The 57,671-nt window shown below is 64.3% G+C and carries 49 protein-coding genes (2 of these 49 running past the window's edge); 34 read left to right on the forward strand and 15 right to left on the reverse strand.

Annotated features, from left to right (window positions below):
* Together OVA12_RS22930 and rocF are read right to left on the reverse strand one after the other, a co-directional pair.
* Nucleotides 1-1,010, reverse strand: partial view of an ornithine cyclodeaminase gene (locus OVA12_RS22930; RefSeq protein ID WP_268141119.1) — the 5' portion only. The gene continues 61 nt to the left of window position 1, outside the view; only the first 1,010 of its 1,071 coding nucleotides appear in the window; it begins with the start codon at nucleotides 1,008-1,010; its stop codon lies beyond the left edge, outside the window.
* Between the two features lie 2 nt (nucleotides 1,011-1,012).
* Nucleotides 1,013-1,954 carry an arginase gene (gene rocF / locus OVA12_RS22935; protein WP_442793931.1) on the reverse strand — a complete coding sequence of 314 codons (942 nt, stop codon included), beginning with the start codon at nucleotides 1,952-1,954 and terminating at the stop codon, nucleotides 1,013-1,015.
* Nucleotides 1,955-2,079: 125 nt separating this feature from the next.
* Here rocF and OVA12_RS22940 point away from each other — a divergent pair, with 125 nt between their 5' ends.
* Nucleotides 2,080-2,514 (forward strand): Lrp/AsnC family transcriptional regulator, encoded by a 435-nt coding sequence (locus OVA12_RS22940; RefSeq protein WP_106752192.1) that lies wholly within the window; start codon nucleotides 2,080-2,082, stop codon nucleotides 2,512-2,514.
* 14 nt (nucleotides 2,515-2,528) lie between these two features.
* On the opposite strand, the gene OVA12_RS22945 is transcribed toward OVA12_RS22940, so the two are convergent.
* Nucleotides 2,529-3,590, reverse strand: a complete 1,062-nt coding sequence (locus OVA12_RS22945; RefSeq protein ID WP_268141123.1) for a trypsin-like serine peptidase — start codon at nucleotides 3,588-3,590, stop codon at nucleotides 2,529-2,531.
* 167 nt (nucleotides 3,591-3,757) lie between these two features.
* Between OVA12_RS22945 and OVA12_RS22950 the strand changes: the two genes are divergently transcribed.
* Both OVA12_RS22950 and OVA12_RS22955 read left to right on the forward strand, forming a co-directional pair.
* Nucleotides 3,758-4,789 (forward strand): hypothetical protein, encoded by a 1,032-nt coding sequence (locus OVA12_RS22950; RefSeq protein WP_268141125.1) that lies wholly within the window; start codon nucleotides 3,758-3,760, stop codon nucleotides 4,787-4,789.
* Between the two features lie 139 nt (nucleotides 4,790-4,928).
* Complete coding sequence (locus OVA12_RS22955) at nucleotides 4,929-6,023, forward strand: metal-dependent hydrolase (RefSeq protein ID WP_268141126.1); 1,095 nt, start codon at nucleotides 4,929-4,931, stop codon at nucleotides 6,021-6,023.
* A gap of 51 nt (nucleotides 6,024-6,074) precedes the next feature.
* On the opposite strand, the gene OVA12_RS22960 is transcribed toward OVA12_RS22955, so the two are convergent.
* Entirely contained in the window at nucleotides 6,075-8,243 is a 2,169-nt protein-coding gene (locus OVA12_RS22960; RefSeq protein WP_268141128.1) for an anthranilate synthase component I, read from the reverse strand.
* Nucleotides 8,244-8,818: 575 nt separating this feature from the next.
* Here OVA12_RS22960 and OVA12_RS22965 point away from each other — a divergent pair.
* The 8 genes from OVA12_RS22965 (at nucleotide 8,819) to OVA12_RS23000 (ending at nucleotide 16,920) form a co-directional block, all read left to right on the forward strand.
* Nucleotides 8,819-11,104, forward strand: coding sequence for a bifunctional salicylyl-CoA 5-hydroxylase/oxidoreductase (locus OVA12_RS22965; protein WP_268141130.1), 2,286 nt, complete (start codon nucleotides 8,819-8,821; stop codon nucleotides 11,102-11,104).
* Entirely contained in the window at nucleotides 11,101-11,853 is a 753-nt protein-coding gene (locus tag OVA12_RS22970) for an SDR family NAD(P)-dependent oxidoreductase (RefSeq protein ID WP_268141132.1), read from the forward strand. The genes OVA12_RS22965 and OVA12_RS22970 overlap by 4 nt, the downstream gene beginning before the upstream one ends.
* Nucleotides 11,850-12,323, forward strand: a complete 474-nt coding sequence (locus tag OVA12_RS22975; protein ID WP_268141134.1) for a MarR family winged helix-turn-helix transcriptional regulator — start codon at nucleotides 11,850-11,852, stop codon at nucleotides 12,321-12,323. Before OVA12_RS22970 ends, OVA12_RS22975 begins: the two co-directional genes overlap by 4 nt.
* A complete protein-coding gene (locus OVA12_RS22980; protein ID WP_268141136.1) occupies nucleotides 12,320-13,132 on the forward strand; it encodes an enoyl-CoA hydratase family protein in 813 nt (270 codons plus the stop codon). Before OVA12_RS22975 ends, OVA12_RS22980 begins: the two co-directional genes overlap by 4 nt.
* Before the next feature lies 1 nt (nucleotide 13,133).
* Nucleotides 13,134-14,282, forward strand: coding sequence for an acyl-CoA dehydrogenase family protein (locus tag OVA12_RS22985; protein WP_268141138.1), 1,149 nt, complete (start codon nucleotides 13,134-13,136; stop codon nucleotides 14,280-14,282).
* Complete coding sequence (locus OVA12_RS22990; protein ID WP_268141140.1) at nucleotides 14,279-14,698, forward strand: acyl-CoA thioesterase; 420 nt, start codon at nucleotides 14,279-14,281, stop codon at nucleotides 14,696-14,698. The genes OVA12_RS22985 and OVA12_RS22990 overlap by 4 nt, the downstream gene beginning before the upstream one ends.
* A 14-nt stretch (nucleotides 14,699-14,712) precedes the next feature.
* On the forward strand, nucleotides 14,713-15,159 hold the full coding sequence (locus OVA12_RS22995) for a RidA family protein (RefSeq protein ID WP_442793932.1): 447 nt from the start codon (nucleotides 14,713-14,715) through the stop codon (nucleotides 15,157-15,159).
* A gap of 126 nt (nucleotides 15,160-15,285) precedes the next feature.
* Nucleotides 15,286-16,920: an AMP-binding protein gene (locus OVA12_RS23000; protein WP_268141143.1), complete on the forward strand. Its 1,635-nt coding sequence runs from the start codon at nucleotides 15,286-15,288 to the stop codon at nucleotides 16,918-16,920.
* Between the two features lie 44 nt (nucleotides 16,921-16,964).
* On the opposite strand, the gene OVA12_RS23005 is transcribed toward OVA12_RS23000, so the two are convergent.
* A complete protein-coding gene (locus OVA12_RS23005) occupies nucleotides 16,965-17,867 on the reverse strand; it encodes a LysR family transcriptional regulator (protein WP_268141145.1) in 903 nt (300 codons plus the stop codon).
* Between the two features lie 168 nt (nucleotides 17,868-18,035).
* Here OVA12_RS23005 and OVA12_RS23010 point away from each other — a divergent pair, with 168 nt between their 5' ends.
* The 21 genes from OVA12_RS23010 to OVA12_RS23110 all read left to right on the forward strand — a co-directional run bounded on the left by OVA12_RS23010 (nucleotide 18,036) and on the right by OVA12_RS23110 (nucleotide 45,940).
* Nucleotides 18,036-19,469, forward strand: a complete 1,434-nt coding sequence (locus OVA12_RS23010) for an NAD-dependent succinate-semialdehyde dehydrogenase (protein ID WP_268141146.1) — start codon at nucleotides 18,036-18,038, stop codon at nucleotides 19,467-19,469.
* Nucleotides 19,470-19,531: 62 nt separating this feature from the next.
* Nucleotides 19,532-20,488, forward strand: a complete 957-nt coding sequence (locus OVA12_RS23015) for a dihydrodipicolinate synthase family protein (RefSeq protein WP_268141148.1) — start codon at nucleotides 19,532-19,534, stop codon at nucleotides 20,486-20,488.
* A 25-nt stretch (nucleotides 20,489-20,513) separates the two neighbouring features.
* The gene (locus tag OVA12_RS23020) at nucleotides 20,514-21,056 is read left to right on the forward strand and encodes a 3-hydroxyanthranilate 3,4-dioxygenase (protein WP_106752205.1); all 543 of its coding nucleotides are present in this window, start codon (nucleotides 20,514-20,516) and stop codon (nucleotides 21,054-21,056) included.
* A 129-nt stretch (nucleotides 21,057-21,185) separates the two neighbouring features.
* Nucleotides 21,186-22,352, forward strand: coding sequence for an ABC transporter substrate-binding protein (locus tag OVA12_RS23025; RefSeq protein WP_268141150.1), 1,167 nt, complete (start codon nucleotides 21,186-21,188; stop codon nucleotides 22,350-22,352).
* A gap of 202 nt (nucleotides 22,353-22,554) precedes the next feature.
* Nucleotides 22,555-23,469, forward strand: coding sequence for a branched-chain amino acid ABC transporter permease (locus tag OVA12_RS23030; protein ID WP_268141152.1), 915 nt, complete (start codon nucleotides 22,555-22,557; stop codon nucleotides 23,467-23,469).
* Nucleotides 23,469-24,452: a branched-chain amino acid ABC transporter permease gene (locus tag OVA12_RS23035; RefSeq protein ID WP_268141154.1), complete on the forward strand. Its 984-nt coding sequence runs from the start codon at nucleotides 23,469-23,471 to the stop codon at nucleotides 24,450-24,452. The genes OVA12_RS23030 and OVA12_RS23035 overlap by 1 nt, the downstream gene beginning before the upstream one ends.
* The gene (locus OVA12_RS23040; RefSeq protein ID WP_268141155.1) at nucleotides 24,449-25,204 is read left to right on the forward strand and encodes an ABC transporter ATP-binding protein; all 756 of its coding nucleotides are present in this window, start codon (nucleotides 24,449-24,451) and stop codon (nucleotides 25,202-25,204) included. Before OVA12_RS23035 ends, OVA12_RS23040 begins: the two co-directional genes overlap by 4 nt.
* On the forward strand, nucleotides 25,198-25,899 hold the full coding sequence (locus OVA12_RS23045; protein ID WP_268141157.1) for an ABC transporter ATP-binding protein: 702 nt from the start codon (nucleotides 25,198-25,200) through the stop codon (nucleotides 25,897-25,899). Before OVA12_RS23040 ends, OVA12_RS23045 begins: the two co-directional genes overlap by 7 nt.
* On the forward strand, nucleotides 25,886-26,704 hold the full coding sequence (locus OVA12_RS23050) for an aspartate dehydrogenase (protein ID WP_268141158.1): 819 nt from the start codon (nucleotides 25,886-25,888) through the stop codon (nucleotides 26,702-26,704). The genes OVA12_RS23045 and OVA12_RS23050 overlap by 14 nt, the downstream gene beginning before the upstream one ends.
* A gap of 52 nt (nucleotides 26,705-26,756) precedes the next feature.
* Nucleotides 26,757-27,635, forward strand: a complete 879-nt coding sequence (locus tag OVA12_RS23055; RefSeq protein ID WP_268141160.1) for an alpha/beta hydrolase — start codon at nucleotides 26,757-26,759, stop codon at nucleotides 27,633-27,635.
* A 529-nt stretch (nucleotides 27,636-28,164) separates the two neighbouring features.
* Nucleotides 28,165-29,010 (forward strand): phosphonate ABC transporter ATP-binding protein, encoded by an 846-nt coding sequence (gene phnC / locus OVA12_RS23060; RefSeq protein WP_268141162.1) that lies wholly within the window; start codon nucleotides 28,165-28,167, stop codon nucleotides 29,008-29,010.
* Nucleotides 29,011-29,062: 52 nt separating this feature from the next.
* Nucleotides 29,063-29,977 carry a phosphonate ABC transporter substrate-binding protein gene (gene phnD, locus OVA12_RS23065; protein ID WP_268141164.1) on the forward strand — a complete coding sequence of 305 codons (915 nt, stop codon included), beginning with the start codon at nucleotides 29,063-29,065 and terminating at the stop codon, nucleotides 29,975-29,977.
* Nucleotides 29,978-30,100: 123 nt separating this feature from the next.
* A complete protein-coding gene (phnE, locus tag OVA12_RS23070; RefSeq protein ID WP_268141166.1) occupies nucleotides 30,101-30,973 on the forward strand; it encodes a phosphonate ABC transporter, permease protein PhnE in 873 nt (290 codons plus the stop codon).
* Nucleotides 30,974-30,983: 10 nt separating this feature from the next.
* The gene (phnE, locus tag OVA12_RS23075) at nucleotides 30,984-32,327 is read left to right on the forward strand and encodes a phosphonate ABC transporter, permease protein PhnE (protein ID WP_268141168.1); all 1,344 of its coding nucleotides are present in this window, start codon (nucleotides 30,984-30,986) and stop codon (nucleotides 32,325-32,327) included.
* 142 nt (nucleotides 32,328-32,469) lie between these two features.
* Nucleotides 32,470-33,678, forward strand: coding sequence for a lytic murein transglycosylase (locus OVA12_RS23080; RefSeq protein WP_442793915.1), 1,209 nt, complete (start codon nucleotides 32,470-32,472; stop codon nucleotides 33,676-33,678).
* A 72-nt stretch (nucleotides 33,679-33,750) separates the two neighbouring features.
* Entirely contained in the window at nucleotides 33,751-34,404 is a 654-nt protein-coding gene (gene parA / locus OVA12_RS23085) for a ParA family partition ATPase (RefSeq protein WP_268141170.1), read from the forward strand.
* A gap of 177 nt (nucleotides 34,405-34,581) precedes the next feature.
* The gene (locus OVA12_RS23090; RefSeq protein WP_268141171.1) at nucleotides 34,582-40,059 is read left to right on the forward strand and encodes an MG2 domain-containing protein; all 5,478 of its coding nucleotides are present in this window, start codon (nucleotides 34,582-34,584) and stop codon (nucleotides 40,057-40,059) included.
* A 264-nt stretch (nucleotides 40,060-40,323) separates the two neighbouring features.
* Nucleotides 40,324-40,911, forward strand: a complete 588-nt coding sequence (locus tag OVA12_RS23095) for a transglycosylase domain-containing protein (protein WP_268141173.1) — start codon at nucleotides 40,324-40,326, stop codon at nucleotides 40,909-40,911.
* Nucleotides 40,871-42,421 (forward strand): penicillin-binding transpeptidase domain-containing protein, encoded by a 1,551-nt coding sequence (locus OVA12_RS23100; RefSeq protein ID WP_268141174.1) that lies wholly within the window; start codon nucleotides 40,871-40,873, stop codon nucleotides 42,419-42,421. The genes OVA12_RS23095 and OVA12_RS23100 overlap by 41 nt, the downstream gene beginning before the upstream one ends.
* Nucleotides 42,422-42,873: 452 nt before the next feature.
* Nucleotides 42,874-44,019, forward strand: a complete 1,146-nt coding sequence (locus OVA12_RS23105) for a porin (RefSeq protein ID WP_268141176.1) — start codon at nucleotides 42,874-42,876, stop codon at nucleotides 44,017-44,019.
* Nucleotides 44,020-44,797: 778 nt separating this feature from the next.
* Nucleotides 44,798-45,940, forward strand: a complete 1,143-nt coding sequence (locus OVA12_RS23110; protein ID WP_268141177.1) for a porin — start codon at nucleotides 44,798-44,800, stop codon at nucleotides 45,938-45,940.
* 157 nt (nucleotides 45,941-46,097) lie between these two features.
* Here the strand turns inward: OVA12_RS23110 and OVA12_RS23115 are convergent, their stop codons facing one another.
* The gene (locus tag OVA12_RS23115; protein ID WP_268141179.1) at nucleotides 46,098-47,015 is read right to left on the reverse strand and encodes an alpha/beta fold hydrolase; all 918 of its coding nucleotides are present in this window, start codon (nucleotides 47,013-47,015) and stop codon (nucleotides 46,098-46,100) included.
* A 246-nt stretch (nucleotides 47,016-47,261) separates the two neighbouring features.
* On the opposite strand from OVA12_RS23115, the gene dapA reads away from it, so the two are divergent.
* On the forward strand, nucleotides 47,262-48,140 hold the full coding sequence (gene dapA, locus OVA12_RS23120) for a 4-hydroxy-tetrahydrodipicolinate synthase (protein WP_268141181.1): 879 nt from the start codon (nucleotides 47,262-47,264) through the stop codon (nucleotides 48,138-48,140).
* Nucleotides 48,141-48,197: 57 nt separating this feature from the next.
* Entirely contained in the window at nucleotides 48,198-48,671 is a 474-nt protein-coding gene (gene smpB, locus OVA12_RS23125; protein WP_268141183.1) for an SsrA-binding protein SmpB, read from the forward strand.
* Nucleotides 48,672-48,993: 322 nt separating this feature from the next.
* Here smpB and parC read toward each other — a convergent pair whose 3' ends face one another.
* From parC to OVA12_RS23170, 9 genes are all read right to left on the reverse strand, one after another.
* A complete protein-coding gene (parC, locus tag OVA12_RS23130) occupies nucleotides 48,994-51,243 on the reverse strand; it encodes a DNA topoisomerase IV subunit A (protein WP_268141184.1) in 2,250 nt (749 codons plus the stop codon).
* A 90-nt stretch (nucleotides 51,244-51,333) separates the two neighbouring features.
* Nucleotides 51,334-52,107 (reverse strand): DNA repair protein RecO, encoded by a 774-nt coding sequence (recO, locus tag OVA12_RS23135; protein ID WP_268141500.1) that lies wholly within the window; start codon nucleotides 52,105-52,107, stop codon nucleotides 51,334-51,336.
* 39 nt (nucleotides 52,108-52,146) lie between these two features.
* Nucleotides 52,147-53,088, reverse strand: a complete 942-nt coding sequence (era, locus tag OVA12_RS23140; protein ID WP_268141501.1) for a GTPase Era — start codon at nucleotides 53,086-53,088, stop codon at nucleotides 52,147-52,149.
* A 118-nt stretch (nucleotides 53,089-53,206) separates the two neighbouring features.
* Nucleotides 53,207-53,914: a ribonuclease III gene (gene rnc, locus OVA12_RS23145; RefSeq protein WP_268141186.1), complete on the reverse strand. Its 708-nt coding sequence runs from the start codon at nucleotides 53,912-53,914 to the stop codon at nucleotides 53,207-53,209.
* Nucleotides 53,915-53,926: 12 nt separating this feature from the next.
* A complete protein-coding gene (gene lepB, locus OVA12_RS23150; RefSeq protein ID WP_268141188.1) occupies nucleotides 53,927-54,679 on the reverse strand; it encodes a signal peptidase I in 753 nt (250 codons plus the stop codon).
* A 315-nt stretch (nucleotides 54,680-54,994) separates the two neighbouring features.
* The gene (gene acpS, locus OVA12_RS23155) at nucleotides 54,995-55,444 is read right to left on the reverse strand and encodes a holo-ACP synthase (protein WP_268141190.1); all 450 of its coding nucleotides are present in this window, start codon (nucleotides 55,442-55,444) and stop codon (nucleotides 54,995-54,997) included.
* 22 nt (nucleotides 55,445-55,466) lie between these two features.
* The gene (locus tag OVA12_RS23160; protein ID WP_268141192.1) at nucleotides 55,467-56,051 is read right to left on the reverse strand and encodes a DUF2062 domain-containing protein; all 585 of its coding nucleotides are present in this window, start codon (nucleotides 56,049-56,051) and stop codon (nucleotides 55,467-55,469) included.
* 48 nt (nucleotides 56,052-56,099) lie between these two features.
* Nucleotides 56,100-56,681: an orotate phosphoribosyltransferase gene (gene pyrE, locus OVA12_RS23165; RefSeq protein ID WP_268141194.1), complete on the reverse strand. Its 582-nt coding sequence runs from the start codon at nucleotides 56,679-56,681 to the stop codon at nucleotides 56,100-56,102.
* A 27-nt stretch (nucleotides 56,682-56,708) separates the two neighbouring features.
* Nucleotides 56,709-57,671 carry the end of a RelA/SpoT family protein gene (locus OVA12_RS23170; RefSeq protein WP_268141196.1) on the reverse strand. Its footprint extends 1,245 nt past the window's final position, so 963 of the gene's 2,208 nt are visible here — the last part of the coding sequence; its start codon lies beyond the right edge, outside the window; the stop codon is at nucleotides 56,709-56,711.

A 57,671-nucleotide genomic window follows, 5' to 3' on the forward strand; every position in this document is an offset into this window, starting at 1 on the left:
GGATCATCCGGATCGGCCAGAAGATCAAGCATCTCGTAGGCTGCTACACGGCCGATCAGCGACTTGACGTAGCGCAGGGCAGAGAAGTCCTCCACCGCGAAACCAACGGAATCGAACAGCGTGATCTGCCGGTCCGAGGTCCGGCCCTCTGCCGCGCCGGTCATCACCTGCCACAGTTCGGTGACGGGATGGGTCGGGCGCAGCTGCTGGATCTCGCCCTCGATGCGGGTCTGTGGTGTGTACTCGACGAAGATGTCCGACCGCAGCAGGATATCCCGGTGCAGCTCGGTCTTGCCGGGGCAATCACCGCCGATGGCGTTGATGTGCTGTCCTGCCGCAACCATGTTGTCCGTGAGGATCGTGGCGAACTGCTTGTCGGCCGTCGCCGTGGTGATGATGTCGACCCCCTCGACAGCGGCTTCCGGCGTGGTGCAGACCGTCACGTCCAGACCGAAGCCAGACAGGTTGCGGGCACAGCGCAGGCTTGCGGCCCGGTCGATGTCATAGAGGCGCAGCCGGTCGACGCCGAGCAGGGTCTTGAAGGCGAGCGCCTGAAACTCCGACTGGGCGCCATTGCCGATCAGGGCCATGGAGCGGGCGGTCTTCGGCGCCAGATGCCGGGCAGCGACAGCAGACATGGCAGCGGTGCGCAATGCCGTCAGCAGGGTCATCTCGGTGATCAGCACAGGATAGCCGGTATCGACAGCTGCCATCACGCCAAAGGCAGTGACAGTCTGGCGACCAGTCTGCGTGTTCTTCGGATGGCCGTTCACGTACTTGAAGCCGTAGGAGACGTCATCCGATGTCGGCATCAGTTCGATGACGCCTTCGCGCGAGTGGGACGCGACACGCGGCGTCTTGTCGAACAGCGGCCAGCGGCGGAAGTCTTCCTCGATGATGCCGGCGAGCTCGGTCAGGAAGGTTTCAATGCCGATGGTGTTGACCAGACGCAGCATGTTTTCAACGCTGACGAAGGGCACCAGGGCGAGGGACGAGGGGGCATAGGCCATGATCAGAAACTCCGGGTCGGACGGTCCATGATGCGCCGGCCGAACAGGCTGGCGGTCAGGTCGACCATCAGCCGCGCAGTGCGGCCCCGGTCGTCCAGGAAGGGATTGAGTTCAACGAGATCGAGCGAGGTGACGAGGCCGCTGTCATGCAGCATCTCCATCACCAGATGCGCCTCGCGGAAGGTGACGCCGCCGGGCACTGTCGTCCCCACGGCCGGCGCGATATCCGGGTCGATGAAATCGACGTCGAGGCTGACATGCAGCAAGCCGTTTGCAGCAGCGCAACGCTCCAGGAACGGCCCGAGCAGCCGGGCGATGCCGGTCTCGTCGATGGCCCGCATGTCATGCGCCGTCACGCCGAGTTCCTTGATCATGCGCCGTTCCGGCGGATCGACCGACCTGAGGCCGAGAAGGCAAAGGTTGGCCGGATCCAGCGTGTGCTTCAGCGGCCCGCCCATCAGGACGTCGAAGCCCGGCAACCCGCAGGCAAAGGCGAGCGGGGTGCCATGCAGATTGCCGCTGACGGTGCTTTCGAAGGTGTTGAAGTCCGAGTGCGCATCGAGCCACAGCACGAACAGCGGGCGCCCGAGTCTCGCGGCTGCGGCAGCGTGGCCAGCGAGCGTGCCGAGCGCAAGCGCATGATCGCCGCCCATGTAGATCGGCAGCTGCGGACCCATGGCCAGCTCTTCTGCCTGGCGGGCAAGGCTGCGCGTCCAGCCGGCCACCTTGCGCAGATGCTTCAGCTTTGGATCGTCATCGGGAACATCGAGCGCTGCATCCGGTGCGGCATCGCCAAGATCGGTGACCATGAGGCCAAGCGCCTCCAGCTCGTCAACGAGACCCGCCGTGCGATAGGCGGCGGGGCCCATCACGCAGCCCCGTCGTCCGGTGCCTTCCTCGATCGGTGCACCCAGCAGGGCGATTGAATGCAAGGGATCCTCCATCCGCAGCAACTGACATTTCCAACCAGCATGGCTGACGGAAGCGGCGGAAAGAACTTGGAGAAGCGCCCAAAATGCGCGTATCTTTGCGCAGATTGAAAAGTACCTTCGAGCAAAATGGACAAGTCATGCTGGATGAGACAGACCGGGCACTGATCGCGGCCCTGCGCCAGGATGGCCGCCGGTCGATTTCCGATCTGGCGCTGGATCTGGACCTGTCCCGCGCCACCATTCGCAGCCGGCTGGACCGGTTGATTGCCAGTGGAGAGATCCAGGGCTTCACGGCCGTCCTGCGCAACGAGGCGCAGGACCTGCCGATCCGCGCGGTCATGCTGCTCGCTATCGAGGGAAAACGCACGGACAGCGTCATTCGCCGCATCACGGGCATGCCCGAGGCGCGCACGATCCATTCGACCAACGGGCGATGGGATCTGGTGATCGAACTGGCGACCGGTGATCTTGCGAGCTTTGATGCCGCGCTCAACCGCATCCGCATGATCGAGGGCGTCGCGGCGACGGAAACCAGCCTGATGCTGGCGACGCTTAAGGCGCGGCCACGTTGATCACGGGGAGCTTTTCACGGGGCTGGGAAACGCGCGCGCAGGGAACGGCCCTTGGGGCTGTCCCACAAGGCGATGAGACCATCGCGCAGCGCGGCCTGAGCCGGGTCGGTCAAGGCCGCGGACACAATGGAGCGCCTGAGCCTTGAGGCGCGCACGCCTTCGTTGGCGACATAGTCGACCATATCCGGATTGGCCTTGTAACGTGCCTCGCTCATGGTCTTGCCGAACTTGTCGAGGATTTCGTTGCGCGCATTGGTGCGCGGAACTGCCTTGTGATGCAGGGCCACCACCTGCCAGTCGCGATTGAACACAGGCGAGCCGGAGCTGCCACGCTCCGTGTCACCCGAGTACCAGCAGAACCTGTCCTCCAGCGAGGCGTTGTCGACGATGAGAAAGTAGCTGTTGTGGAGGGCAATCGTCTTCGGCCGGCCTTGCGGGTGCTGCACGATGGCAACCGGGTGGCCTTCAAGGATCTTGCCTTCCTCGTGCAGCGGGTGCCAGCCGAAGCTGTCGAGGGAAACGCCCAGATCGCTTTGCGCCGACAGGGCGACCAGGGTGAAGTCATGCTCGGAATCCGTCAGCCAGAAGCGCGGCGGGTCGAGGGTAAAGTCGGCAGGGACGCTCGGGGCGCCGAATTTCTGCTCCTCATGGCCAAAGGTGACCACGGTCGCGCCGGCCAGCGTCGGGGCTGGCAGGACATGGTGGTTGGTCAGGAGCAGGCCATTGCCGACCAGAAACCCGGTGCCGAACAGGCCGGTGCCCTGGATCTCGATCCTTGCCACCGAGCGGGCCGCCAGCAGACCGGCCTCGAGAAACTCGATGGACAACAGGTCACTGGTCCCGATCAGCGCCTCCTGTCCCGTCGTGAGGTCAGCCCTGGCGGATGCGCGTTCCGGCAGGATGGCACGGCTGGTTGCCTCGACATAGCGGCTGATCCGCTCAAAGGTCTCCGTCGGCGGAATGAGACCGCGCCTGGCAAAGGTCTTTGACTTCTTCAGATCCGGCAACCGTTCGCGCACCCGGCGCGCCGCAGCAGCCATGAGGTCATCGCCCAGCTGTTCCAGCGAAATACCCATGATTCCTCCCGCAAACCCCTGTCGATGCATGTTGCGCATCCTGCAATTCAGAGTTTAGGATGTTCCCTTGCGGCAGGCCAGAGCCTGAAGAGACTGCGATCGTCATTTTTGGGAGGGGCCGGGGCCGCTGCCGGCAGGTGCAGGCATCGGTTTCGGGGAGGAAACGCATGGCAAAGAAGATCAGCTATCCGGACTATCTGGCCCTCTTGAGCGACCCGGCCACCACCGACGAGCAGATCCTCGCCGTATCAGTGGTGCGCAAGGGACGCAGCGGGTTCGACTTCGAGTTGCGGCCCGACCCGAAGAAGGTCGCCATGACGCCGGATCTCGAGGAACTCGAGAACGCGCTCCAGATCGGCAACAACGTCTCGCGCTGGCGCCGTCAGGTCACCTTCCGCAACCGCCTTAACTCTGGCGAGAAGCTGCCCGTGCTGGTGGAGGAGGGCGACAGCTGGCACCAGTTCCCGCTGTTGATCAAGGATGTCATCGACCAGCTCGGAAAGGACTACCTGATCTACTCTGTCGGTGCCGCCGGAGACACGGCACAGAACATGGTCTATGGCCCGACCGGTGACTATGGCAACGAGTATCTCGCCGCGCTCTGGGCGCAGCGAAAGCACGCCAAGGGCTTCCTGTTTTCCGCTGCCGGCAACGACATCATCGGCGAAGACCCGGAGACCGGTGTGGCCGTCCTGCATGACATGCTGAAGAACTTCAACGGCAATGTTTCGGACGTCGCTGGTCACATCAACATGTCCGTACTGGCCCAGAAGATCGCCTATCTCGACGAGGCCTACCGGCATGTCATCGGCAACATCCGGCAGTACAAGGAGTTCGCCAAGCTGCCGATCTTCATTCACGGCTATGACTATGCCTTTCCCTATCCGGATGGCCCGGATGATCCGCGCAAGCCCAAGCACGCCAAGAAGAACGAATGGCTTGGCGAACCGCTGGACGCACGCAAGATCAAGGATCGCGACCTGCGCCGGAACATCATCAAGTTCCTGGTCGATGCGCTCTACGACATGCTCGGCGATATCGCTGGTGATTCGAAGCAGACCAACATCTGGCTGGTCGACTGCCGCGGTGCCATGCCGGACGTCTCCGACTGGATCGACGAGATCCACGGCACCAACGACGGCTTCGCCAAGGTGACCGCCCGCTTCCGCAAGGTGCTGAAGAAGGCCGGTGTCAGCTGATTTGATGTCTCCGGGTTCGTGGGCTGAGGAGAGAAATCCGGATCCGCAGTGATCCCAAGGGGTTGCAAGGCCGTAAGTCAAATGCCAGATCAAATGGCGTTTCTTACTCAGCCCGCTCACGGGCCAAAGTGGCTGGTTTATGGACTCCCTCTCGCAGTTTGTTCTCGGCGCCGCCGTTTCCGGCCTCGTCATTGGTCCGAAGGTTGGTGCGCGCAAGGCGGCGTTGATTGGCGGTGTGCTCGGTACGTTGCCGGATCTCGACGTCCTCATCCCCTTTGCCGATCCGGTGGACAGTTTCGTCTATCACCGCGGCTGGACCCATTCGCTGTTTGTCCATGCGCTGGCCGCTCCGTTGCTGGGCGAAGGGCTGGTGCGGCTGTTCAAGGGGCTGCGCGAGGCACGGCTCCTGGCCATGCTGACAGTGTTCCTGTGCCTGTCGACACATGCCTTGCTGGACGCCATGACGATCTACGGCACGCGTCTGTTCTGGCCGCTCTTCCCCGATCCGGTCGGCGTCGGCTCGGTGTTCATCGCCGATCCGCTCTACACGCTGCCGCTTCTGGCCGTCACCGTGTGGGCACTCGTCCGCTCCGGCTGGAGCCGGGCGCTTGGCCGGGGCGTCGCGGTGGCCCTGGTGCTCAGCACGGCCTATCTCGGCTGGGGTGTCGTCATCCAGTCGCAGATGGAGGCGCGGGCACGTGAAGTCTTTGCCGCGAAGGGGATCGAGCCTGAGCAAGTGCTTTCGATTGCCGGTCCCTTCAACACGGTGATGTGGAAGGTCATCGCCCTGGAGGACGCGGCCTATCACAACGTTTACCTGTCGCTGCTCGACGGCCCGGACCCGGTGCCGGTCTACACGCATCCCCGCCGTCCGGACCTTGCGGCCTGCGTTGCCGGCAGCGATGCCTATGCCAAGCTCGCCTGGTTCAGCCGCGGCTTCCTGAAAGCCGAAGAGCGTGACGGGCGTCTGGTCGTCTCGGACCTGCGCATGGGCATGACCCCGGACTATGTGTTCCAGTTTGCCCTGGCTGACCTCCGCGACGGCGCGGCAGCCGGCATCCCGGCCGAGCGTGATCTCAGCCACCGGCGCATGGGCGATGGTGACGGCGGCTGGCTCTGGGCCCGCATCACCGGCCGCCCGGCAGACCGGCTGGCCGAGATGACCGGGGCGCCGCTGCCGTCGGCGGGACCGCTGCAGTGCAAGGCCACCCCCGCTGCGGGCACCACGGGCTGACGCTTTGCGTCGGATAAAACCGGGCAGCCACAGGGCTGCCCGGCTCAGGCATCAGGCCTTGCGCGTCTTCACCAGCCGCGTGACCACATTCTCGATGATCTTGTGCCCGCCATCCTGATCGAGCGACATGATGCTCTCTGGATGGAACTGCACGGCGGCGATCGGCTCCAGCTCGTGCTCGATGGCCATGATGACGCCATCCTCGGTTTCCGCCGTGATGCGGAACTCCTTCGGTAGCTTGTCCTTCTTCGCATAGAGCGAGTGGTAGCGGCCGACGATCACCGGCGACTTCAGGCCCGCGAACAGCAGCGAGTTGCCGAGGATCGAGATTGGCGACGGCTTGCCGTGCATCGGCACGTCGAGCTGGCCCAGTTCACAGCCAAGTCCTTCCGCGAGGGCCTGCAGCCCGAGGCAGACGCCGAAGATCGGCAGCGCCCGCGCCCGTGCCCGGCCGATGGTGGCCGCGCAATCGAAGTCCTTCGGGCTACCCGGTCCCGGCGACAGCACGACCAGATCCGGATTGACGTCGTGGAAGACGTGGTCGGCCACCGGTGTGCGGTAGGTGACGACATCGGCCCCGGTCTGGCGGAAGTAGTTGGCCAGCGTGTGGACGAAACTGTCCTCGTGGTCGACGAGCAGGATCTTCAGGCCCTTGCCGGGCTTTGCGGCCTTCACCGTCTCGGCCGCCTTGACGGCAAGGCCGGCCTCGCGGACGGCCGCGCGCATGGCTTCGGCCTTCAGCTCGGTCTCGGCCTCTTCCTCTTCCGGCACGCTGTCATAAAGCAGCGTCGCGCCGGCGCGGATCTGGGCGACACCATCCTTGATGCGCACGGTGCGCAGCGTCAGGCCGGTGTTCATGTCGCCGTTGAACAGGACTGCGCCGATGGCCCCGCCATACCAGGCGCGCGGGCTCTTCTCGTTGGCCTCGATGAACTCCATCGCCCACCGCTTCGGCGCGCCGGTCACGGTGACGGCCCAGGCATGCGACAGGAAGGCGTCGAGCGCATCCATGTCCTCGCGCAGGATGCCCTCGATGTGGTCAACGGTGTGGATGAGGCGGGAGTACATCTCGATCTGGCGGCGGCCGATCACCTTGACCGAGCCGGGCACGCAGACGCGGCTCTTGTCATTGCGGTCTACGTCCGAGCACATGGTCAGCTCGGCCTCGTCCTTGGCCGAATTCAGGAGCTTGCGGATCTGCGCCTCGTCCTCGATGGCGTTCTTGCCGCGCCGGATGGTGCCGGAGATGGGGCAGGTCTCGACGCGCCGGCCCCCCGTGACGCGGACATACATTTCCGGTGATGCGCCAACGAGATATTCCCGGTTGCCGAGATTGAAGAAGAAGGAATAGGGCGACGGATTGATCTGCTGCAGCCGGCGCGAGACCGCCGACGGCGGATTTGCGCAGGGCTCGTAGAAGGTCTGGCCCGGTACCGTCTCGAAGAGGTCGCCGCGCTTGAAGTACTCCTTCGCCCGGTCGACGATCTTGGCATACTCGCCCGGCTCATGGTCGCCGCGGCCCGGATCCTCGTTGGCCGGCTGGTAATGCTGCTTCTCGCCGTCGCGCGGCAGGCCGCGGGTCATCTGGCCGTCGACCTCGAAGTCATACTCCAGCACATAGGCGCGCTTGGCGTGATGGTCGACGATCAGGATCTCGTCGGGCAGGAACAGCACCACGTCGCGCTGGTCGTCCGGCCGCTTCAGCTTCAGCTCGATCGGCTCGAACTGGAAGGCAAGATCGTAGCCGAAGGCGCCGTAAAGGCCGAGCTGGTCATCGTCGCAGGCAAACAGCTCCTTCAGCGCCCGCACGACCGAGAAGGTGGAGGGCTGGCGCGAGCGGTCTTCCTCGCGGAACGGCCCGTCCGGGGTCTTGACGACGAGATCGATGCGGCCGTCGCTTTCCGTGAGAGAGGCGACATCCGCGTGCGCCCTGAGCACGCGGGTGACTATCGGCATCAGGATGCGGCCGCGCGCGTTGAGCGCCCGGATCGAGATCGACCTGTCGGCAGCTTCCAGCACCAGCGGCGGATTGACGAGCGCCATGTCCCAGCGCGTGTAGCGGCCCGGATATTCATAGGAGGAGGAGAGAACGGCGCCGCGCTCGGCGTCGAGCCGGTCGATCCAGTCGGAGGTGCCGGAAGCATAGTCGGAGGGACGGGAGCTGCGGGTGATGGTCACCCCGCCTGCGGTCTTGAAGATCTGCTGAGCCGATGCCGGCATTCCGGTTTCCTCCACGTTGGGCCGCCGCTCCAGGCCTTGAACCTGCCCCCAGACAGACCGAAGGCCGCCTGCGGGTCTTGCCGCGGCGGCCTTTGGGTCAACTTCGATCACGTCAGGACATGAGAAATCGCAAGGCCGCTCTTATGCGTCCCGCCACCACCAGCCCTTGAGGATCATCTGCGTGTTCATGCCCGTTTGCGTAGCGCAGCCACGAGCGGCAGGCAACCGGGGAAGGGGGGCAAAAAATCCTCCCCGCAGCACTTCCCGCGCCCCTGTTGCAAAATAGACCAGTCGCTTCAAGCTTGAATTATTTGCGGTTTAGGCAAGGGGACCCGTTCTGGCAGCGCTGGTCGGGGCCGCGCCGCCGGCATGCGCGCCCGCTCTGGGGGATGATCGAATAAGACCGCCGAAGAACCCTGCCTTCAGCGGGCTGATGCCAAGGTCCGCTGAGACCTGATCGCCCTCCCAGAGCCGCACCTGCGCCGAGTTGTCACAATCCGATATTTCAAGCTTGAAATAATTTCCGGCTGGTGGCAGGCTCTTACTCAACAAGGCAAACGGAAGGGACTGCGGCAATGAAGATCCTGTGCTTGGGTGGTGGGCCTGCTGGCCTCTATTTCGCGATCTCGATGAAGCTGCGTGATGCCAGCCACGACATCACCGTGCTGGAGCGCAACCGCGCCAACGACACGTTCGGCTGGGGCGTCGTGCTGTCGGATGATGCGCTTGGCAAGATGGCGCTCAACGATCCCAAGAGCACCGAGGCGATCCGCTCCAACTTCGCCTACTGGGACGACATCGCTGTCATCCATGACGGCGTGCGCACCGTGTCGGGTGGTCACGGCTTTGCCGGTATCGGGCGCAAGAAGCTGCTGATCCTCCTGCAGGAACGCGCCCGCGAGCTCGGCATCACCATGCAGTTCGAGACCGAGTTCAAGTCGGCAGAAGACTATCGCAAGGATTATGATCTGGTGGTGGCCACCGACGGCATCAATTCGCTGGTGCGCCGCGAATATGCCGAGGTGTTCAAGCCGGATGTCGATGTGCGTCTGTGCAAGTTCATCTGGCTCGGCACGCACCAGAAGTTCGACGACGCCTTCACCTTTATCTTCGAGAAGACCGAACACGGCTGGATGTGGGTGCACGCCTACCAGTTCGATGCCGACACCGCGACCGTGATCGTCGAATGCACCCAGGAGACCTGGGACAAGTTCGGCTTCGAGCACATGTCGAAGGAAGAGACCATCGAGACCTGCGAGAAGGTGTTCGCGGATCACCTCGGCGGCCACAAGCTCATGTCCAACGCGGCGCATCTGCGCGGCTCGGCCGTGTGGATGAACTTCCCGCGCGTGATCTGTGACAAGTGGTATCACGAAAACGTTGTCCTGATGGGCGATGCGGCCGCCACCGGCCATTTCTCCATCGGCTCCGGCTCGCGCCTTGCCTTCGACAGCGCCATTGCGCTCGCCACCTATCTTCACTCCGAACCGACGCTGGAAGCGGCTTTCCAGCGCTATCAGGACGAGCGCCGGATCGAGGTGCTGCGCCTGCAGTCTGCGGCGCGCAACTCGCTGGAGTGGTTCGAGCAGGTCGAGCGCTATCTCGACATGCCGCCGACCCAGTTCGCCTATTCGCTGCTGACCCGCTCGCAGCGCATCAGCCACGAGAACCTGCGCCTGCGCGATGCTGCCTGGCTCGCCTCGGCCGAGGACTGGTTTGCCGAACAGGCGGGCGGCCAGAAGGGCCGGCGCCCCATGTTCCAGCCGTTCAAGCTGCGCAACATGACCCTGAAGAACCGCATCGTCCTGTCGCCGATGGCGCAGTACAAGGCGGTCGACGGCTGCCCGACCGACTGGCATCTCGTCCATTACGCCGAGCGCGCCAAGGGCGGGGCAGGGCTCATCTACACCGAGATGACCTGCGTCTCGCCGGAAGGCCGCATCACCCCGGGCTGCCCGGGCCTCTATGCGCCCGAGCATGAGGCCGCTTGGAAGCGTCTGGCGGACTTCGTCCATGCCGAGACGAGCGCCAAGCTCTGCATCCAGATCGGTCACTCCGGCCGCAAGGGCTCGACCAAGCTCGCCTGGGACGGCATTGACCAGCCGCTGGACAGCGGCAACTGGCCGATCCTCAGCGCCAGCGCCATCCCTTATCGTGCCCACAACCAGGTGCCCAAGGCGATGGACCGGACCGACATGGACATGGTGCGCGACCAGTTCGTCGCCGCCGCCCAGATGGCAAACCGCGCCGGCGTCGACATGATCGAAATGCACGCGGCCCACGGCTACCTGCTGGCCAGCTTCATCTCGCCGGTCACCAACCGCCGCACTGATGAATATGGCGGCTCGCTCGCGAACCGCATGCGCTATCCGCTCGAGATCTTCACCGCCATGCGCAAGGTCTGGCCGGACGAGAAGCCAATGTCGGTGCGCATCTCCGCCCATGACTGGATGGGCGAGGATGGCGTCACGCCAGAGGATGCGGTGGAAATCGCCCGCATGTTCCGCGCTGCCGGTGCCGACATCATCGACGTGTCCTCGGGCCAGACCGATCCGGGCGAGAAGCCGATCTATGGCCGCATGTTCCAGACCCCGTTCTCGGATCGCATCCGCAACGAGGCCGGCATCCCGACCATGACCGTCGGCAACATCTCGGAGTGGGATCAGGTCAACGGCATCCTGATGGCCGGCCGCGCAGATCTTGTCTGTCTCGCCCGTGCCCATCTGGCCGATCCCTACTGGACGCTGCATGCTGCCGTCGAGCAGGGGGACACGGCGTCCGAATGGCCCGCACCCTATAAGGGCGGCCGCGATCTCGCCTTCCGCCTGCGCGAACGGCAACAGGAGACGATCCGGGCATGACAACGGCAGGCGCGCAGCAGGGCCGCAGGGTCCTCATCACCGGAGGCGGCACCGGAACCGGTGCCGATCTCGCCCGCGGCTTTGTCGCGGCGGGGGCCGAGGTCGTGATCGCCGGGCGGCGCAAGGAACCGCTTGATGCGGTTGCTGCGCTCTATCCGGGTGTGCGCGCCATCCAGGCCGATGTCACGGATGAAGCAAGCGTCGCCGCGCTGTTTGACGCAGCCGGCCCCGTCGACATTGTCATCGCCAATGCTGGGGCGGCCGAAAGCGCGCCCCTCGGACGGACGTCGCTGGAGCAGTGGAATGCCATGTTGACGGTCAACCTGACCGGCGTGTTCCTCACCTTCCGGGCCGGCCTGAACCAGATGCGTGGCTGGGGGCGGCTGATTTCGGTCGCCTCCACCGCGGGGCTCAAGGGCTATGCCTATGTCGCCCCCTATGTGGCGGCCAAGCATGGCGTCGTCGGTCTGACCAAGGCGCTGGCCCTGGAAGTCGCGCGCAAACCCGTGACGGTGAACGCCATCTGCCCGGGCTTCCTCGACACGGAAATGACCGAGCGTTCCATTGCCAACATCATGGACAAGACGGGCAAGAGCCGGGACGAGGCGCTTGCCGCCCTGACCGCAACCAATCCGCAGGGGCGTCTGGTCCGCCCGGACGAGGTGACGGCCATGGCGCTTTATCTGTCGGGGCCGGGCTCGGAGGGCATCAACGGCCAAGCTCTGGCGATTTCGGGAGGCGAGGCATGACGAGCGATCCGAACGAACCGGTCAGCGAACCGCAGGTCTCCCTGTCGAAGCGCCGTCTGAAGACCTGGATCCGGCTGCTCGGGGTGACCCGGGCGGCCGAAGCGCATCTGCGCGAGTTCCTGCGCGTCGAGCATGACACGACCCTGCCGCGCTTCGACGTCATGGCCGCGCTCTACCGCCGCCGTGTGCCGATGAGCATGAGCGAGCTGTCGCGCATGCTGCTGGTCTCCAATGGCAACGCAACCACCGTCGTCGACCGGCTCGAAAAGGACGGACTGGTGCGCCGCGTGCCAAGCGAAGCTGACCGGCGCACGGTGCATGTGTCGCTGACCGACACGGGCCTTGCCCAGTTCGAACAGCTTGCGGCCGACCACGAGCGGGAGGTGGACATGCTGTTCTCCCGCCTGACCGACGCCGATTTCGACATCTTGAAAGACATCCTGAAGCGGATGGGGAAGGACAGCCAATGACCGAACTCGCCAACCTGAAGCCGCAGCATTTCCTGTGGCAGGTGGAGAACCGGATCGCCCGGGTCAGCCTCAACCGGCCGGACCGCAAGAACCCGCTCACCTTCGACAGCTACGCCGAGCTGCGCGACACGTTCCGCGCGCTGGTCTATGCAACCGACGTCGACATCGTCGTCTTTGCCTCCAACGGCGGCAACTTCTGCTCCGGCGGCGACGTGCATGACATCATCGGCCCGCTGGTCGACATGGACATGAAGGGCCTGCTCGCCTTCACGCGCATGACCGGCGATCTGGTCAAGGCGATGATCGGCTGCGGCAAGCCGATCATCGCGGCGGTTGATGGCGTCTGCGTCGGGGCGGGGGCGATTGTCGCCATGGCCAGCGACCTGCGGCTGGCCACGCCCGAGGCCAAGACCGCGTTCCTCTTCACCCGTGTTGGCCTTGCCGGCTGCGACATGGGCGCCTGCGCCGTACTGCCGCGCATCATCGGCCAGGGCCGGGCGGCCGAACTCCTCTACACCGGCCGCACCATGAGCGCGGCCGAGGGCGAACGCTGGGGCTTCTTCAACGCCCTGCATTCCGCCGAGACGCTGGAAGACGAGGCCATGGCGCTGGCCCGGCGCCTCGCCAGCGGCCCGGTGTTTGCCCATGGCATCACCAAGACCCAGCTGAACCAGGAATGGAACATGGGGCTGGAACAGGCCATCGAGGCCGAGGCTCAGGCCCAGGCGATCTGCATGCAGACACAGGACTTCGCCCGCGCCTACCACGCCTTCGTCAAGAAGGAAAAGCCGGTCTTCGAGGGCAACTGAGATGGCGGACCGCTCTTTTCTTGGCTGGCCCTTCTTCGAGCCGCGTCACCGCGAGCTGGCCGAAGGGCTCGACGCGTGGTGCCGGGATCATCTTCACGTCGATCATGGCGACACCGACGCGGCCTGCCGCAAGCTCGTGGCCGATCTCGGGCAGGCCGGATGGCTGACCCACTCGGGCGCAGGCGAGGGCGAGAAGCTGGATGTGCGCAGCCTCTGCCTCATCCGCGAGACGCTGGCCCGCCATGACGGCCTCGCCGACTTCGCCTTTGCCATGCAGGGGCTCGGCATGGGTGCTGTGTCGCTGTTCGGTTCGCCCGAACAACGCACCTGGCTCGACAAGACCCGCAAGGGCGAGGCGATCTCGGCCTTTGCCCTGACCGAGCCGGGCTCCGGCTCCGATGTCGCCAACACCCGCTCCACCGCCCGCGCGGTGCAGGGCGGCTACATCCTGTCCGGCGAGAAGACCTACATTTCCAACGGCGGCATTGCTGATGTCTATGTCGTCTTCGCCCGCACCGGCGAGGCGCCCGGCGCCAAGGGCCTGTCGGCCTTCCTGGTGCCGGCGGACGCAAAGGGGCTCGAGATCGTCGAGCGGATCGAGGTGATGGCGCCGCATCCGCTGGCGCATCTGCGCTTCAACGACATCGAGCTGCCCGACAGCGCCCTGATCGGCCGGCCCGGCGACGGCTTCAAGATCGCCATGTCCGTGCTGGACGTGTTCCGCTCCACGGTCGGTGCGGCGGCTCTCGGCTTTGCCCGCCGCGCCCTCGAGGAGGCGCTGGGCCGGGTCACGACGCGCGAGCTGTTCGGCGCACCGCTGGCCGACCTGCAGATGGTGCAGGGGCATATCGCCGACATGGCCCTGGGCGTCGACGCCTCGGCGCTCCTCATCTATCGCGCCGCCTGGACCAAGGACATGGGCGCTCCCCGCGTCAGCCGCGAGGCCGCTATGGCCAAGCTCCATGCCACGGAGACGGCGCAGAAGGTGATCGATGCCGCGCTGCAGCTGCATGGCGGCGATGGCGTGCGAAAGGGCTTCATGGTCGAAAGCCTCTACCGCGAGATCCGGGCTCTCAGGATCTACGAGGGCGCCAGCGACGTGCAGAAGATCGTCATCGCCCGTGCGGCGCTCGCGGAGCAGGTGTCATGAGCTACCAGCGGCACTTCGACATCACCTTCGGCCTCTGCGATGCCGCCGGGATCGTCTTCTATCCGCGCTATTTCGAGATGACCAACCTGATGGTCGAGCAGTTCTTCGCCGAAGTGCTGGACTATCCCTATTCCCGGATTCACCTCGAGGAGGGCAACGCCGTCCCGACCGTCCACATCGAAGCCGACTTCCGAGCGCCGTCGCGGCTCGGCGAGACGGTGACATGGACCCTCGACCTGACCCGGATCGGAACCAGCAGCGCCGACTTCGCGCTCCAGCTCACCAAGGACGGGGACACCCGTCTCGCCGTTCGCCTGACCCTCGTCTGGGTTGGCCGCGAGGGCCGGCCAGAGGCCTGGCCGACACGCCTGCGCGAGCGAATGGCCGCCCATTGCCTGAAAGGACAAGACCAATGACCGATGCAACGACCATGGCCCCCAATGCGGCCCCGACAGTCGCCAGCGGCCAGTCGCCGCACGAGTTCCTCAATCCGAAGTCCTGGAAGCCGGCGAAGGGCTACGCCAACGGCGTCGCCGCCCGCGGCCGCATGCTGTTTCTGGGTGGCCTGATCGGCTGGAACGGGCAGCAGGAATTCGAGACGGACGATTTCGTCGGCCAGGTCGACCAGACCCTGAAGAACATCGTCGAGGTCTTGGCCGAGGGGGGCGCCGGTCCGGAGCATCTCGTGCGCATGACCTGGTACGTGACCGACAAGCGCCTCTATCTCGACAACCTGCGCGAGATCGGCGCCGCCTACCGCCGTCACCTTGGCAAGAACTTCCCGGCGATGGCGCTGGTGCAGGTTGTCGCCCTGGTCGAGGACCGGGCGAAGGTCGAGATCGAGGCCACTGCAGTGGTCCCGGACGAGGCGGCCTGAGCCCAAGGGCCAGATCGCACGCAACAAGGTTCAGCAACATTACCGGCGGCAAAGACGGGTCACCCCGCATCCGGAACAGGAAGGCCGCCAGCCGCGTAAGCGGATGGAAGAACGAGGGGATAGAAAATGACCGCCAGCCTCAATCTGGGCCCCAGTGCCCATGTCGATACGTTCACGCGTGACAACCTGCCGCCAGCTGATCTCTGGCCGGAGATCCGTCTCGATGGCTTCGACTATCCGGATTTCATCAATGCCGGGGTCGAGCTGACCGACCGGCTGGTGGAGCAGGGGCTTGGCGACCATGTCGCTCTGATCGGCAACGGCCGTCAGCGCACCTACAAGGAACTGACCGACTGGACCAACCGCATCGCCCATGCGCTGGTCGAGGACTATGGCGTCAAGCCCGGCAACCGGATCCTCATCCGCTCGGCCAACAACCCGGCTATGGTCGCCTGCTGGCTTGCCGCCACCAAGGCCGGCGCGGTCGTGGTCAACACCATGCCGATGCTGCGCGCGGGCGAACTGGCCAAGATCGTCGAGAAGGCCGAAATCTCGCTCGCCCTGTGCGACACGCGGCTGATGGATGAGCTGGTCGCCTGCGCCAAGGAATCCAATTTCCTGAAAAAGGTCATCGGCTTCGATGGCACTGCCAACCATGATGCCGAGCTTGATCGGGTCGCCCTGTCAAAGCCGGTCCGGTTCGAGGCCGTGAAGACGGGCCGTGATGATGTGGCGCTTCTGGGCTTCACCTCCGGCACGACCGGCGTGCCCAAGGCCACCATGCATTTTCACCGCGACATCCTGATCATCGCCGACGGCTACGCGCGCGAAGTGCTGGGCGTGACGCCGGAGGATATCTTCGTCGGCTCCCCGCCGCTCGCCTTCACCTTCGGCCTCGGCGGTCTCGCCGTATTCCCGCTGCGGTTCGGCGCTGCCGCAGCTCTGCTGGAAACCGCCTCGCCGCCGAACCTGATCGAAATCATCCAGAAGTACCGCGCCACCGTCTGTTTCACCGCGCCGACCGCCTACCGCGTGATGCTGAAAGCGATGGAGGAGGGCGCGGACCTCTCCAGCCTGCGTGCCGCGGTGTCTGCCGGCGAGACGCTGCCGGCGCCCGTCTATGAGGAATGGATGGCCAAGACCGGCAAGCCGATGCTGGACGGCATCGGCGCAACCGAGATGCTGCACATCTTCATTTCCAACCGCTTCGGCGACAGCCACCCAGCCTGCACCGGCAAGCCGGTCACCGGCTACGAGGCCCGCATCGTCGACGAGGCCGGCAACGAGCAGAAGCGGGGCGACGTGGGCCGTCTCGCCGTGCGCGGGCCGACCGGCTGCCGCTATCTTGGCGACCATCGCCAGACCGGCTACGTCCAGAACGGCTGGAACATCACTGGTGATGCCTTCTGGCAGGACGAGGACGGCTATTTCCACTTTGCCGCCCGCAACGACGACATGATTGTCTCCGCCGGCTACAACATCGCCGGGCCGGAAGTGGAAGCCGCGCTGCTGTCGCATGATGATGTGCTCGAATGCGCTGTGATCGGCGCTGCCGACGAGGAACGTGGCCAGATCGTCGAGGCGCATGTGGTGCTCGCCGCCGGTGTCGAGCCGGATGCGGCGACGGTCAAGCGGCTGCAGGATCACGTCAAGGCGGTGATCGCACCCTACAAGTACCCGCGCCGGATCCTTTTCACCGACGCCCTGCCCAAGACCCAGACCGGCAAGATCCAGCGTTTCCGCCTGCGCGAGACGAGCTGATCCGGTTCGGACACCTTGCGCCCCAAGTTGTCCCAGGGGCCTTGTTACTCCGCAGCCAGCCGGCGCAGGGCGCGGCTTAGATGTTCGATGAAGGCATTGGCGGCCGGCCCGGGTGGCCGGTCGCGGGATTTCAGCAGCATCACTTCGCGGGCAATCACCGGTTCGTCCAGCGGAACGGCGCGAAGGCTTTCGTGCCGGATTGCGGCGCGGGCATAGGTCGGCAGAACCGCAACGCCGAGCCCGGCCTCGACCAAGGCCAGCGCGGTGGTCACCTGCGTCACCTCGAAGGCGATGCGCGGTGGCGTCTGCGCGGCCTCAAACCCGACCTCGACCAGCAGACGGATGCCGGATTCGCGTGTCAGCGTGATCAGCGGCAGGTCCGCCAGTTCGCGCCAGGCGACCCGGTCGCGGCCGGCAAGCACGCTTTGCGCCGGGCAGAACAGCATCAGGCTGTCGCGGATCAGCGGCTGGCGTTCGATGTCATCATCGGCTGGCGGAAACGTGCCAATGCCGCAATCGGCCTTGGCCGTGCGGATGGCATCGAGGATCTGCTCCGTGCCCACATCCGAGAGCTGGACGACGATCCCCGGATAGGCTGCCTGGAACTCCGCGATCACCTTCGGCAAAACGTAGCTGGCCAAGAGGGGAGGGGCCGCGACCCTGAGTTTGCCCCGCCGCCGTTCGGCCAGCATATGCACCCCTTCCACCGCATGTTCCAGATCGTCCATGATCTTGGCGCCGGCGATATGGAACTCACGTCCGGCATCCGTCAGCACGACCCGGCGCGTCGTCCGGTCAAACAGGCGCACACTCAGCTCGGCCTCAAGGTCCTTGATCGCCTGCGACAGGGCCGGCTGCGCCGTGTTGAGCCGCTTGGCGGCCATGGAAAAGCTTCCGGCCTCTGCAACGGCGAGAAAGCCCTGGATCTGCTTGAGCGTGAGTTTCATCGGATCGGCCCCTGATCGATGGGCAATTCATATCGAAATCAGGATTAATTTATCCGATAAATCCGCCTTGTCGATAATTCATCTTTGTCCGATCCTCTTGATCAACACCACGCCAGGGCGGTGAGCCAATCTGGCGGCCAACAAAATCTGAGGAACAGAGGCCCGGACATGCGCGACTATCCCGATCTCCAGCTTTACATCGGCGGCGCCTGGCGCAAGACGGCGGACCACCTGCCGGTGATCAATCCGGCCGACGAGACCGAGATCGGCAAGCTGCCCGTCGCTGCGACTTCTGACCTCGACGATGCCCTTGAGGCGGCGGCGCGCGGCTTCGAGATCTGGCGCCGGACCGCACCGATGCGCCGGGCCGAGATCATCCGCAAGGCGGCAAGCCTCCTGCGCGAGCGGGTCGAGGACATCGCCCCGGACATCACCCGCGAGCACGGCAAGACGCTGCAGCAGGCCCGCCTCGAAGTGATCCGCGGCGCCGAGTTCTTCGAATGGGATGCCGGTGAAGCCGAGCGTCTCTATGGCCGCATCATCCCCAGCGAGCCGGGCATCCGCTACATGGTGCATCACCAGCCGATCGGCACGGTGGCGGCCTTCTCGCCCTGGAACTTCCCGCTCAGCCAGCCGGCCCGCAAGGTTGCCGGCGCGCTCGCTGCCGGATGCTCCATTATCCTGAAAGCCGCCGAAGAAACCCCGGCTGGCGCCTGGCACATCGCGCGCGCTTTCCATGACGCCGGCCTGCCGGCTGGCGTCTTGAACCTCGTCTTTGGCGTACCGGCGACGATCTCGGACTATCTGATCCCGCAGCCGCAGGTCCGCCTCGTCGCCTTCACCGGCTCGACCGTGGTCGGCAAGCACCTGACCGGGATCGCCGCCCGCTACGCCAAGCCCGTGCTGATGGAACTGGGCGGTCATGCCCCGGTGATCGTCTGCGATGATGCGGATCCGGTGAAGGCCGGCATCACCTCCGCCATCCGCAAGGCGCGCAATGCCGGCCAGGTCTGCACCTCGCCGACGCGCTTCTTCGCCGATGAAAAGATCTTCGCCGCCTATCGCGATGCCTTTGTCGAGCGTGCAAAGGCCGTGAAGATGGGCAACGGCCTCAACCCCGAGACCGAAATGGGCCCGACTGCCAACCACCGCCGCGTCGAGGCGATGGAGATGCTGGTGGCCGACGCCGTGGCCAAGGGCGCCAAGCTGCTGACTGGCGGCCAGCGCCCGAACACGCCCGGCTACTTCTATCCGGTCACCGTCCTGTCGGAAGTTCCGGACGATGCCCGGGTGATGCAGGAGGAGCCCTTCGGCCCGCTCGCCATCATCAATCCGGTGGCGTCGCTGGACGAGGCGATCAAGCGCGCCAATGGCGTGCCCTATGGCCTGGCCGCCTATGCCTTCACCAACTCCGCCGCCAATGTCGACCGCATCACCGATGAGGTCGAGGCCGGCAATGTCTCGATCAACACGCTGGAAGCCTCGGTTGCCGCGACGCCCTTCGGCGGCGTCAAGGAAAGCGGCTTTGGCCGCGAAGGCGGAGCGGAAGGCATCCTGCATTACACGGTCGTCAAGACCGTCTCGCATCGCATGGAAATCTGACCGGCCACGCTGGCTGCCCCGACCCCTTTCGACCGGCACCGGTCCTGCATGAGGTTGCTGACATGAAATACTCCCGCAAGGACGCCAAGGCGCATGCATTCGCCACCATGCGCGGCATCTGGGCTGCAGCCCTGATGCCCTTCCGCGAAGACCTCTCGATGGACGAGGAGGGCTTCCGCGCCAACATGAACCACTGGATCGACGACCTCGGCATCGACGGCTTCTTCATCGCCGGCAAGCAGGGCGAGTTCTTCTCCATGTCGCTGGACGAGCGCAAGCGCTGCTTCGATCTGGCCGTCGAGGCGGCCGGCGGCCGCGCCCAGACCATCATGTCCTGTTCCGACCAGAACATGGACGTGGTGATCGATCTCGCCCGCCATGCGCAGGCTTGCGGCGCCGACTATATCGTCGTGCATGCGCCGATCCTGCATTTCTTCAAGGCCCAGGATGAGACGCTCATCCGCTACTACGAGACGATTGCCTCGAAGGTCGACATCGGCATCGCGCTGTGGTCGCATCCAGACAGCGGCTACCTGATGAGCCCGGAACTGTGCAACCGCCTGGCCGATATCGAGAATGTCGTCGCGATCAAGTATTCTGTCCCGCGCGACATGTACAAGCAGCTCACCGCGCTTGCCGGTGACCGCATCCTCGTCTCGACCGCCTCGGAAGAGGAATGGCTGGACAACATCCTGGAGCTGAACTGGCAGCTGTATCTCTGCTCGTCGCCCCCGTATCTGATCCAGACCGCCGCCGACAAGCGCATGCGCGCCTACACGGATCTTGCCTTTGCCGGCAAGGCCGACGAGGCGCGCGCCATCAGTGCCTCGCTTGAGCCCGTCCGCCACGCGCTCAAGAGCACCCGCCCTGCCGAAAAGCCCCATTCGCACCAGAAGTACTGGCAGGACCTCCTGGGCCAGACCGGTGGCCGGGTCCGCCCGCCGCTGCTCGAACTCACCGAAGAAGAAAAAGCCCGCACACGGGCCGCATTTGACGCTTGCGGGCTCAAGCTCGCGTGACCTTGCCTCAAAGAGGAGATCAGTGATGGCAAGACTTCAGGCCTTTAATTTCCAGAAGTGGATCGATGAACACAAGCACCTCCTGAAGCCGCCGGTCGGCAACCAGATGGTGTTCAAGGATGCCGACCTGATGGTCACGGTCGTCGGCGGCCCGAACAAGCGGACCGACTATCACGACGACCCGGTGGAGGAGTTCTTCTACCAGCTCAAGGGCGACATGCTGCTGAAGCTCTATGACGGCAAGGAGTTCTACGACGTGCCGATCCGTGAGGGCGATGTGTTCCTGCTGCCGGCCCACGTGCGTCACTCGCCGCAGCGCCCGCAGGAAGGCTCCATCGGCCTCGTCATCGAGCCGGCGCGCCCCGAGGGTGAGCTGGATGCGGTCGAGTGGTACTGCTTCGAGTGCCAGACGCTGGTGCACCGGGCTGAGGTTGATCTGGAGTCGATCGTTGATGATCTGCCGCCGATCTACAAGGCATTCTATGCCGATGAAGCCAAGCGCACCTGCCCGAACTGCGGCACCATCCACCCGGGCAAGGAGCCGCCGGAAGGTTGGGTGAAGCTGTAATTGTTTTAGGCTTGAAATATTCGACAACACTGTGCAAGCTGCAAGCCGACAACAAGATCAAGACCGGGGCCGGCGTATCACGCCGGTATCCGGCTGAGTGCCGCAAGGCGAAAAACAGAGGGTGAAGACATGAGAAAGAAACTGATTCTGGCCGCAGCGGGCATCGCTGCGCTGATGAGCGGCACTGCCATGGCGCAGGACCCGCTGAAGATCGGCATGATCACGACCCTGTCCGGCCCGGCCGGCTACCTCGGTCAGGACATCCGCGACGGCATGCTGCTCGCCATCGAGATGGAAGGCGGCAAGCTGGGCGGCGTGCCGGTCGAGCTGGTTGTCGAAGACGATGGCCTGAAGCCGGGCAACGGCCGTCAGATCGCCGAAAAGTTCATGGGCGATGAAGGCATGAAGCTCCTGACGGGCATCGTGTTCTCCAACGTTGCCGGTGCAACGGTTCCCGACATCGTCAACAATGACGCCATCTACATCTCGCCGAACGCCGGTCCGTCGAACCTGGCCGGTGCCGAGTGCAACAAGAACTATTTCGTCGTCTCCTGGCAGAACGACGCCCTGCATGAAGCAGCTGGCGCCGCTGCCAAGAAGCTCGGCTTCAAGAAGGCCTTCGTGCTCGCGCCGAACTACCAGGCCGGCAAGGACGCCATCAACGGCTTCAAGCGCACGTTCGGCGGCGAGATCATCGGTGAAGTCTACACCCAGCTCGACCAGACCGACTTTGCCTCGGAAATGGCCCAGATCCGCGCCGCTGATCCGGAAGTCGTGTTCCAGTTCCATCCCGGTGGTCTCGGCATCGCCTTCCTGAAGCAGTATGCCCAGGCCGGCCTGACGGGTCAGATCCCGATGGTTTTGTCCGAGCCGTCCACCGATGCGGTGGTTCTGAATGCTGTGGGTGACGGCGCGATCGGCATTTTCGCCACCGCGCACTGGAACCGCGATTTCGAGAACGACGCCAACCTCGAGTTCGTTCAGGCGTGGGACAAGAAGTACGGCCGTCCGATCACCTATTACGCCTCGCAGGGCTATGACACCGCGAAGCTGATTGCCTCGGCACTTGCCAAGACCGGCGGCGTCGACGATCTCGACAAGTTCCGCGAAGCGGTTCGCGCGGCGGACTTCAAGAGCGTTCGCGGCGACTTCAAGTTCGGCAAGAACCAGCACCCGGTCCACGACTGGTACCTGCTCGACATCGTTGCCGGTGCCGATGGCAAGCCGACAGCCGTGACCAAGGACAAGCTCCTTGAAGACTATGGCGACGCCTACGCCGATCAGTGCAAGATGTAAGCTGACGATCAGCTGAGGTCGGGGACGCGGTGGCAAGCCTGCCGCGTCCCCGGTTCCAGCGGGACGTCAGACTGAACCACCGGGCGCGCGATCCGGGCAGGAGGGCTGTGTTCTGGCCCGCCTGCCGGTTTGGAGCTGGCTTTGCGTTGATACGCCAGGCCGGCCCGCCTAGGTTTTGGCACTCAAATCATCGGGCGGGCGGATGATTCTCGTTCTCGAACAAATTCTGAATGGCCTCCAGTACGGCGTGATGCTGTTTCTGCTGGCGGCCGGGCTGACCCTGATCTTCGGCATCATGGGCGTCATCAACCTTGCGCATGGCTCGCTCTACATGGTCGGCGCCTATGCCGGGACCTATGTTGCCGCCGAGACCGGCAGCTTCTGGCTGGGTCTTCCCGCAGCGCTGGCTGCGGCCGCCGTCACCGGCCTTGCCATTGAAGCGCTGGTGATCCGCCGGCTCTACAACCGCGATCACCTTGATCAGGTGCTGGCGACCTTCGCCCTCATCCTGATGTTCAACCAGATCATCGTCATGCTGTTCGGGCGCTCTCCGGTTTTCACGTTGCTGCCGGCGGCGTTTGACGGCTCCGTCGAGATCCTGCCTGGCCTGTTCTATCCGCCTTACCGGCTGCTGATCATCGGCGCGGGCCTTCTGGTGGCGGTCGGCCTCTATTTCCTTATCAACCGCACCCGTATTGGCATGCTGGTGCGCGCCGGTTCGACCAACCGCGACATGGTGCGTGCGCTGGGTGTCGACATCCGGCTCCTTTACACGGTCGTGTTCGGGCTGGGGGCGCTGCTTGCGGGTCTGGCCGGCTACATGGCCGGTCCGATCCTGGCGGTCCAGGTCGGCATGGGTGAACAAATCCTTCTGGCGACATTTGTCGTCGTCGTCATCGGCGGCGTCGGTTCAATCCGCGGCGCGTTCGTCGCGGGCATCGCGCTCGGCGTCATCGACACCTGCCTGCGGGCCTTCCTGCCTGGCCTCCTGCGCAATGTCATGCCGGCTTCTGAAGCGGATGCGCTGGGTGTCGGCATTTCCTCGATGGGCATCTATCTGCTGATGGCTCTCGTCCTTCTCATCCGGCCCAAGGGCCTGTTCGCAGCGGGGTCGTGATGCGCAACCGGATCCTCGCACTGCTGCTCATCTGCGTGCTGATCGCGCTTCCGACGATCACCCGCGAACTCGGCGAAGCCTCGCTCCTGGCGCTCGCCACCCGTATCCTGATCTACGGCATGGCAGCAGCAAGCCTCAACTTCATCCTTGGCTACGGCGGGATGGTCAGTTTCGGACATGCGGCCTTCTTCGGCATCGGCGCCTATGTGGTCGGCATCCTGGCGACGCACCACGCCAGCGGCGAACCGCTGTTCGGGATCATCCCCGGCACAGACCAGATGCTCGTGACCCTGCCGCTCGCCGTGCTGGTGGCCGGCGCCTTCGCGGCCGCGATCGGTGCCCTGTCCCTGCGCACTGGCGGCGTGCAGTTCATCATGATCACGCTGGCCTTCGCCCAGATGCTGTTCTTCCTCTTCGTCTCGCTGAAGGCCTATGGCGGTGAGGACGGCATCATCATCAGCCGCACCAACGCGCTGCCCGGCCTCAACATGCGTGACAAGGCGACGTTCTACTATGTGGTCCTAGCCATCGCCGTGCTGTTCTTCTTCGGCCTGCGCCGGCTCACCCAGTCAAGCTTCGGCACCGTGATCTCCGGTATCCGCCAGAACGAGCGGCGGATGGCTGCGCTCGGCATACCCGCCTATCGCTACAAGCTCTATGCCTTCATTCTGTCAGGCATGGGCGCAGGGCTTGCCGGGGCGCTGATGGCCAACTTCCTGCGCTTCGCCTCGCCAGACATGATGCACTGGACCAAGTCGGGCGAGCTGATGATCATGGTCATCCTGGGCGGCGTCGGCACCTTGTTCGGTCCGTTCCTTGGCGCCGGTGCCTTCCTGATCCTGGAAACCTTCCTGGCTGAATGGTCCGAGAACTGGCCCTTTGCGCTCGGCTTGATCCTGCTGGTCGTGGTGCTGGGCACCCGCGGGGGGCTTCAGGCGCTGATCGACCGCGTCACGGCGCTTGTCAGGGGAGGGGCCAAATGAGCGTGATCCTGTCTATTGAAGGCCTTGTGAAGACCTTCGGCGGCCTCATTGCCACCGACCATGTGAGCCTCGATGTCCGCGAAGGCGAGATCCATGCGCTGATCGGCCCCAACGGGGCCGGCAAGTCCACCCTGATCAACCAGCTCTGCGGCGAACTCACGTCCGACGAGGGCACGATCCGTCTCGGTGGTCAGGACATCACTGGCCTGAAAGTACCCGAGCGTGTCGCCCTCGGCCTCGGCCGGACGTTCCAAATCACCAGCCTGTTGGACGAGCTGACCGTTCTGGAGAACGTCGGCATGGCCATCCAGGTGCGGGAAGGTGGGAACTTCCGCATCTTCGACCTGGCGCGCAAACGCCGGGCCGTGTGGGATGAGGCCGCCGCCTTTGTCGCCGGCAGCGGCCTTGCCAATCGCGCGGCCATCCGCGTTGCCGACCTGTCGCATGGCGAGAAGAAGCAGCTGGAGCTGATTGTTGCGCTTGCCATGAAGCCGCGCCTCCTCCTGCTTGACGAGCCGATGGCCGGTCTCGGCCATGTCGAAAGCCAGGCGATGATCGGCATGCTGAGCGAGACCCGCAAGAGCGCGGCCATGCTGCTTGTCGAGCATGACATGGAGGCGGTCTTCGCCCTCGCCGACCGCATCTCCGTGCTCGTCTATGGCCGCATCATTGCCAGCGGTACCGTTGACGAGATCCGCAACAACCCGGCCGTGCGCGAGGCCTATCTCGGGGCGGAGGACGAACTGTGCTGAGCGTCTCCAATCTTCAGGCCGCCTATGGCGAGAGCCAGGTCCTGTTCGACGTCAATCTCGAGATCCGGGATGGCGAGGTCGTGACCCTCATGGGCCGCAACGGCATGGGCAAGACCACCACGGTCCGCTGCATCATGGGGCTTCTGAGCCCGCGCGGCGGTGCCATCCAGTTCGAGGGCGTCGCCACCGCCGGGCTTGCGCCGGAGCGCATTGCCCGGCTCGGCGCCGGCCTGGTGCCGGAAGGCCGTCAGATCTTCTCGACGCTGAAGGTGCGCGAGAACCTGGTCGCCACAGCCTCCAACCGGTTGAAGCGGTCCGATCCCTGGACGCTGGACCGGGTCTATGCCCTGTTCCCGCGTCTGAAAGAACGCTCCGAGCAGGTGGCTGGAACGCTGTCGGGCGGCGAGCAGCAGATGCTCGCCGTCGGCCGGGCGCTGATGACCAATCCCCGCCTCCTCATCCTTGACGAGGCAACCGAGGGGCTCGCGCCGGTGATCCGCACGGAGATCTGGCACTGCATCGAGCACCTGAAGCGGGAAGGGCAGTCGATCCTGCTCATCGACAAGAACCTGTCGGTGCTCAAGCGCCTGGCTGACCGGCACTACATCGTTGAAAAGGGCCGGACGGTCTGGATCGGAACCGGTGCTGACATGGACCGTGACGTGGAACGGGTAAAGACCTATGTCGGCCTCTGACCTGCCTGTCGCCCTGGTCGGATGGGGGGCTATCGCCCGCCGCGTCGGGGCACTGCTGGCCGAGCGCAAGGCTCCGGTCCGGATTGTGGCGGTGGCCACGCGCGAAGCCGGAGCCTCTCTGGAGGGCCTGCCCGAGGGCTGCCGTCACATCACACAGCCGGAAGAGCTGACAACGGGCGCGGGTGAACTGCCGCGCCTCGTTCTCGAGGCGGCTGGCCGCGACAGCGTCGCTCCCTGGGGGCGTGCCGCTCTGGCCGCTGGCATCGACTTGGCCGTTTCCTCGACCTCGGCTTTCGTGTCTGGCGACCTTCTGGACGAGTTCCTGACGCTCGCGCGTGGCTCCGGCGCTCAGCTGCTCGTGCCCCCCGGCGCGCTTGGCGGTATCGATGCGCTGTCAGCGGCCTCCCGGCTCGAATTGACGCGTGTCCGCCACGACATCATCAAGCCACCGGCCGCCTGGCGCGGGACGCCCGCTGAACAGGCCTGCGATCTGGCATCGCTGACCGGCGCATATGTGTTCTTCGAAGGCAGCGCCCGGGACGCCGCAGCCGCCTATCCTCAGAACGCCAATGTCGCGGTGATCTCCGCCATGGCGGGGCTCGGCCTTGACCGGACCGAAGTCGCGCTGGTGGCCGATCCTGCGGCAACCGGCAACGGCCACCGGATCCGGGCATCCGGCGCCTTCGGCGAGATGGACCTGAGTTTCTCGAACCGTCCGCTGGCCACCAATCCGAAATCCTCCGAAATGACCGCCCTGTCGCTGGTCCGCCTGATCGAGAACCGTGCCGGCACGCTTGTCCTCTAGCGCTGACGGACTGGGATTGCTGCGACCCTGACTGGCTGAAAGGAAAACAGAGATGTCCGATCTTCCCGCAACGGCTGCAGGTCTTATCGCCGAGGGCAACTGGCCACGCGATCGTCTGGATGGCGACTACACCGCACGCAACTGCGTCGCGCCGGACGTCTTCACGACCATCATCGGTGACTATTTGTCACGCTCGGCTCCAGCCAGAGCCATGGCAGGGGCGCGGCTGGATCTCGTCTATGACGAGACCAGCGGCGAGAAGCTCGACCTTTATGGCACCCGCGCGGGCGAACTGCGCCCGCTGGTGCTGTTCATTCACGGTGGCTACTGGCGCGCCCTGTCAAAGGAGCATTCGGCCTTCATGGCCCCGATGCTGGCAGACCTTGGGATTGCGTCCGCTGCACCGGATTACACGCTTGCACCGGCCGCCAGCCTCACCGAGATCACCCGCCAGATGCGCGCGGCGCTGGCTCATCTCTGGCACAATGCCGACAGCCTTGGCATTGACCGCAACCGGATTGTCGTGACGGGCAGTTCCGCAGGCGGCCATCTGGCCGGGACGCTGATGATGGGCGGCTGGCAGGACAGCTTCGGGCTGCCTGCGCAGGTCCTCAAGGGCGCTTTGCCGCTCAGTGGTCTGTTCGAGCTGGCCCCGGTGGCTGGCTCCCATGTTCAGGACTGGATGCAGCTGACGCCAGACGAGGTGCAGGCCCTCAGCCCCTTGCGTCAGATCGATGGCGCGCCGCGGTCCGTCATCGCCGTGGCTGAACACGAGACAGCCGGCTTCCATCGCCAGACCCGCGCCTATGCAAATGCGCTGCAAGCACCCGAAATCATCGCAAGCGGGCGTAACCACTTCGACATCGTCTTCGATCTCTGCGATCCCTCCACCGACGTCGGCCAGGCGCTGCTGCGTCTGGTCACTGCGTGATGTGATCGCCGCGCGGCGGCGCCCAGTGCGACCGCCTCTCAAGTCCAGCAATCGATGACAACGGCCCCGGGGACACATGAGCTCCGGGGCCGTTCCCGTTTCTGCCTGTCCGATCGTCCTGCAAGGCCTCGATAGCCGCGCTCTGTCGCCGCCGCGAGTCAGATCGCGACCCTCCTCGAGGCGCCGACGCATTGCCCAGGACGCGCGCAGCAGGCCTGTTTTGCAAGATCGCGCCGGACCTCGACCGAGCAGCCATAGATGCTGTCATTGGAACCCATAGGCGGAATGCATTGTGACAGTCAGGTGAAATGCAGGGGCGTACTCCCCGGACGGACTGATGAATTCGCGCAGACGAACGTCATGAAATTGTAACAATGACAAGATGGCAGGACGTGATCGGCGCAGGATGCGCTCAGAATGTCATCGAAACTTCATTTTGAATTTAGAACTGAGAAAGGAAATGTCATCGGCCTGTTACAAAGACATGGCTCTTGTCGCCCCAACACAAGATCAAACAACGGGGCGTCCGGTGATCACCTTTGAAGGCGTAACCAAGCAGTTCGGCACTCGTGCAGCCGTCAACAACGTCACCTTCTCGATCGACAAGCCGCAGATGGTCGGCATCATCGGCCGCTCCGGCGCCGGCAAGTCGACCCTTTTGCGCATGATCAACCGCCTGACGCCGGCCACCTCAGGCCGCATCGTCATCGAGGGCCGCGATGTTCTGGCGCTTTCGGGTGCTTCGCAGCGCCGCTGGCAGCGCGACTGCGCCATGATCTTCCAGCAGTTCAATCTGGTGCCGCGCCTTGACGTGCTCACCAACGTGCTGCTCGGCCGCCTCAACATGCACGGCACGCTGCCGTCGATGTTCAAGCTGTTCACCCGTGAAGAGCGCGCTCAGGCCCTGATCAACCTTGATCGCCTGGGTATTGCCGAGACCGCTCTGCAGCGCGCCGAAAACCTGTCCGGTGGCCAGCAGCAGCGCGTGGCGATTGCCCGTGCCCTGACCCAGCAGCCGCGCATGCTTCTGGCTGACGAGCCGATCGCCTCGCTTGATCCGATGAATGCCCAGGTCGTCATGGACGCGCTGAAGCGCATCAACGTTGAAGACGGCCTGACCGTCATCTGCAACCTGCACACGCTCGATACCGCGCGCAATTACTGCGACCGCGTCATCGGCATGCGCGACGGCCGTGTCGTCTTCGACGGCGGCCCGCAGGAGCTGACCACTGCCGCCGCGCGCGAGATCTACGGCGCCGGTGAAAGTTTTGACGAGGCTTCGACCTCGACGTCCCTGACCGGTGGCCGTGCCCCCGCGTCGGACATTCCCGCTTCCGCCGGTGCGATGACGCCGGTGGCGACTGCTGCGGTCTGAACCTCAGCAACCTCAATTGTCATCCAAAGTCTGCATCCTCGGAGTACAGGACATGACCTTCTTCTCGAAAATCGCTTCCGCAGCCGCGGTGAGCCTCATTGCCCTGACCGCCACCCAGGCTGTCGCTGCTGAGCCGATCAAGGAATTCCGCATTGGCCTGCTCGGCGGCGAGAACGAAGCCGACCGTCTGCGCTCGAACGAGTGCCTCGTCAAGCGCTTTGAAAAGCTGCTGGGCGTTCCGGTCAAGCTGTTCCCGGCTGCCGACTATGCCGGCACCATGGAAGGCCTGAAGGGCGGCAACCTCGACTACGCCGAACTCGGCGCTTCGGGCTACGCTGGCATCCAGATCGACGCCCCGGGCATCGTTGAGCCGGTCGTCACCACCGAACAGATCGACGGCTCGACCGGCTACGTCTCGGTCATGCTCGTCAAGGCTGACAGCAAGTTCGACAAGGTCGCCGACCTGAAGGGCAAGAAGCTGGCCTACGCCGACCCGAACTCCACCTCGGGCTACCTCGTCCCGGTCGTTGCGCTCGCCAAGGAAGGCTTCAAGGACACCGAGTTCTTCGGTTCCACCACCTTCGCCGGTGGTCATGAGCAGTCCGTCCTCGCCGTCGTCAACGGTGACGTCGATGCTGGCGTGACCTGGGCTTCGGGCGTTGGCAAGTGGGAAGAAGGCTACTCCAACGGCAACCTGCGCAAGATGGTCGACAAGGGCATGCTCGACATGTCGACCGTTCGTCAGGTCTGGCAGTCGCCGATCATCCCGAACGGCCCGATCGTGATGCGCTCGAGCCTGCCGCAGGACGTCAAGGACAAGGTCAAGGCCTCGCTCCTGTCCTTCCACCAGGACGACAAGGACTGCCTCTACAAGGTCGCCGCTGGCGAGATCAATCGTTACGTCACGGTTGAGCCGGCGTTCTACGAGACCATCATCGAAGCCCGCAAGGCCACCATCAAGAAGTAATCTCTTGAAACGGGAAGGGCGCGAGCATGCTCGCGCCCTTCTTGTGTCCGCAATACCGCGAGCCGCGACGCACAGGTTCTGCTGCGCGCCTTCTCGCGAGCTACCCCTCCTGGAGACCGAGCCTTGTCTGCGCAAGTAACCCTGACGCAAAATCCCAGACTCCGGGAAATCGGTGACGCCTACGAGCGTCTGTCCCGCAGCCGCAGCCTGTACACCGTGCTTCTGATCGTCGTCTGTGCGGTCATCATCATCGGCGGCTTCATGGTTGCCGACGAGGCAAACTCGGGCAGCTTCTGGGGGGGGCTGTCGAGCTTCTTTGACTATCCGGCCGACATCATCACCGGCACATACGCCGCTGGCTGGGGCTGGTTCGCCCTGGTCTGGAGCTATCTGCCGTTCCTGGTCGAAACCATCAACATTGCGGTCCTCTCGACGATCATTGGTTTTGCCCTCGGCGCGCTCTTGAGCTTTGTCGCCAGCCGGAACCTTGTGCGCAACAAGCTGATCGTCTTCTGCATGCGCCGGGTGATGGACATCTGCCGTGCGTTCCCGGAGCTGGTGATCGCACTCGTCCTGGTTCTGTCGCTGGGGCCCACCCCGCTTGCTGCCGTCATTGCCGTCGCCTTCCACACCATCGGTGCACTGGCAAAGCTGTTTTCTGAAGTCAACGAGAACGCCGACATGAAGCCGGTTGACGGCCTGAAGTCGGTTGGTGCCACCTGGGGGCAGCAGATGCGCTTTGGCGTTCTGCCGCAGGTTCTGCCCAACTTCCTGTCCTACGGTCTGCTCCGTCTCGAGATCAACGTTCGCGCCTCGGCCATTCTCGGCTTCGTTGGCGCCGGTGGTCTTGGCGCCGAGCTGAAGAAGGTCGTCGACTGGAACTACGCCGCCGATATCTCGGCCATCATCGTCCTGCTCGTCGCTGCCGTCATCGGTATCGACTACCTGTCGGGCTGGGCGCGTCGTGCCCTCATCGGCAAGACCGGCACCATCTGAGGCACCATCGATGACCAAGCCCCTGTCCACTGAAGTTGATGCGCTCTCGGCTCGCCATCCGGGTGTCATCGACCGTCCGCTGACCCAGCGCTTCCTGCCCTTCGCGGTCGCCTTCGTCCTGATCGCCTATGTCTTCGGCAGCCTGGCCTCCTTCGATGTCGTCCGCGTCCTGTCCGGCACACGCACCGATCTGGTCAACCTCTTCTTCCTCGACAGCTATGCCTACAAGGTCCATGCCGTCCGCAAGCTTGAGAGCCCGGAGTTCGTCCTGTCGCTCGAAGGCAGCCGCTATGCTGTCTACGACGAACGGCCGGCCTGGCTCGCAGTAACCGGCGAGGAGACGGATATCGACCTCGGCTCCGACGGCCGCGTACACATCAAGGGCGACACGCTGGAGTACTACCCGAAGGACGAAGAGGTCGCCTACAAGATCAAGTTCGGTCCGGGCCTGGTGCCGCAGCTCGTCGAGGGCGTTGCGCCGGACTGGATGCGCGCGAGCGACATCCAGGTTGACATGCGTCCCTCGCTGTTCGCGCGCATCTGGATCACCAAATCAAAGATCGAGATCCATCGCTACTTCCTTGGCTGGGAGAACTTCTGGTTCGACTTCGACTCGCCGTTGAACGGCAAGAGCTTCGGCGAAATCGCGAGCCTGGCCGTGTCGGGCGAGCGGATGGACCCGGCGATGGCGAACTGGCAGTACATCTTCTTCCAGTTCTGGAACAACCAGGAATGGCAGCACGGCGAGGTCTATTATGCCCTGCTGCAGACCGTGATCATGGCACTGGTCGGTACGTTGGTTGCCGGCATCATTGCCCTGCCGCTTGCCTTTGCGGCCGCTGCCAACATCAATCCCGTCGGTGTGGCCCGCTTCGGCATCCGTCGCTTCTTCGACTTCCTGCGCGGCATCGATACCCTGATCTGGTCGTTGATCTTCATCCGCGCCTTCGGTCTTGGTCCGCTCTCTGGCATCTTTGCGATCTTCTTCACCGACACCGGCGCGCTCGGCAAGCTGTTCTCGGAAGCCATCGAGAACGCCGACCGCAAGCAGGCCGAAGGCATCCAGGCCACCGGCGCCTCGTCGATCCAGAAGTACCGGTTCGGCATTTTCCCGCAGATCATGCCGGTGTTCATCTCGCAGCTGCTCTACTACATGGAGTCCAACACCCGGTCTGCCACCGTCATCGGCGCGCTGGGAGCTGGCGGCATCGGTCTGAAGCTGCTGGAGACCATGCGCACCCGTCAGGACTGGGAAAACACCGCCTACATCATCGCGCTGATCATTCTCGTCGTGATCATCATGGACAACATGTCCGGCTGGCTGCGCCGCAAGCTGATCGAAGGCAGCAACTGATCTTCTCTATTGCTGATCGTCTTTCCGAAAGGCGCTGCCGGTCCCGGCAGCGCCTTTTTGCGTCAGTCCGGCATCACGCTGATGCCGTTGGCGTCCCGGTGCCGTTTCGGCATAGTGAACACGAAACAGCGGAGACAGGGTGATGACGATTCGGTTCAGGGCCGGGCTTCGAAATGCCGGGCGACGCGTTGCACTGGCGACAGCGCTTCTGGCAATGGCCAGCGCTCCGGCCCTCGCCATCGAGGCCTGTGTCGCGCGCTTGTCTCGCGAAGCCGAAGCACAGGGCATCCGGCCGGACATCGTCGCCCGCATGCTGGCAACGGCAAAGGCCGATGAGCGTGTCGTCCGGTTTTCGTCCAGCCAGCCGGAATACGAGACACCGGTCTGGGACTACATGGCCTTCCTCGTCGATGAGCAGCGGATCAAGGACGGCGAAGCCTTGCTGAAACAGCATGCCAAAACGCTGGCGGCTGTCGAGAAGGCCTATGGTGTCGAGCGGCAGGTGGTCGTTGCTGTCTGGGGCATTGAGAGCGATTTCGGCAAGTCGAAGGGCGATTTCTATACCCCGCATGCGCTTGCCAATCTGGCTTGTGCCGGAGGCAAGCGGGCCAACTACTTCCGCGACGAGCTGATGAAGACGCTGCTCATTGCCAATAGGGGTGACGTTCCTGTCGACAAGTTCCAGGGCTCCTGGGCCGGGGCCTTCGGTCAGACCCAGTTCATGCCCACCACCTATCTGCGGCTGGCAGTCGACTTTGACCGCGACGGCCGCAAGGATCTGGTCGACACCACGGCAGACGCGCTGGCCTCGACCGCGAATTTCCTCAAGGACGCGGGCTGGGAGAAGGGGCGCGCCTGGGGTTACGAGGTCAAGCTGCCGAAGGGCTACAAGGGGCCGGTTGGCCGCCGCGAACGGGCGGCGCTTGCCACCTGGGCCAAGCGTGGGCTCGTGCGCCTGGACGGCAAGGCGTTGTCCGGCGGGCTCGAGGCCGGACTGATCCTGCCGGCCGGCGAGGCGGGCCCGGCCTTTCTTGTGACGCGCAATTTCGATGCGCTGTTTTCCTATAACGCCTCGCAATCCTATGGCCTCGCGATCGCGCTCCTGTCGCAGCTGATCAGTGGCGGCGAGCCATTCAAGGCGGCCTGGCCGACGGAGGATCCGGGTCTGTCCCGCGCCCAGCGGCTTGATCTGCAGAAGCGGCTTGCCGAAAAGGGGTTCTATGACGGCGAGATCGACGGCCGCGTCGGCCCCGGCACGCGGGAGGCGATCAAGCGGGCCGAAGCAAACTATGGCTTGCAGCCGACAGGGCGTCCGGGCTACCGGATCTATCAGGCACTTGGCGGCGGCTGAGCCCAAGCGGTTCGGCGGGAGGTCTACCTGGGCGTGGCTGGAGGAGAGCTGCGCCGGTCGGAGAGGCAGCACATGACCGGAACGATCCTCACCATTGCCCAGCAGAAGGGTGGCTCGGGCAAGACCACTGTGACGGCCCATCTTGCTCTTGGCCTGTTGCATTCGGCCCCTGGCCTGCGCATCGCGTTGCTGGATGTTGATCCGCAGGGATCGCTTGGCACTTGGGTCGAGACGCGGGAGGCCCGGCTTGGCGAGACCGCCATCGGCGTGACGCTGCGCACGGCCAGCGGCTGGGGGGCCCGCCGCGAAGCGCGCGCCCTGGCCCGTGACCACGATTTCGTGCTCATCGACACGCCGCCCAAGACCGATGTCGACGCAAGGCCGGCCATCGATGCCTCCGACCTCGTCATCGTGCCCGTCCAGCCAACTCTGGTTGATCTGTGGGCCACCGGCCAGACCTTCGAGATGGCCCGGCGAGAGGACAAGCCTGCTGTTCTGGTGCTCAACAGGGTGCCGCCACGTGCCGCGCTGACCGGCGATGTCGGCGAGGCCATCGTGGCCTCCGGCTTTGCCCGCCTGGAGCCGTTCCTCGGCAATCGCACGGTGTTTGCCGCCTCGATGGGGCAGGGGCTGACCGCGCTCGAAACGGAGCCGCGCGGCAAGGCGGCTGCAGAGGTTCTTGCCCTCGTGGCGGCCCTGCGCCAGCGTCTGCCGTCCGCCAGCTGATACATCACCTCGCATCGAACCTTCTCCATCGCGCTTGACGGATGCCCTGCCGCCCGCGATGCTCGCATCGTATTGTCATCAGCATTTGCCACAATTCCGCGTGGCACTGTTCGCGTTTCGAAATTTTGTTTGAACAACAGGCGGCCTCAGCGAATTGGCTGCCCCCGGAGGTCGATCATGCTGCGGTACTTCGCCCGCGCGGCCCGCGCGCCCCTTGCCATGGCATTCCTCACGCTCGCGCTGGCCGGCCCCCTGGCCGCTGCTGAGCGCAAGATCGTCACGATCCCGGACGCCGACTATTTCGGTGGCGACTACAAGACCGTCAAGGACGTCGAACTGAAGGGTTGCGAGGCCGCCTGCATCGGTGACAATCAGTGCCAGGCCTTCACCTACAACACCTCGGCACGCTGGTGTTTCCTGAAGAACACCCAGGGCGAAGTGCAGAGCTTCCGCGGCGCCATCGCCGGGCGAATTGTCACAGCTGCCACGAAGACTGTGAATGCGACCGCCGAACGCAAGGTCGATCTCGCCTTTATCCCGAAATACACCATGGATGAGGCGCAGCGTTACGCCCTCTCCCTGCCGCGCCTGACCGACACGCCCTCCGACAGCGCCAGCGTGCTGCGCAAGCGCGCCGGCGAGGCCTTGTCCGCTGGCCGCTTCGAGGAGGCCGAGACCGACTTTGCTGGTCTGGTCACTCTGGATCCGGCCGATTCTGCCGCCTGGGCCGGCCTTGCCAGCGCCCAGCTTGGCCAGAACCCGGACGACTGGAACCGCCGCTCCGAACTGCGCCAGAACGGCACGTCCTCTGCCATCAATGCCTATCTCACCTCCCAAAGCGAAGGCGGGCGACTGAAGGCGCTGGAACTGGTGGCGGACGCCTTCACGGCCAACGAAAACTGGAAGCCGGTGATCAAGGCGCTGCGTCTGGCCCTGACCCTCAACGCCAGCCCGGCTTTGAAGGAACGGTATGACCAGGTGATGGCCGAGCACGGCTTCCGCATTGTCAATCATCAGGTTGATGCCGACGCGGCCGAGCCGCGCATCTGCGTTGTTTTCTCCGAAGAACTGCCCCGCGGCGAGGATCTGTCCTCCTTCGTCAAGGTGAGCGGCGAGGCGGGAACGGCAGTCTCCTCCGACGGATCGCAGCTTTGCGTCACCGGCGTGCGTCACGGCGGCCGCTATGGTGTGACGGTGCGTGCTGGCGTGCCCTCTGCCGATGGTGAGAAGCTCGAAAAGTCCGCGGACGTGACGCTCTATGTCCGCGATCGCTCGGCCTCGGTGCATTTCCTCGGCCGCGCCTATGTCCTGCCGCGCGGCAAGGACGCCACCATTCCGATTGTCTCGGTGAACACGAGCGAAGTGGCTGCCGAAATCTTCCGCGTTGGCGATCGTGGCCTTGTTGATGTGGTGCGCGACGAGCGGTTCCTGCGCCAGCTCGCGCCCTATGAGAGCGATCAGCTTGCCGATGAACTGGGCGAAAAGATCTGGTCCGGCATCGTCAGCACGGCCAATCCGCTCAACACGGACGTCACCACCGCCATTCCGCTGGAAGACATCGGCCTCGATCTGAAGCCGGGCGTCTATGCCATGTCGGCGCGTTCCAAGCTCGACACCCAGAACGAGTGGGGCGCCCGCGCGACCCAGTGGTTCATCGTTTCGGACATCGGCATTGCCGCTTATTCCGGCCCGGACGGTGTCGTTGCCTCGCTGCGGTCCCTGTCCTCGGCCAAGGCGCTGGACGGCGTTCCGGTCAAGCTCGTCGCGGTCAACAACGAGATCCTGGGCGAGGGCATGAGCGATGCCAAGGGTCTGGCAACCTTTGCGCCCGGGCTGACCCGTGGCCGTGGTGGCCGTGCCCCGGCGCTGGTTGTCGCCGAAACCAAAGATGGCGACTATTCCTTCCTTGACCTGCGCAAGCCTGCCTTCGACCTGTCCGATCGCGGGGTCGAGGGCCGTGAAGCGCCCGGACCGCTTGATGTTTTCGCCTGGACCGAGAAGGGCATCTACAGGTCGGGTGAAACCGTCCACGCCCAGGCCTTGCTGCGCAACGCCCGCGCTGACGCGCAGACCGATCTGCCGCTGACCCTGGTGTTCGAGCGTCCTGACGGCGTTGAACACCTGCGCACGCTGGCCAATGACGCCGGGCTCGGCGGCTATGCCCATGACCTTGAACTGGCCCCTGGCGTGCAGCAGGGCGTCTGGTCGATGAAGGTCTATCTCGATCCGAAAGGCTCACCGCTGGCGCAGAAGACTTTCCTCGTCGAGGACTACCAGCCCGAGCGCGTGGACTACCAGCTTGAGACCGGTGCCAAGGCCTTCGAATTCGGCGTTCCGACGGAGGTTTCGCTGGAGGGCCGCTTCCTCTATGGCGCCCCGGCGTCCGGTCAGGTGCTGGAGGGCGACATCACGGTTGCCCCGACCCGTTCGATGGCAGCCTATCCGGGGTACAAGTTCGGTCTCACGGACGAGGCCTTGTATCCGACCCGCGATTCTCTGCCGGAAGGTCTGCGCACCGACGACGATGGAGCCCTGCGCTTTGCCGTGAACCTGCCGCAGGTCTCGCCCAGTTCCGGCCTCTACACCGCGTCGCTGATCACCCGTCTCGTCGAAACCGGCGGCCGCTACGTCGAACGCCGGCTGGAAATGCCCGTCCTGCCCGGCTCGCCGCGCGTGGGCGTCAAGCCGCTGTTCAGCGATGGCGTCGATGAGGGCGGTCCGGCCGATTTCGAAGTCATCGTCATTGACGGCAAGGGCGAGCGTCAGGCCGCATCCGGGCTGAACTGGACCCTGTCGCGCATCGAGACCCGCTATCAGTGGTATCGCAGCGACGGCAACTGGGCCTATGAACCGGTGACGACGTCTGAACGGGTGGCAACCGGCAAGCTGGACGTTGCCGCTGGCGCTCCGGCAAAGCTGTCGGCGCCGGTCAAATGGGGCGAGTACCGTCTCGAGGTCAGCCTGAGCGGGGCACAGCCGGCAGCGACAAGCGAGACCTTTACCGCCGGCTGGTATGTTGCCGATGCGGCCTCCGAGACCCCGGATGTGCTTGAGGTCGGCCTCGACAAGACGGCCTACCGTCCGGGTGACACCGCTGTCCTGCGGCTCAAACCGCAGTTCGACGGCATCGCTGTCGTCAACGTCTTCTCCGACCGCCTGCTGTCGAGCGAAGCTGTCCCCGTCAAGGCCGGGGAAGCCAGCGTCGACGTTGCCATCACCGAAGACTGGGGCCCTGGCGCATACATCACGGCGACCCTTTACCGGCCGATGGATCTGGAAGCCAAGCGCATGCCTGCGCGCGCGCTCGGCCTGTCCTGGGCTCAGGTCGAGCCGGGCGATCGCAAGCTGGCGGTCGAGATCGAGGCACCGGCAACGATGCGTCCACGCACAGCGCTTGAGACGACGGTCCGGATCGCCAATCTTCAGGCTGGCGACAAGGCCTATCTGACCCTTGCGGCCGTCGATGTCGGCATTCTCAACCTGACCGGCTACAAGACGCCGGATCCGGCCACCTGGTACTTCGGCCAGCGCCGTCTGGGTGTCGAACTGCGCGATCTCTATGGTCAGCTCATTGACCGGACGGCCGGCACGCGCGGACAGGTCCGCTCGGGTGGTGACGGCGGTTCGCTGCTTCAGGCTCCGCCGCCCGATGAGGAGCCGGTAGCTCTGTTCTCCGGCATCGTGGAAGTCGGTGCCGATGGCCGTGTGCCCGTCGCCTTCGACATTCCGGACTTCAATGGCAAGCTGCGCCTGATGGCGGTGGCCTGGACCAAGGCTGGCGTCGGCAGCGCCGAGCGGGACGTCGAAGTGCGCGATCCGGTGGTCATGTCGGCCAGCCTGCCGCGGTTCCTTGCCCCGGGCGACACGTCGCGCATTCTCGTCGAGATCGACAATGTCGACGGCCCGGCGGGCAGCTACCGGTTCGTCGCCAACAGCGATGGCCCGGTCAGCTTCACCGGTGCCACCGAACTGGCGGTCGATCTTTCCCCCGGCAAGAAGTCGGAACTGCGCCTGCCGGTGAGTGCAGGGGAGGGAACAGGCGACACGGTCATCGAGCTTGCAATCACCGGCCCGGATGGCACCAGCGCGACAAAGACACTGGCGCTTGGTGTTCGTGACACCCAGCCCTACGTCACGACGCGCGAGGTCTATTCGCTTGAGCCGGGCAACAGCGTCTCCGTCGGGGCGTCTGCGCTGGACGGATACCGGACAGGAACCGTCACCGTGGCTCTTGCTGCGGGCGGGGCGGCCGAAATCGACGTGCCCGGACTGCTCGCTGCGCTCGACCGCTATCCCTATGGCTGCACGGAACAGACCACCAGCCGCGCGCTGCCGCTGCTTTATCTCAACGAAGTGGCCGAAAGCGTCGGCCTCGGGTCGGACGAGGCGCTGCGGGCGCGTGTGACGAAAGCCATTCAGGACGTTCTGGCCAACCAGAACTCCGGCGGCTCCTTCGGTCTGTGGAACAGCTACGGCAACACGGACACCTGGCTCGATGCCTACGTCGCGGACTTCCTCGTCCGTGCCCGTGAGAAGGGGTATGACGTGCCGGAGGTTGCCTATCAGGCGGCACTCGACAGTCTGCAGAACCGGATTTCCTACGCGTCCGATTTCTCGGAAGGCGGGGAAGGCATTGCCTATGCGCTCTATGTCCTGGCCCGCACCGGCCGGGCATCGATCGGCGACCTTCGCTACTACATGGACGTGAAGCTTGCCGATTTCGCAACGCCGCTGGCCAAGGCACAGATCGCAGCAAGCCTTGCCCTCTATGGCGAAGGCGAGCGGTCCGGCACAGGCTTCAAGGCAGCCATCGAAGGCCTGCCGATGGAAAAGGCTGGCCTCTTCCGCGAAGACTTCGGCTCGCCGCTGCGCGATGGCGCCGGTGTCCTCGGCTATCTCGCCGAGGCACGCTCACCGGTTTCCAGCAAGCCGGTCACCGAGTTCGTCGCGCGGCAGCAGGCCTTCACGCCGGTTCCCTCGACCCAGGACATGGCCTGGCTGCTGCTCGCCGCCCGTGAAGCCAACGAACAGGCAAAGGCAGCCAAGCTCGCGCTCGACGGCGAGGTTCAGCCGGGCAAGCTGGGCTGGGCATTCACCGGCGGAGAGATCGCGGCCAAGGATGTCGAACTGTCGAACCGGGGCGACCAGCCGACGAATGTCGTGCTGTCGATCAGCGGCCAGCCGAGCGAACCTCTGCCGGCCGGCGGCAACGGCTTCAACATCACCCGGACCTTCTATGATCTGGAAGGGAACGAGATCGATCCGACGGCTGTGCCCTACAACACGCGCATGGCCGTTGTCATCGAGGTCGAGCCGCTCAGCGAGAACAACGGCCGCCTTCTGGTCGTTGACCGCCTGCCCGGTGGTGTGGTGATCGACAATCCGCGGCTGGTTCGCTCCGGCGACCTCGGCGCGCTCGACTGGCTGACCACCATCGATCAACCCGATCACGTCGAGTTCCGCACGGACCAGTTTGTCGTGTCGGTCGACCAGCGCAACTTCGGCGATCCGGTGCTCACCTTTGCCTATCTGGCCCGTGCCGTGACCCCTGGCTCCTACACACTGCCGCCGGCAAGCGTGGAGGACATGTATGTCGCCGATCGCGGGGCGATCACAGACACGGGCCGCTTCGAGGTGCTCGGCCCGGTCAAGTAAGGCCGAAAATGAAAGAGGGTTGCTGGGTTCCGGGATACGACGGGTCATATCCGTCTTGTGCAGGAACTCAGCTTCATCATTCCGGCCTGCCAGTGTCTCGCAGCCCGCACCGGTGCCGCCGGCCGGAGCGCCGTGAAGTGGCTGTGGCTTCTTCGTAGGTTGGAAAGTTGAATGGACCAGTCTGCGCCTCAGCGGCAGCGTGTTTTTTCCCGGCTGCCTCGCCGCCTGCGCCGCATTGTCCCTGCAGCAGCTGGCTTGTGCCTCATGGCCGCAATGGGGACCGGCTACCTCGCTTATGCCGTTGCGACAGCGCCCTTGCCCCCGGCGCTGGCTGATATTTCCGTGTCGCGCGTCGTGCTGGATCGCAACGGCGATCTCCTGCGGGCCTTCGCGACATCGGATGAGCGCTGGCGCCTGCCCGTAAAGCTGGCAGACGTCGATCCACTCTACATCCGTATGCTGATGGCCTTTGAGGATCGCCGGTTTCGCGACCATTCGGGCGTCGATCCGCGAGCGCTCGCGCGGGCCGTTCTGCAGTCCCTCAGCGAAGGCCGCATCGTTTCGGGTGGCTCGACGCTGACCATGCAGGTCATCCGCTTGCTGAACGAAGCACCCACCCGGGACGTTGCCGCCAAATGGCAGCAGCTGGTAGGCGCTCTCGCGCTGGAGCGCCGTCTCGACAAGGACGACATTCTGGCACTGTATCTGATGCGCGCACCGTTCGGCGGCAATCTGGAAGGCGTGCGGGCGGCGTCGCTGGTCTGGTTCGGCAAGGAGCCGCGCCGGCTGACGCCTGCCGAGGCGGCGCTGCTTGTCGCCCTGCCGCAGTCGCCCGAATCGCGCCGAGCCTGACCGCCTCCCGGACAACGCCCGCAAGGCCCGGGACCGGGTCCTTACCCGGGCGGTCGAGGAGGGCGTCCTGTCGCTGGAGGAGGCCGAGGCGGCGCGCCGGGATCCCGTCCCGACCACGCGCCGGCCAATGCCGATGATCGCTCCGCACCTGACGTCGACGGTCGTTGCGGCCAGTCCCGCGCGTGTCGAACATCGCCTGACCCTGGACCGGGCCTTGCAACAGGCGATGGAGCAGCTGGTTGCCGCCAAGGCGCAGGCCCTGGGCCCGCAGATGTCCGTGGCCTTGCTGGTTGCCGATCATGGCAGCGGCGAAATACTCGCTAGCGTCGGCTCGCCGGGTCTGACCGATGACGGGCGTCAGGGCTACGTCGACATGACCGTCGCTGTCCGCTCACCTGGATCTGCGCTGAAGCCGCTCATCTATGGTCTCGCCTTCGAACAGGGCATAGCGCATCCCGAGAGCTACATTGAGGATCGGCCAATCCGGATCGCAGGCTATGATCCGACCAACTTCGACCTGTCCTTCCAGGGCACGGTGACCGTGCGCGAAGCACTGCAGCTGTCGCTGAACATTCCGGCTGTGAAGCTTCTGGAGGCCGTCGGCCCGGCTCAGCTGACGGCACGCCTCCGGCGCACCGGCGTCACGCCCGTCCTTCCCGAGGGCCTGACGCCGGGTCTTGCCATTGGTCTCGGCGGTCTTGGTCTCACCTTGCGTGACCTGACGACGCTTTATGCCGCGATTGCAAGCGGTGGCCGCCCGCTGCGCCTCACGCACATGTATGGCGAATCGACCCGGTTGACGCCTGCCTTGCCCGTGCTGGAGCCTGTCCCGGCCTGGTATGTGGGAGACATCCTCGCCAAGGCTCCGCGTCCGAGCACAGCCGCCGACGCCGGGATCGCCTTCAAGACAGGGACCGCCTATGGCTACCGCGACGCCGTGGCTGTTGGCTATGACGGCCGGCATGTCGTCGGTGTCTGGACCGGGCGCGCCGATGGCACGCCGGTTCCCGGCATGACCGGACTGAAGTCGGCTGCCCCCATCCTGTTCGAAGCCTTCGACCGGCTCGGCCCGGCGCGGGTGCCGCTGGCCGCTCCCCCGTCCGGCGTCCTGTCACTTGCGACGTCCAGCCTGCCGCAGCCTCTGCGCCGCGCCCGTGTGCGCAGCGAATCTTTCTCCGGGATAGCTGTCTCCGGATCGGCACCGGCCCCCTCACTCGGCCGTCTGGCGGCAGGGCCCCTCGTGGCGTCGCTCAGGATCTCTCATCCACCGGACGGGGCCGACGTTGATCTGGGGCTGCAGTCGATCGGCCCTGACCGGCCGAAGCCGGCTTTGGTCGTCAAGCTGCAAGGCGGGCAGGGGCCATACACCTGGTTTGCCAACGGCAAGCCCGTTGGCAGCGGGCCCTACATGACCCAGCTTGTCTGGACGCCGGATGGGCCCGGCCAGCAGACGATCCTCGTGATCGACGCTGCGGGCGCTACGGACCGGGTTGAGGTTACACTGCGCTGACAACGCCACCTCGCCCGCCCAGGCCTTGTCCGCGGAGCATAGGTCCTGACTTATACGTATTCTGCCGTTGGTGGTAATTGTCGCAAATTTGCTGATTCCTGCCGCTTTTGTGGTCATGCTGTTTGTGCCGCGGCGACGTTTATTTGCCGGTTCCTTGTGCATCTCTGGTCATGGTCTTCGGAATGACATTTATTTCGTGACTTTCCTGCAACATCAACGCCGGAACAGTGTTCCGAACGATCCGCTTAGCCAGTTCAATGTTGAAGGATCGGCGTGCTCGGTTATCCTGATATTGCGAGTGGCTTGCGAGCCACGCTGACTTGCCCTCCAAGGACAACATGCTCCTCTCTGGTGGCCAATTCAGACGAAATCGCGGGGGAACGGCGGAGATGACCGCGGCCGGCATGCCGTTGAAGTGTCCGTCAATAACTGACTGATTTGGAGTTCACGCAATGAACCTTAAGAGCATCATGCTCGGCGCGGCTGCTGCCGCTGCTGCTGTCACCGGCGCCCAGGCTGCCGATCTTCCGGTCGCTCCGGAGCCGGTTGACTACGTCCGCGTTTGCGACGCTTTCGGCGCACGCTTCTTCTACATCCCGGGCACCGAGACCTGCCTGCGCGTTGGCGGCCGTGTTCGCGTTGACTTCTACTTCAACGACTTCGGTGACAAGCCGAACAACTGGAACCGCGCTGGCAACGGTACCTCGACCCGTGCACGTGGCTACCTGTACCTCGACGCCCGCACCAACACCGAATACGGTCTGGTCCGCGCTTACACCACCATGATCATGACCCGCGACTCCGGCGGCGCCAGCGGCTTCGATCTGGACAAGGCATTCATCCAGTTCGGCAACTTCACCTTCGGCCGCGCCGGCTCGCAGTATGACTTCTACACCGGCAACGCCTATGGCCAGGTCGGCAAGAACTGGTCTGACACCAACAGCTGGGTCGCTGCCTACACCGCTGCTTTCGGCAACGGCGTTTCGGCCACCATCTCGCTGGAAGACGGCACCTACCGCCGCGTCGGCACCGGCTTTGCTGGTCACCGCTACCCGGATCTGGTTGCCGCTCTGACGGTTGACCAGGGCTGGGGCTCGGCCAAGATCATGGCTGCTCTGCACGAAGCTCGCCTTGCTAACGCGTCCTCCAAGTCCAAGATGGGCTATGGCATCGGCGCTGGCGTCACCATCAAGCTGCCGTCGCTGGGCAAGGACGACACCATCTCCTTCCAGGCTCAGTACGCCGACGGCGCTCTGTCCTACGCCATGGGTGAGATCGACGGCGCTCAGGACGTGGTGTTCAACGCCGCGACCCGCGCGACCCGCACCTCGAAGGCCTGGAGCCTCAGCGGTGGTCTGTATCACTCCTGGACCGACACCCTGGCCAGCGGTCTTGATGTCTCCTATGGCGATGTCGACGCTCCGTTCGCTGGCACCGACTTCAGCCGTTGGTCCGTTTCGGGCAACCTGATGTGGACCCCGGTCGCCGGTCTCGAGTTCGGTGCTGAACTCGGCTACGCCAACGTCGACTTCTCGGCTCGCGGCCGCAAGGACAAGGACGAGCTCGCTGCGATGTTCCGCGTCCAGCGCACGTTCTAATCTGATCCAGCGATTGGATCTGATGAACCCCGCAGCGAAAGCTGCGGGGTTTTGTCGTTTCGGGGTAGGGGACTCGTTGCTGCGCACGTCCGCGCCGACGAGCCATTCGTCTGCATGGTTCTGTTCGTATCCCTGACAGTCTGGTTCTGATTGGGCAGCCCCCCGCTTGGTGATGCCAACTGCCGGGACGAATCGAGCTTGCTGTCCATTTCGGGCGAACTCCCGGGGGAAGGCCCGTCATTGCTGATCGAGACGACCTTCGCCACCACCGGGCGGCGTGCACCTCGCCGAGGTTGGTCAGGTAACGCTTTGCTAAGGATTTCAGCGGCTTTGCCAGGAAAACATCCTCGCGCAGCGGGATCTGCCAACCCTATGCATTGCCCAAAACCGATGTCGCAGCGATTCTTTGCGCAACGGAATCTCCCCCGGCAGACCAGGGCTGCCGTCCTGGACAAAGCCCGGATTGCGCCTCGATCTCGCCCCATTTCTTGACGGTCTCTTAAGTTCACCCCGCAACTCGTGGCTTTCCTGCAACACCGGGTTTTGAAAGCAGCCTGCAACGGGGGCGGTCGGGCTGTTCAAGGTTGAACGAAGTTTCCGGATGGGTATGGTCACTTTGCGAGCGGCTCACGGGTCGCACTGAATTGTCGTCCAAGGAAATCCAACCTCCGGCCGGTGGCAATATCAGACCAATTCGCGGGGAAACGGCGGATAGAGTTCGAGGCGCCTGCGCCAGTTCAGATGTCCGTCATTAATTGACTGATTTGGAGGTCATACTATGAACCTTAAGAGCATCATGCTCGGCGCGGCTGCTGCCGCTGCTGCTGTCACCGGCGCCCAGGCTGCCGATCTGCCGGTCGCTCCGGAGCCGGTCGACTACGTTCGCGTTTGCGACGCTTTCGGCGCTCGCTTCTTCTACATCCCGGGCACCGAGACCTGCCTGCGCGTTGGTGGCCGCGTCCGCGTTGACTTCTACTTCAACGACTTCGGCGACAAGCCGAACAACTGGAACCGCGCTGCTAACGGCACCTCGACCCGTGCACGTGGCTACCTGTACCTGGACGCACGCACCAACACCGAATACGGTCTGGTCCGCGCTTACACCACCATGATCATGACCCGCGACTCCAGCGGTTCTTCCTATGATCTGGACAAGGCGTTCATCCAGTTCGGCAACTTCACCTTCGGTCGCGCTGGCTCGCAGTACGACTTCTTCACCGGCAACGCTTACAACCAGGTCGGCAAGAACTGGTCTGATAGCAACAGCTGGGTCGCTGCCTACACCGCTGCTTTCGGCAACGGCGTTTCGGCAACCGTCTCGCTGGAAGACGGCACCTACCGTCGCGTCGGCACCGGCTTCGCTGGTCACCGTTACCCGGATCTGGTCGCAGCTCTGAAGGTTGACCAGGGTTGGGGTTCCGCCAAGGTCATGGCAGCTCTGCACGAAGCTCGCCTTGCTAACGCTTCCTCGAAGTCCAAGATGGGCTACGGCATCGGCGCTGGCGTCACCATCAACCTGCCGATGCTCGGCAAGAAGGACAGCATCTCCTTCCAGGCTCAGTACGCCGATGGCGCTCTGTCCTACGCTGGTGTGACCGAAGGCGCTCAGGACGTGGTGTTCAACGCCGCTACCCGCGCTACCCGCACCTCGAAGGCCTGGTCTGTCAGCGGTGGTCTGCTCCACTACTGGACCGACAACGTCACCAGCGCGATCGACGTGTCCTACGCTGATGTCGATGCTCCGTTCGCTGGCACCGACTTCAACCGTTGGTCCGTGTCGGGCAACGCCCAGTGGGAGCCGGTCTCCGGCCTCATCTTCGGTGCTGAACTCGGCTACGCTTCGACCGACTTCAACCGCGCTTCGCGCATCAAGGACAAGGACACCATCTCTGGTATGCTCCGCGTCCAGCGCACGTTCTAATCTGATCTAACGATTAGATTTGACGAACCCCGCAGCGAAAGCTGCGGGGTTTTGTCGTTTCAGAGAGGTCGTTGAGGGCACGCGAGGTCCGATGAGACCAGCCCCCGATCAGAAGGAGCTGAACGCTCATCCAGATCTGACGGCTGGCAATCCCGATTTAATTGTCGGCAAACTCGGTCAGGAACTCAGCGATCCGGGTCTGGCTCGCCTGATCCCAGAGCAGCGGTGCGTGGCCTTCGCCGTCGATGATCATTGTCTGCAGCTGCGGATGGCGTGCCGCCATTTGCGTCAAGGTATCCTGAGACAGAAGGTCCGAGCGCGAGCCGCGCAGGACAAGCACCGGGCGATCGGTGAGGCCCTCGAACAGTGGCCATTGATCCGGCCAGGGTGTCGCGTCATCGAGTGCGGAAAGGGTCAGGGCGAGGGCTGGGTCATAGTCCAGCACCACGCCTGCTGCGTCAGGCCGTGCCATTTGCCTGGCGAGCTTTGTCCAACCCTCAGCATCAAGCAACGGAAACTGGTCCTGCGACTGATTGCGTAGCCGGATCGCCAGTTCCTCATAGGACCCATGGCGCATTCCTTTGCCAAGTGTGGCAGCGATGCGCAGGATCGACTTCAGCTCGATCCGCGGACCGACATCGTTCAGGATGACAGCGCTCATCCGGTGTTTGCCAAACCGATGTGCCATCGCCATGGCATGAAGGCCGCCGCGTGAGGTCCCGAGCACGGCGAAGCGCTCGAGCTGAAGCACCTCCAGCCCTGCGTCAATGTCATGCGCCTCGACTGGGATTGCGTAATTGTGCCAGTCCGGATCATGGGCGCTGTCGCCGCGGCCACGATAGTCGATGGCGACAACCTTGCGTCCCATGGCCACCAGGGCATCTGCAATGTCGCTGAAGTCGCGCCAGTTGCGACTGAGACCGGGAAGGCAGACAAGCGGCAATGCGCCATTGGCGCGCACTTCGGGGTTCCAGACCCGTGCGGCCAAGGCCAGGCCATCGGGGGCCGTAAAGCGTATCAGCTCTGGTTGGACAGAGGTCTGGCTTATGTCCTCCTGCAGCAATGTATCCGCCATGCCAGCCCTCCCAGCGCCGGTCTGCCGTCGTGTGGCGCAAACTTATCAGCTTGGGCGCGCAGCGCTATACAGGGAACTGCGCAAGTCCCGGTTTCGCCGCGATTTTCCTGAAAACTGCACTTGGCGAATCCTACTGCATATTTGACGCTACGCCCGCCTAAACCGTTGCCCGATGCCGGTCAGCCAAGTATTGTGCGCCGTCTCAGGGCATGGTTGCCCTGTGTTAAGTCCAAGAGGAAACCTGAAATGTTCAAGGGATCGATTCCAGCGCTGATCACTCCGTTCCGGAATGGCGCGGTGGAAGAGAAACGCTTTCAGGACTTTGTGGACTGGCAGATCAAAGAAGGCAGTTCGGGTCTCGTGCCGGTTGGCACGACCGGCGAAAGCCCGACGTTGACCCATGCCGAGCACAAGCGCGTCGTCGAGCTGTGCGTTGAGGCAGCCGCTGGCCGTGTGCCGGTGATGGCCGGGGCAGGGTCCAACAATACCGCCGAGGCGATTGATCTTGCCCGCCACGCCGAGCAGGCGGGTGCGGATGCACTGCTGATCGTGACGCCCTACTACAACAAGCCGAACCAGGCGGGCCTCAAGGCACATTACCGCGCCATTGACGCAGCCGTCGGCATCCCGATCTACATCTACAACATCCCCGGCCGGTCGGTGATCGACATGACGCCGGAGACCATGGCAGAGCTGTTCAAGACATGCCGCAACATCAAGGGCGTCAAGGACGCAACCGCCAATATGGCGCGTGCGACCCTGCAGCGTCATGCCTGCGGCCCGGACTTTGTCCAGCTGTCGGGTGAGGACATCACCGCGCTCGGCTTCAACGCCCATGGTGGCACAGGCTGTATCTCGGTGACTGCCAATGTGGCTCCGCGCCTGTGCGCCGAGTTCCAGGCAGCCACGCTGGCCGGCGATTATGCCAAGGCCCTGGCGATCCAGGACAAGCTTGGCCCGCTGCATCATGCGCTGTTCATCGAGCCCAATCCGACGGGTGTGAAATACGCACTGTCACTGCTGGGCAAGATCGAGAACGAAGTGCGCCAGCCGCTCGTCAACATCGCTCCGGAAACCGAGGTTCAGGTTCGCGCCGCCATGGTTCATGCGGGGCTGATCAACTAAACTCACGCAAAGGCCGGCAGGACGATTTCCGTCCTGCCGCAGCCAGGAACACCAGTCATGGCCCCGAAGTCTGGCGGATCGGACCGCACCATCGTCGCCGACAACCGCAAGGCACGCTTCAACTACGAGATCGAGTCCGTCTATGAAGTCGGCATCGAGCTGCGTGGCACGGAAGTGAAGTCACTGCGGACCGGCAGAGCCAACATTCAGGAATCCTACGCCGCTGAAAAGAACGGCGAGATCTGGCTGTATAACTCCTACTTGCCGGAATATCTGCAGGCCAACCGGTTCAACCATGAGCCGCGCCGGCCGCGCCGTCTGCTGTTGCACAAGCGGGAAATTGCCAAGCTGGCCGCCGCCGTTGCCAAGGATGGCAAGACGCTGGTGCCGTTGAAAGTCTATTTCAACGAGCAGGGCCGGGCCAAGATGGAGCTTGCCCTGGCGCGCGGCAAGAAGCTGCATGACAAGCGCGAGACCGAAAAGGCCCGCGACTGGGCCCGCGAGAAGGGCCGTCTGCTCAAGACAGGCTGAGGCCGATGACAAGCCTCGACCCCACTCACGTCATCCCGGCCAAGCGAAGTGCAGAGCCGGGACCGGAGAGTAGAGCTATTGAAGTTTTAATGAATTACATCCGGTAACGCCTTGGCTCTCCGGTCCCGGATCTTCGCTTCGCTTGTCTGGGATGACGACCGACGGTTCGTCGCCGGCTACAGGCCGGCTGTCTTGCAACCTGTGCATCGCTTGTGCGCAAGCTGTGCGCAGCCTGTGGACAGCTGTGTGCAACGGCTGAAAATACCGTTCTAATTCAATCAGCTACAAAGTGCGGCACCCTGTGGACAGTTCCAGGGCTCGTTTAGAGCCCCGGAACGCCGAACTTGTTGTTGCGCGGGAAGCCGGTGGGCGGCAGGCGTCCGGCCTGGCCCCTGTCACCACGCCAGTCGGCCAGTTCGTCGAGCGACCGTGTGTAGCTGCGCCCGGAGCTGTCGATCCAGGTCAGACCTGTGGCACCGGCAAAGACGACGGCATCGGCGACACGTCCGTCGCGATAGCGCTGCAGGCGCACACCGCGTCCGCGTGACATTTCCGGAACCTGCGCCAGCGGGAAGATGACCAGCTTGCGGTTCTGACCGATGACTGCGACTTGATCGCCTTCGACGGGAATACAGAGCACGGCTTCGTTCGGCACGGTGACATTGAGCACCTGCTTGCCCTTGCGCGTATTGGCAACGACATCCGCTTCCGGCACGACAAAGCCGCGTGCCTCATCACTGATGAGCAGCAGCTTCCGGTCCGGCTTGTGCATGAAGGCGCAGACGATGTCCTGGCCTTCCTCCATGTCGACCATCAACCGGATCGGCTCGCCATGTCCGCGCCCGCCGGGCAGGTTGGCGGCGGACAGGGTGAAGAACTTGCCAGCCGTGGTCAGCAGAAGGATCTTGTCTGTGGTCTCGCCGGGGAATGCGATCTTCAGCTTGTCGCCCTGCTTGAAGGTCAGGGTCGAAAGGTCTTGCTGATGCCCCTTGAGGGCGCGAATCCAGCCCTTTTCCGAGATGATGACGGTGATCGGTTCCTTCTCGATCATCGCCTGCTGGATGTCACCAAGCGCATGTTCCGGTGCCTCGGCAACGTCCGTACGACGCTTGCCGAGCGGCGTTTCCGGGCCGTAGGCCTTTGCAATCTCGGCGGTTTCCTTCGAAAGCCGGGCCCACTGCCGTGCTTCCGAGCCGATCAGCTCCTTGAGGTCATCGCGTTCACCGGAGAGCTTTTCGTGTTCCTTGCGGATCTCGAATTCTTCCAGCTTGCGCAGCGAGCGCAGGCGCATGTTGAGGATGGCTTCGGCCTGAACGTCGGTCAGGCTGAACACCCGCATCAACTCGGCCTTTGGCTCATCCTCCTCACGGATGATCCGGATCACCTCATCCAGGTTGAGATAGGCGACCAGATAGCCTTCCAGCACCTCGAGCCGGTGCTCGATCTGGGTCAGCCGGTGTTGCGACCGGCGCAGCAGTACCTCGCGGCGGTGGTCAAGCCATTCGCGCAGGACCTGCTTCAGCCCCATCACCATCGGCACCTTGCCGAGGGACAAGACGTTCATGTTCAACGGAAATCTGGTCTCAAGCTCGCTCAGCTTGAACAGCGATTCCATCATCAAGGCCGGGTCGACATTGCGCGACCGCGGTACCAGCACGACGCGGACGTCTTCAGCCGACTCATCGCGCACGTCATCAAGCAGCGGCAGCTTCTTGGCTGTCAGCAGCTCGGCGATCTTCTCGATCAGGCGCGACTTCTGCACCTGGTAGGGGATCTCGGTGATCACGACCACCCATTGGCCGCGGCCGAGATCCTCGACGGACCAGCGCGCGCGGACGCGGAAGCTGCCGCGGCCGGTCTCATAGGCCTCTAAAAGACCCTTCGGGTCCTCGACCAGAATGCCACCGGTCGGGAAGTCCGGCCCCTTGAGATAGGCAAGCAGGTCCCGCGTCTCGGCGTCTGGATGCTTGATCAGGTGCTGGGCGGCAAGGCACAGCTCATGCGCATTGTGCGGCGGGATCGAGGTCGCCATGCCGACGGCAATGCCGGATGACCCGTTGGCCAGCAGGTTCGGGAACCCGCCCGGCAGCACGATCGGCTCGCGCTCCTCGCCGTCGTAAGTCTCTCGAAAATCAACTGAATCCTCGTCCAACCCATCGAGCAGACGCTTGGCCGTATCGGTCAGGCGGGCTTCGGTGTATCGCATCGCGGCGGCGTTATCGCCGTCGATGTTGCCGAAGTTGCCCTGGCCGTCGACCAGCGGATAGCGCTGCGCAAAGTCCTGGGCGAGGCGGACGAGGGCGTCATAGACCGCTTGGTCGCCATGCGGATGGTACTTACCGATCACGTCACCGACGACACGGGCGCACTTCTTGAACCCCGCGCCCGGATCCAGCTTGAGCAGCCGCATGGCATAGAGCAACCGGCGATGCACCGGCTTCAGACCATCGCGCACATCGGGCAGGGCCCGGTGCATGATGGTCGAGAGGGCGTAGGCGAGGTAGCGTTCCTCGAGTGCGTCACGCAGGTTGACGCCTTCGATGCCGCTCGGCGGAGTGAGGTCTTTTCCCATGCTGCATGCTTAGCCCGAAGGGGCGGGGGAGACAATTTACATGGGGCGAGAAAGGCGCGGAATCCGGCGGTTTTTCCCCGCCTTTGCACGTCAGGCGAGGGGATCGGGCATGCCGGAGAGGCCGGCCGCGGCGAAGGCCTTCTCCAGGGCGGAGGTCAGTCCGTCGCGGGTCTGCGCCAGCGAGACGCCGCGCGGAGAAAACACGTCCCTTTCGAGAAAAAAGCTGGTCAGTTTCAGACCATTTGCGACATCGCGGAAATTGATCTCGGTTCCCGGCTGCCGTTCCCCGGAAACGAGGAAGGACGGCAGGGGCAGGAGCCGGTCGCGGTAGGGGGCACCCGCATCACGGCAGACGGCGCGGCCGGATCTGGGCGACACATAGGCCAGATCCCAGTTCTGCCCCGTCGAGGCACAGCGGGAGAGGTCGAGGCCGAAGCCGAGCTCGGCGAGGAGTTCCAGTTCGAAGCGGACGAGGAGCGGTCCGGCGATCAGTGGCTCCCCCAGATGGTCAAGGACCAGGGTGAGGGCTTCGTGGACGCCGGGATGGGCAACCCGTTCGGGCATCAGGCGCGTGAGGCCGGCCAGGTGCTGCAGGCCGTAGAGGCCCAGCGGGTCGGTCAGGAGCAGGCCGGCACGGAGCGACAGCGGGTCAACGCTAAAGCTGCCGAGCTGCTCGGCAAGGCGGGCGCGCCAGGTGACTTGGAGGGAGTTGCCGGGCTGGAGCAGGGGAGCAAGCCGGCGGGAGCGGCCGCCGCGCACCAGACCGAGATGACGGCCATGCTGGCGCGTCATCACTTCGATCACCGCGCTGGTCTCGCCCTGCGCCCGGCTCGACAGGAGCACACCTTCGTCCGTCCACTCCAGTCCCACGTGACCTCCGGGATAAGTCGGGTCCCCCGAGGATCAGCGGGGGAACTCGAGGCCCATTTCGCGGTAGCGCTCCGGGTCATCCGACCAGTTCTCGCGCACCTTGACGAACAGGAACAGATGCACCGGCCGCTCGACGATTTCGGTCAGCTCGGTCCGGGCAGCCTGGGAGATGACCTTGATGGTCTGCCCCTTCTTGCCCAGTACGATGGCCTTCTGGCTGTCGCGTTCGACGTAGATCGTCTGCTCGAGACGCACGGAGCCATCCTTGCGCTCTTCCCAGAGTTCGGTCTCGACGGTCGAAACGTAGGGGATTTCTTCGTGCAGCCGCTCGAACAACTTCTCGCGGGTGATCTCGGCCGCCAGCATGCGCATCGGCGCGTCGGACACCTGATCTTCCGGGTAGAGCCAGGGGCCGGGCCGCACCTTCTCGGCAAAATAGGACAGGATGTCGGGAACGCCGTCGCCGCTGAGCGCCGAGACCATGAAGGTCTTCTCGAAGGTCACCTTCTCGTTGGCGGTCACCGCGAGCTTGAGCAGCTTTTCCCGGTTGGCGACGTCGGTCTTGTTGAGGATCAGCACCTTGGTGCCGTGTTCCTTGGCAAGGCGATCCAGGATCGTCTCGACTTCCTCGGTCAGCCCCTTGCGCGCATCGATGAGCAGGGCGGTGACGTCCGCATCACGCGAGCCGCCCCAGGCCGTGTCGACCATGGCCCGGTCAAGACGGCGCTTCGGCTTGAAGATGCCGGGCGTGTCGACAAAGATGATCTGTGCCTCGCCATGCATGGCGATCCCGCGCACCAGGGCCCGGGTGGTCTGCACCTTGTGCGTGACAATCGACACCTTGGTGCCGACGAGCTGGTTGATGAGGGTCGACTTGCCGGCATTCGGCGCACCGATCAGCGCGACGAAGCCCGCGCGCGTGGTGGTTGGCGTCAGCGCTGCCGGGTCGTGCGCACCCGGGGTGTCGGCATCCATCTGGTCCGGCTCGTCATTCTCGATGTCGTTCAATACGTTGGTCCTGTCTATGGACGTTGCCTGCACAGGTCACCCCTGTGCGGAAATCTGTCTGTCCGGGGCGCCGGGGATCCGGCCGTCAGTCGTTCCAGACGCCTTCGCGGCGAAGCATGGCTTCGGCGGCCGCCTGTTCGGCAATCCGCTTGGAGCTGCCGCGCCCCTCGGCCGGGGCATGCCGCTCGACCATCACCGCGACGATGAACACCGGCGCATGGTCCGGGCCACTGCGATCAACCACGGAATAGGTCGGCGCGGGCAGGGTGCGGGCCTGGGCCCATTCCTGCAGCGTTGTCTTGGCATCACGCAACGGACCGGAGAAGGTCAGCATACGCGGTTCCCACTGCCGGCGCACGAAATCTTCTGCGGTCGCCATGCCGGCGTCGAGATAGATCGCCGCGATGACAGCCTCGCAGATGTCGGCCAGAAGCGCGGTCTTCTGCCGCCCGCCCGTCTGGGCCTCACTCTGGCTGATGCGCATGGCATCGCCGAGCTTCAGGTCCTGGGCGATCTCGGCGCAGGTCTCGCGCTTGACCATGTGGTTGAGCCGCCGCGCCAGTTCGCCCTCATCGGCGCGCGGAAAATGCCGGTGCAGCATGGTGGCGACCGCAAGGCCGAGCACCCGGTCGCCCAGGAACTCCAGGCGCTGATAGCTGCCGCCGGCTTGCGGCGAGGCGAGCGCACTGGCATGCGTCAGGGCCTGCTCAAGCAGGCCGATATCGCGGAAGCGATGGCCGATCCGGTCCTCGACGCGGGAGAGCGGATCGCCGATGGTCAGGCGTGAACTCATGGTGCTGCCGGGTCAGAGCGGGGTGAACATGCGATCCCAGCGCACGGTCCAGGGCCATTGCCAGAACATCCAGGCGGGCTGACCATCGGAGACGGAGAAGAAGATCACTTCCGCCCGGCCAACCAGGTTTTCGAACGGAACATAGCCGACGCTCGACTCGACACGGCTGTCGGAGGAGTTGTCGCGGTTGTCGCCCATCATGAAGTAGTGGCCGGCGGGAACCTTGAACACCTTGGTGTTGTCGCCAAAGCCGCGGGCGTTGAGGTCGAGCGTGTCGTAGCTGACGCCGTTCGGCAGGGTTTCGCGGAAGCGGGCGACCGGCTGGCTGACGCCAAAGGAATCCTTCTCGACAAAGTCGGAGATCCGCTCGCGCTTGACCGGCGTGCCGTTGATGTGCAGGGCGCCATCGATCATCTGGATCTCGTCGCCCGGAAGGCCGATCACGCGCTTGATATAGTCGGTGGAATTGTCGCTTGGCAGCTTGAAGACGACAACATCGCCGCGCTCAGGTTCCGCGCTCCAGATCCGGCCCGAGAACGGCGCAAGACCAAAGGGGAACGAATAGCGCGAATAGCCGTAGCTGTACTTGGAGACGAAAAGATAATCGCCAATCAGCAGCGTGTTCATCATCGACCCCGACGGGATGTTGAACGGCTGGAACAGGAGCGTGCGCACCACCAGCGCCAGCAACAGCGCCTGCACGATCACCTTGACGGTCTCACCGAGACCGCCCTCCTGGGCCTTCTTGTTGTCGGTCACGCTCATCGGATCCTTCATCCTTCACTTCGCCGCCGCAGGCGAAATCTCGCGACTTGTACCGGTTCAAGGCTGCACTGGCAACGGACGACAGGATTACAGCTTCGCAATGTTGGGTGGGGGAGGCCGTCGCCACTTGCATCTCCGGGTCATCCCCGCCTTGTGCGGGGATCCAGCTGGTCCGATGCAGACCCGCCAGGCCTTGCGCCCTTTCGACGCCGCTTGGATCCCCGCACAAGGCGGGGATGACCGCGGTGCGAGAATGCCTCGCCAAGCGTATCAATGGCATAGGCCTGCTCAGAAGAATGAGCGCTGCCCCGATCCTCACGCCTCGCTCGGATCGTCCTTCAGGGGCGGGGAGGGGGGCTCGGGCCAGTCGGAGGGCCAGGCGGAAATGACGACGAAGGCCTGGGCAAGGGGATAGTCGTCGGTGATGGTGAGATCGATGCGGGGCCGGAAGCCCTCGGGCGTCAAGGCGGCGAGGCGTTCAGCGGCGCTGCCGGTCAGCTGCAGCGTGGGGCGGCCGGAGGGCAGGTTGACGACGCCCATCTCGCGCCAGGCAACGCCCATGCGGATGCCGGTGCCGAGCGCCTTGGAACAGGCTTCCTTCGCCGCAAAGCGTTTGGCGTAGGAGGCAGCCCGTTCGGCCCGGCGATCGGATTTTGCCCGTTCGATCTCGGTGAAGACCCGCGCGGCAAAGCGCTCGCCGAACCGTTCCAGCGTCTGCTCGATGCGGCGGATGTCGCAAAGATCGCTGCCGATGCCGAGGATCATGACGAAGGGGCCTTTCGCAGGGTCACTCCGCCGGGCGCTCGCCGGCGGTCATCGCGTCATGGCGCAGGGCAAGGCGCTGCCGCTTGCGCTCCTGGTAGGCCTGGACGCTGACATAGACCGGAATGTAGCAAAGAATTCCGCACAGGATGCCAAGCGGAATGCCGCCAACCACCATCGGCTCGATGATGGGGAGCAGCGTGTCGAGCGACTGGGCCAGAAGATCGGCATGCATCAGCCCATGGGTCGCATCGGCGGCGGTGTCCAGGCTGCCGGTTCCCAGGATCACATGGCCGAGCTTGTAGGTCGCGGCCCAGATGAAGGGGAAGGTCAGCGGATTGCCGACCGCCGTGCCAAGCGCGGAGGCAAGCACATTGCCGCGCACGATCAGCGCTGCGGCTGCCGCGATCATGAAGTGAAAGCCCATGAAGGGCGTGAAGGACGCAAAGGCGCCGCAGGCAAACCCCAGTGCAACCGCATGCGGGGAGGCGGTCAGCCGCAGCACGCGCTTGCCATAGTAGCGGAAGGACCGCGCCCAGCTGGCCCGCGGCCAGACAGCCACGCGCAGCTTTTCAAATCGGCTTGGCGGTGTGCGGCGTTGAAACAGCATCGGGCGCTAGGGCCTCCGGCGTTTGGTGTGTCCGTGTCTGTGTCCGTGTCAGGCCAGGTTCCGGCTTCCCGGCTTGACCGGCGGAATGGCGGCGAGCTCTGCAGGAAGATTGTCAGGATCGTATGAAGGAACCTTATACTGCGTCAGCGCCACCAGCGGGACGCTGACATCCGCCTCACCGGCCGAACGGTCGATCAGGCAGGCAACGCCAACCACATCGGCGCCGATCGCCTTCAGCGCATCGACGGTCTCGCGGCTGGAGAGGCCGGTGGTGACGATGTCCTCGACGATGATGACGCGGGCACCCGGCTCAAGGTCAAAGCGGCGCAGACGGAACTGGCCGCCCTCGCGCTCCACCCACATCGCCGGCACGCCAAGATGGCGCGCCGTCTCGTAGCCCGGAATGAGCCCGCCAAGGGCCGGCGAGATGATGTAGTCGATGCGGCCGAGGTTGGCAGCGCGGATCTTGTCGGCGAGGGCCTTGCAGAGCTTCTCGGTCTTGTCCGGATGCATGAACACCCGTGCCTTCTGCAGGAAGACGGGGCTGCGCAGGCCGGAGGAAAGGATGAAGTGACCTTCGAGGATGGCGCCTGCCTCACGGAACAGGGCCAGGACGTCGTCCTGAGTCATGCAAGTTTCCTGTCTGTCGTCCCGCTCTCAGCCGTTGACACGCGTCACGCTGGACACATTCGACTTGGTGCGGAGCTGGTTGATGATGCGGTTGAGATGTTTGAGGTCCCAGACCTCAAGGTCGATGATCATCTGATGGAAGTCAGCGACCTTGCGGACCATCTTGAGATTGTCGATGTTGCCGCCGTTTTCGCCGATCACCTGGGCAATGGCGGCCAGCGAGCCGGGCTCGTTGAGGGCGGACACGCTGATCCGGGCCGGGAAGCGCTCGGGATTGTCGATGTCGATGTCCCAGCGCACGTCGACCCACAGGTCGCTCTGGTCATCGAACTCCTTCAGCGCCGGCGACTGGATCGGATAGATCGTCAGCCCTTCCGACGGGGTCAGGATGCCGACGATCCGGTCACCGGGGACCGCGCCGCCATTGGGGGCGAAGTTGACCGGGATGTCGCCGGCAAGCCCGCGGATCGGCAAGGCATCGCCGTCGGTGCCAATGACCGTCGGGATTCGGAATTTCAGGCCATGGCCCTTTTCAAGGTCAAACCAGCCTTCGCCCGGCTCCGGCCGGATGATGCCGACACGTTCGTCCTGGTAGTCCGGGTGCACGGCCTTGACGACCTGCTGCGCGCTGACCTCGCCGCGCCCGACGGCCGCGAGCAGGTCGGCGATGCTGTCCTGGTCGAGCAGGCCAAGAACGCCATCGAGCAGGCTCTCCGAGTAGGGCTTGTCGGCACGGGTGAAGGCGCGTTGCAGGATATGCTCGCCGAGCGCGCCATACTGCTTGCGCACGGATTCGCGCGTCGCCCGGCGGATGGCGGCCTTGGCCTTGCCGGTCACGGCGATCGATTCCCAGGCCGGTGGCGGCGTTTGCGCCTGCGAGCGGACGATCTCGACCTCGTCGCCGTTCCTGAGTTCGGTCACCAGCGGCATGATCTTGCCGTTGAGCTTGCAGCCGACACAGGTGTTGCCGATGCTGGTATGAACCGCATA

Origin of the sequence: Pannonibacter sp. SL95 (assembly GCF_026672425.1) — a bacterium.
Lineage (GTDB): Bacteria > Pseudomonadota > Alphaproteobacteria > Rhizobiales > Stappiaceae > Pannonibacter.

Bases quoted from the DNA above. Each gene is read 5' to 3' on its own strand.
- phnD (WP_268141164.1), top strand. From the start codon at position 29,063: ATGACCTTCTTCTCGAAAATCGCTTCCGCAGCCGCGGTGAGCCTCATT.
- OVA12_RS22970 (WP_268141132.1), top strand. From the start codon at position 11,101: ATGACAACGGCAGGCGCGCAGCAGGGCCGCAGGGTCCTCATCACCGGA.
- OVA12_RS22980 (WP_268141136.1), top strand. From the start codon at position 12,320: ATGACCGAACTCGCCAACCTGAAGCCGCAGCATTTCCTGTGGCAGGTG.
- OVA12_RS23035 (WP_268141154.1), top strand. From the start codon at position 23,469: ATGCGCAACCGGATCCTCGCACTGCTGCTCATCTGCGTGCTGATCGCG.
- OVA12_RS22985 (WP_268141138.1), top strand. From the start codon at position 13,134: ATGGCGGACCGCTCTTTTCTTGGCTGGCCCTTCTTCGAGCCGCGTCAC.
- dapA (WP_268141181.1), top strand. From the start codon at position 47,262: ATGTTCAAGGGATCGATTCCAGCGCTGATCACTCCGTTCCGGAATGGC.
- OVA12_RS23005 (WP_268141145.1), bottom strand. From the start codon at position 17,867: ATGAAACTCACGCTCAAGCAGATCCAGGGCTTTCTCGCCGTTGCAGAG.
- parC (WP_268141184.1), bottom strand. From the start codon at position 51,243: ATGGGAAAAGACCTCACTCCGCCGAGCGGCATCGAAGGCGTCAACCTG.
- OVA12_RS23160 (WP_268141192.1), bottom strand. From the start codon at position 56,051: ATGCTGTTTCAACGCCGCACACCGCCAAGCCGATTTGAAAAGCTGCGC.
- OVA12_RS23050 (WP_268141158.1), top strand. From the start codon at position 25,886: ATGTCGGCCTCTGACCTGCCTGTCGCCCTGGTCGGATGGGGGGCTATC.
- OVA12_RS22950 (WP_268141125.1), top strand. From the start codon at position 3,758: ATGGCAAAGAAGATCAGCTATCCGGACTATCTGGCCCTCTTGAGCGAC.
- era (WP_268141501.1), bottom strand. From the start codon at position 53,088: ATGGATGCCGACACCCCGGGTGCGCACGACCCGGCAGCGCTGACGCCA.
- rnc (WP_268141186.1), bottom strand. From the start codon at position 53,914: ATGAGTTCACGCCTGACCATCGGCGATCCGCTCTCCCGCGTCGAGGAC.
- OVA12_RS23080 (WP_442793915.1), top strand. From the start codon at position 32,470: ATGACGATTCGGTTCAGGGCCGGGCTTCGAAATGCCGGGCGACGCGTT.
- OVA12_RS23015 (WP_268141148.1), top strand. From the start codon at position 19,532: ATGAAATACTCCCGCAAGGACGCCAAGGCGCATGCATTCGCCACCATG.
- OVA12_RS23020 (WP_106752205.1), top strand. From the start codon at position 20,514: ATGGCAAGACTTCAGGCCTTTAATTTCCAGAAGTGGATCGATGAACAC.
- OVA12_RS23090 (WP_268141171.1), top strand. From the start codon at position 34,582: ATGCTGCGGTACTTCGCCCGCGCGGCCCGCGCGCCCCTTGCCATGGCA.
- OVA12_RS23095 (WP_268141173.1), top strand. From the start codon at position 40,324: ATGGCCGCAATGGGGACCGGCTACCTCGCTTATGCCGTTGCGACAGCG.
- OVA12_RS23000 (WP_268141143.1), top strand. From the start codon at position 15,286: ATGACCGCCAGCCTCAATCTGGGCCCCAGTGCCCATGTCGATACGTTC.
- OVA12_RS22960 (WP_268141128.1), bottom strand. From the start codon at position 8,243: ATGCCGGCATCGGCTCAGCAGATCTTCAAGACCGCAGGCGGGGTGACC.
- OVA12_RS22995 (WP_442793932.1), top strand. From the start codon at position 14,713: ATGGCCCCCAATGCGGCCCCGACAGTCGCCAGCGGCCAGTCGCCGCAC.
- OVA12_RS22990 (WP_268141140.1), top strand. From the start codon at position 14,279: ATGAGCTACCAGCGGCACTTCGACATCACCTTCGGCCTCTGCGATGCC.
- OVA12_RS22965 (WP_268141130.1), top strand. From the start codon at position 8,819: ATGAAGATCCTGTGCTTGGGTGGTGGGCCTGCTGGCCTCTATTTCGCG.
- OVA12_RS23010 (WP_268141146.1), top strand. From the start codon at position 18,036: ATGCGCGACTATCCCGATCTCCAGCTTTACATCGGCGGCGCCTGGCGC.
- lepB (WP_268141188.1), bottom strand. From the start codon at position 54,679: ATGAGCGTGACCGACAACAAGAAGGCCCAGGAGGGCGGTCTCGGTGAG.
- OVA12_RS22945 (WP_268141123.1), bottom strand. From the start codon at position 3,590: ATGGGTATTTCGCTGGAACAGCTGGGCGATGACCTCATGGCTGCTGCG.
- OVA12_RS23115 (WP_268141179.1), bottom strand. From the start codon at position 47,015: ATGGCGGATACATTGCTGCAGGAGGACATAAGCCAGACCTCTGTCCAA.
- OVA12_RS22955 (WP_268141126.1), top strand. From the start codon at position 4,929: ATGGACTCCCTCTCGCAGTTTGTTCTCGGCGCCGCCGTTTCCGGCCTC.
- OVA12_RS23055 (WP_268141160.1), top strand. From the start codon at position 26,757: ATGTCCGATCTTCCCGCAACGGCTGCAGGTCTTATCGCCGAGGGCAAC.
- OVA12_RS23025 (WP_268141150.1), top strand. From the start codon at position 21,186: ATGAGAAAGAAACTGATTCTGGCCGCAGCGGGCATCGCTGCGCTGATG.
- parA (WP_268141170.1), top strand. From the start codon at position 33,751: ATGACCGGAACGATCCTCACCATTGCCCAGCAGAAGGGTGGCTCGGGC.
- OVA12_RS23040 (WP_268141155.1), top strand. From the start codon at position 24,449: ATGAGCGTGATCCTGTCTATTGAAGGCCTTGTGAAGACCTTCGGCGGC.
- OVA12_RS23105 (WP_268141176.1), top strand. From the start codon at position 42,874: ATGAACCTTAAGAGCATCATGCTCGGCGCGGCTGCTGCCGCTGCTGCT.
- phnE (WP_268141168.1), top strand. From the start codon at position 30,984: ATGACCAAGCCCCTGTCCACTGAAGTTGATGCGCTCTCGGCTCGCCAT.
- smpB (WP_268141183.1), top strand. From the start codon at position 48,198: ATGGCCCCGAAGTCTGGCGGATCGGACCGCACCATCGTCGCCGACAAC.
- pyrE (WP_268141194.1), bottom strand. From the start codon at position 56,681: ATGACTCAGGACGACGTCCTGGCCCTGTTCCGTGAGGCAGGCGCCATC.
- OVA12_RS22975 (WP_268141134.1), top strand. From the start codon at position 11,850: ATGACGAGCGATCCGAACGAACCGGTCAGCGAACCGCAGGTCTCCCTG.
- OVA12_RS22940 (WP_106752192.1), top strand. From the start codon at position 2,080: ATGCTGGATGAGACAGACCGGGCACTGATCGCGGCCCTGCGCCAGGAT.
- rocF (WP_442793931.1), bottom strand. From the start codon at position 1,954: ATGGAGGATCCCTTGCATTCAATCGCCCTGCTGGGTGCACCGATCGAG.
- OVA12_RS23110 (WP_268141177.1), top strand. From the start codon at position 44,798: ATGAACCTTAAGAGCATCATGCTCGGCGCGGCTGCTGCCGCTGCTGCT.
- OVA12_RS23030 (WP_268141152.1), top strand. From the start codon at position 22,555: ATGATTCTCGTTCTCGAACAAATTCTGAATGGCCTCCAGTACGGCGTG.
- acpS (WP_268141190.1), bottom strand. From the start codon at position 55,444: ATGATCCTCGGCATCGGCAGCGATCTTTGCGACATCCGCCGCATCGAG.